This is a genomic window from uncultured Caldilinea sp. (assembly GCF_937128415.1).
Classification (GTDB): domain Bacteria; phylum Chloroflexota; class Anaerolineae; order Caldilineales; family Caldilineaceae; genus Caldilinea.
In genome coordinates this window covers 1-42925 of record NZ_CAKZMJ010000093.1, presented here as the reverse complement: position 1 = coordinate 42925, position 42925 = coordinate 1, and the positions used below count along the sequence as shown (strand labels likewise).

Below are 42925 nucleotides of genomic sequence, written 5' to 3'. Positions count from 1 at the left end.
GTGACGCCAAAGCGCACGGCGATGGCGCCGAGCGTATCGCCTGGGGCCACGGTGTAGGCGCCGTCCTGCTGCGCGCGCAGCGGCTGCGTCCAAAGCAACGCCAGAAGAACGGCGCCTAAAAGCGCGCTGCGAATCGCCGGCTTACTCAGGCGCTCCATAGACGCTTGGCTTCAGCACACCGATGTAGGGCAGGTTGCGATAAATTTCGTTGTAGTCCAGCCCATAGCCGACGACGAACTCGTTGGGAATCGAAAACCCCACCCAATCGACGTGGATATCGACCTCCCGGCGCTCCGGTTTGTCGAGCAACGTCATAATGCGCAAGGAAGCAGGCCGCCGCTCCTGCAAGATGCGCGCCAGGTAGTTCAAGGTGTGGCCGCTGTCGATAATATCTTCCACGATGATGACGTTGCGGCCTTCGATCGAGGTGTTGAGGTCTTTCAGGATGCGCACGACGCCGCTGCTGCTCACGCCCGTGCCATAGCTGCTGGTCGCCATGAAGTCGATCTCGTGAGGAATGGTGATGGCCCGGATCAGGTCCGCCATGAAAATAATGCTGCCTTTGAGCACCGAGACAAGCAACAGATCTTTGTGGGCGTATTCTCGATTGATGATCTCCCCGAGCTCGCGCACGCGTTGACGCAGCGAGACCTCGTCCACCAAGACTTTGGCGATGTCCTGATGAAGGCTGACTTTGTCGAAAATTGGACGATGAAATGAGGCGCTCATATTCGTTCCGGCTCCTGTCCGGCTTGCTCAAAACGTTTATGGGTTCGTCGCCTGCACCTGGCGCAACAGAACCGGCTGACCGTTGACGGTGATGGTGAAGGTGGGCGAGGCGGCGTTTGTGCTTCCGCCTGCGCTGCCCGGCCCGGCGGGCGAAGCAGCAGCGTTGGGGAAGACGGCGATGTCTTCGAGCGGCCCAAGCGCTTCCACCAGTCCGCCGAAGACCCACGCCTCTCCGAAGGATGTCCTGACCCGCCACCAGGTTGCGTCGTCCGAGCGGCCGATGATCGGGAGCCGGGCGCCTTCGACCACGCGACCCAGCAGCGCAAAGGAGACGTCGGGGCCTGCGCGCAGGTTCAGCACAGGGGTCTTGACGACAGCGATCGGCGCAGCAGCGCCTGTGGAAGCCGGCGCCGCCGCGAACGCCCGAGCCTCCGCCGACGGCTGCTGCCCAGGGACGCCGGCCTTAAAGCGGCTGCTCCAGGTCGCCGTCAGCCCCAGAAAAAGGTCGCCGAACCCGGCGCTCGGTTCGATGTAGCTGCCTTCCGGCCACTCGTTGAAGCTGTTGATCACCACCCAGCGCGGGTTGCTGTCGATGGCCGCCTGCCAGGAGCGCTCGTAATAGGCGCCGCCTTCGCGGTCTCTGGCGAAGCCCGACCCCGGCCGAATCTTGAGGTCGTTGTACCCGGGCATGACCGTCGCCACCCAGAAGCGATCTGCGCCGACGCGCGCGCGCATCGCTTCGACGCGGTCGGCGAAGCGGCGATTGGTGGCCGTCAGGTCGGCGGGCGGATTCCATGTGTTGCTGTACAGGTGATGGCCGTCGAAGACGGAGAGATACGAGACGTCCACCCCCTCGCCGACCCAAATGGCGGCGCGGCCCGGATCGACCTGATTGCGAATGGTCGCCCAGGTTTCGACTCCGTACAGGGAAGGGCGCCAGAAGAAGATCACGGGCCGTCCGTCCACGCGCAGATAGGCAGGATGATTGCCGTGCACGTCGAGCAGGTGACGAAGCGCAGCGCTGACGGCGCCAACGCCGCCGAGAAAAGGAGAGTCCGTCTCAAAAAGCACAGCGATCTTGAAGCCACGCGCCGCCGCTTCCTCCAACAGCGCCGCCAGATTAGGTTCGGTCTGATTGCTGGCGCCTGTGGGGCCGTACCAGGCTACGACAAACGCGTCGACGCCGGCGCGTTGCGCCTGTTCGATGTGGCGCCCCATGACGCCGCGATCCCGGCTCACGTAGGGCTCGGCGGGGAGGTCGCTCAGCTTGTCGTAAGTCCAGGTGGATTCATCGAACCAGGTGTAATAGAAGGCCAACACCAGGCGGTCGGCCATGCTTTGCGTGGGAGGGCGCTCGGCGGGCGCTGCGCTCGCCGCTTTGGACGATTGCAGCAGCATACCCAACAGCGCCACGAGCGCCAGAAGAAGCAGGGAAATCAGAATCCTCCATCCCAGGCTTAACGCATAAACTGTTTGTTCGCCTGCAGCCGATGGATTGGCGTCTAAAAGAGTCGGTTCCTCTGTAAATTTCATACTCACGACATTCGATCCTATCACGTGCGTTTTGCTGCGGCAAAACTGAACATTTGTGACTCCGCAGCGTCTTTACGCGTTCGACCGGCCGGGCGCCAGCTTCATGGCGGGCAGCGCCAACAGTTCGCTCAGCATCATTGCGGTTGCGCCCCACACGGCGTGATCCCCCAGCGCAAAATAAGGCACCTCGATCTGACGCCCTCGTAAAATCCAGGGTTCCACGCGTCGCGTCTCCGGCTTCAGCAGGAGAAGGAGCGGCGCCTCGATCAACGCCGCCACCTCATATGGATCGGTGTGGAACGCAGGCCGATAGTCGATCCAGGCGATCGTCGGAAGCACAATAAAGTTGCTGGCGGCGACATAAAGCGGGGTGAGATGGCCGAGCACGGTGTACTGGCTGGGGTGAACGCCGATCTCCTCGTAGGTCTCGCGTTGGGCAGTCGCCGTCAAATCGTCGTCTGAGGGCTCGTAGCCGCCTCCTGGCAGGCTGATCTGGCCGCTGTGCACTCCGGGGTAATTGGGGCGCAGGATCAGCGGCAGAAAAATTTGACCCTCATGCGGATAGAGCAAGAGCAACACGCCGCCCTGGCGCGCGTCCGGCCGCGGCTCGTCGCCCAGTTCGGCGCCGGGGCGAGGACGCGGCGCCATCTGATACTGGGCGGCGCGTCCCGGCAACGGCCCGCAGAGATCTTGGCGCAACTGACGCAGGAAGGGTTCGTAAGTCTCACGCATGGGCCTCTCGCGGCGCACACGCCGCCCGCACAATCAAGCCTTTCAGATATTCCCCCTCCGGGAAGGTGAGGGCCACCGGGTGGTCGGCGCTCTGCCGCAACGTTTCCAGGATCTGCACATCTCGTCCGGCGTCGATCGCTGCGCTGAAGACGACTTTCTGAAAAAGCTCTGCGCTGACCAGCCCGCTGCAACTGAAGGTGGCCAATACGCCGCCGGGCGACAACAGCCCCAGCGCCAGCCGGTTGATCTCTTTGTAGCCGCGCAGCGCGCGCTCCATCGCCGCCTGATTGTGGGCGAACTTCGGCGGGTCCAGAATGACGACGTCGTAGCGGCGCGCCGGGTCGGCCTGCCAGTCGCGCAGCACCTGGAAAACATCGCCCGCAATGTTTTCCGCCTGACGATCGGGGTCGAAGCCGTTGCGACGCAAGTTGGCTTCGGCCAGCTCCAACGCAGGCACGCTGCTGTCGATGTTGACGACGTGCGTTGCACCGCTGCGCAAGGCGTGCAGGCCGAAGGCGCCCGTGTAGCTGAAGGCGTTGAGCACGCGTTTGCCTGCACAGTAGGCGGCGACGCGGCGTCGATTGGCGCGCTGGTCGCTGTAGAAGCCGGTCTTCTGGCCGTGCAGCAAGTTGACGAGAAAGATCAAACCATCCTCGAGGACTTCGATCAGCTCGGGCGGCGGCTCGCCTGCCAGGGGACCGCTGGCCGCAGGCAGCCCTTCCAGGCGACGGGCCGCCATGTCGCTGCGCTCGACGACGCCTCGACAGCCGGTCAACTCGAGCAGCAGCTCCGCCAGCATCTGCTTGCGTTGCTCGACGCCCAGCGTCCCGGCTTGCAAGACAAGAAAATCGTCCAGTCGGTCGACGGTTAAGCCGGGCAGATAGTCGCTCTCCGCGTTGACCAGGCGCAGGGCAGTGCAGCCCTGCACCTCTGGAAGTTCTCTCCGCATGGCGATGGCCGCCTGCAACCGGCGTCGCCAGAAGGCTGCGTCGATCGCCTCCGCAGCGTCCCAGGTGAGGAGACGCACCTGAATCTGACTGCGACGATTGAGGTAGCCGCGCGCCAGAAAGGCGCCCTGCGCGTCACAGAGATCGACGATGGCGCCGTCGGCGGCGTCCTCCGAGATCGAAGCGATGGCGCCGCTGAAGACCCACGGATGGCGCTGGCGCACCGGCTTTTCCCGGCCCGGCTGCAGCGCAACAACCGGATACTTATGCATCGTTGGTCGGCTCATGGCGCATGCGCTCTATTTCCCATCCGTACTCATTGATGCGGATGCGTTCCGCGGGCAGCGTGACAACGCGCGTAGACGCATCATAGGCGAAACGAATTTCAGCGCCCTCCGGCGTCGTGAGCACGCCCTCGGCCACCGGCGGACGCCGCGCCGTGAAGCGCACCTTGTAGCCCTTGTAGATGACCCAATGGGTCAACGGCTTGACGTCGACGCGCATGCGCCTTTTGCGCCTCCATTCTCTTACGCCCTGACCAGATGATGATGCTCTTGCAAGCTGCGCACGCGCAGCTCTTTCTGGCGCAGCGCGCGGATGCCGCTCACCGCCGCCGCCGCCGCCGAGAGCGTGGTGATCAGCGGGATCTCCATGCGCGTGGCGAGTCGGCGGATGCGGGCGCCGTCCTCGCGGGCGTTTGCGCCGAGCGGTGTGTTGATGATCATCTGGATTTTGCCGTCGCGCAGCGCGTCGAGCGTGCTGTAGCCGGGTTGGTCGCTGCTGCCTTTTTGCAAGATCGTCACCGGCAGACCGGCGCGCGCAAAATAGGCTCCGGTGCCGGGCGTGGCGTAAAGCTTGAAGCCCATGCGATGCAGGTCGCGTGCGATCTTCAGGGCGCTGCCTTTGTCGAAATCGTTGACCGTGATTAGCACGCCTCCTTCCAACGGCAGGCCGGCGCCGGCTGCAAGCTGACTCTTGGCGAAGGCATGGCCGAAGCTCGACGCGTGGCCCATCACCTCGCCGGTGGAGCGCATCTCTGGGCCCAGCAGGGCGTCGATGCCGGTGAACTTCTTCCAGGGCAACACCGCCTCTTTGACGAAAAAGCCGTCCAGCTCCGGCTCGCGTAGGAAGCCGATCTCCGCCAGCGATTCGCCCGCCATCACGCGCGCGGCGATCTTGGCGAGCGGAACGCCGGTGGCTTTGCTGACAAAGGGCACGGTGCGGCTGGCGCGCGGATTGACCTCGAGCACGTAGACGACGTCGTCTTTGATGGCGTATTGCACGTTCATCAGCCCACGCACCTGAAGCGCCAGGCCGAGCTTTTCCGTATATTCGCGGATGATGCTCAGGTGATAGTTGCTGATTTTGTACGGCGGCAAGACGCACGCGCTGTCGCCGCTGTGGATGCCGGCCTCTTCGATGTGCTGCATGACGCCGCCGATCACCACGCGCTCGCCGTCGGCGACGGCGTCTACGTCGATCTCGAAGGCGTCCTCCAGGAACTGATCGATCAGCACCGGTTTGCCTTCGACGACGCTCACCGCCTCGGCCATGTAGCGGCGCAGGTCCGCCTCTGAATCGACGATGGCCATGGCGCGTCCACCCAGCACGTAGGAGGGGCGCACCACGACCGGATAGCCGATGCGCGCGGCGACTTCGACCGCCTCCTCAATCGTGCGCGCAGTGCCGTGCTCCGGCGCCGGGATATCCAGCGTTTTCAACAAGGCCGCGAACCGATCGCGGTCCTCCGCCAGATCGATGGCTTCCGGCGAGGTGCCGAGGATGGGGGCGCCGGCCGCCTGCAACGCATTGGCTAGGTTGAGCGGCGTCTGGCCGCCGAATTGAACGATGACCCCGTGCACCAGGTCGGCGGCGTCGCCCCGCGGGCCTCGATTTTCGCGCTCCACGATGTTGAGCACATCTTCCAGCGTCAGCGGCTCGAAGTAGAGCCGATCGCTGGTGTCGTAGTCGGTGCTCACGGTCTCCGGGTTGCAGTTGACCATGACCGTTTCATAGCCCAGGTCGCGCAGCGCAAAGGCGGCGTGGCAGCAACAATAGTCGAACTCAATGCCCTGACCGATGCGGTTCGGGCCGCCGCCCAGGATCACGACCTTGCGGCGTTCGGTCGGCGGCGCTTCGCTTTCGCTTTCATAGCTGCTGTACAGGTAAGGGGTGTAAGCTTCAAACTCCGCCGCGCACGTATCCACCTGATGATAGGTGGGCGTGAGTCCCAGTGCGATGCGCAGCCGGCGAACATCCATCTCCGTGAGCGGCGTGCGCAACGCCTCCCCTTCTCCCGCTCTCCCGCTCTCTTGCTCTCCTGCTCTCCCGCTCTCCTGCTCTCCCGCTCTCCTGCTCTCCCGCTCTCCCGCTCTCCCGCTCTCCCGCTCTCCCTGTTCCCGCTCCATTTTCTGATTGAGGATGCGCGCGATCTGCCGGTCGCTGAAGCCCATGCGTTTGGCTTTGCGCAGCGTGGCGTAGTCGAGCGTCGTCAAGTTGCGCTCGAAGTCGGCGATTTGCGCCATCTGCGCGACGAACCACGGATCGTAGCCGGTGAGCTGCGAAATCATCGCCTGATTCTCGCCGCGCAGCAGCGCCTCGTAGACGGCGAAAAGGCGGTCGCGGTTGGGAATGCGCAGCAGGTCGTGCAGCGTGACGTCCGGATCGTAGCCCTTGTAGCCGCCGGTGAAAGGGTCGCGCTCCAGCGGACCGAGGCCGTCGCGACCGATCTCCAGGCTGCGCGCCGCCTTCTGCAGCGCCTCTTTGAAGGTGCGGCCGATCGCCATCGCCTCGCCCACGGACTTCATCTGCGGCCCCAGCTCGCGGTCGACGCCGGGGAACTTCTCGAACGCCCAGCGCGGCATCTTGACGACAACATAGTCGATGGACGGCTCGAAGGCGGCGACAGTTTTGCGCGTGATGTCGTTCTTCAGCTCGTCGAGCGTGTAGCCGACGGCGACCTTGGCGGCCAGCTTAGCGATGGGGAAGCCGGTCGCCTTCGAGGCCAGCGCCGAGGAGCGCGAGACGCGCGGGTTCATTTCGATCACCACGACGCGGCCGGTCTGCGGATCGACGGCGAACTGCACATTGCTGCCGCCGGTCTCCACGCCGACCGCGCGCATCACGAGCCGCGCCTGGTCGCGCAGGCGTTGATACTCCTTATCGGTGAGGGTCTGCGCCGGCGCCACGGTGATGCTGTCTCCGGTGTGCACGCCCATGGCGTCGAGATTTTCGATGGAGCAGATCACGACGAAATTATCGGCGGCGTCGCGCATCACCTCCAGCTCGTACTCCTTCCAGCCGATGAGCGACTCCTCGATCAGCACGGTGTGGACGGGGCTTTCCTTCAGTCCCCACGCCACTTTTTCATCGAATTCTTGAGGGGTGAAGACTGTGCCGGCGCCGCTGCCTCCCAACGTGAAGCTGGGCCGGATAAAGATCGGATACCGGCCGATCCACTGCGCGATCTGGCGCGCCTCTTCCAGGGAACGCGCCACGCCGCTGCGTGGGGACTCCAGGCCGTAGGCGGTCATCGCCTCTTTGAAGAGCTGGCGGTCTTCCGCCACTTTGATGGCGCGCAGGTTGGCGCCGATCAACTCGACGCCGTAACGGTCGAGAATGCCCTCCTCCGCCAGCGCCACGCCGAGATTAAGGCCGGTTTGCCCGCCCACGGTGGGCAGCAGCGCGTCGGGACGCTCGCGCGCAATGATCTTTTCGAGCACGTCGACGGTCAACGGCTCGATGTAGGTGGCGTCGGCGAACTCGGGGTCGGTCATGATCGTCGCCGGGTTGGAATTGACCAACACCACGCGATACCCCTCCTGACGCAGCGCCTTGCACGCCTGCACGCCGGAATAATCGAATTCACAGGCCTGACCGATGACGATTGGGCCGGAGCCGATGATCAAAATGGAAGAGATGTCGGTTCGTTTGGGCATAGCAGACTTATCCGTCCAGTCAAAACAGGTAATTGATGCGGCCTCTGCGCACGCACATGTTGCACTCCAATCGCATAGCATACCATCATCTTCTGGCGAAGAATGAACGAAACAGGCTGTGAGCGCGCATAATTTGTTTGTCAGACGCCAACTGCGTCGGGGCTTGTTCATCTTTCTTTCAAAGGGGCTGGATGGCAACGACGCCAACGGGAGCGTCAGCGTTGCGCGCTTTGATAAGGCGGAAAAAGCCCTGGCGCTTGAGGCTGCTCTGTCCCCCAGCGCCGTCGATGTTCGTCGCCATCTTCCAGGAAGCTCCAGGCTTCCTGGAAGATGGGCGCTGAACCTGGAGATCGTTGACTTTTTCAGGAGGATGCTTTCTTAACGAAACCCACGGAGCGCAGCAGAATCGATCGCATCAACGGCGCATCAGCGACCGACTACGTAGCGCTCCAACTCGAAGGTCGCGCGGTTGCGGCCGTCGATGTATTTGACCAGAGGATAGGGCGCCTCTTTGGCGATCCACAAACGCGTGGTCGAATCCCCCATGTCGAGCACCACCACCCAGGCGTCGTAGGCGCCCGCCGGCACGCTCAGGCGCTCCTCGCCGACCACGCGCACCGTCACGCGGTCGAGCAAGCCGACGACCGGCAGAAAGGCGTTGAGGCGGGTGGCGTAATTGCGCGCCAGCGGCAGTGCGCGCACGATCATCGGCAAGGTGGCCGACTCGCGCACGTCGCTGGGCACCTCGATGCGCTGCGTCGTCATGACGTTGGCGCGCGTCGTGAGCACCAGGTCGACCGCCGGGCCATTATATTGCGCATCGACCGTCTCGACGCCTGTTGCGTTTGAACGTTCTAAAAAAGAGGACTGCGGACGAAACCCGGCGGCAAGCACCTTGACCGTGACCTCTTCGCGGTCGCCCTGCGCATCGATGATGCGCTCGATCGACCACATAGGCTGCCCTTGATCGTTGACGCCGGCGAGCAGCGTGTAGGTCGCCGTGCCTGCCAGCCTGCCTTGCACATCGGTGATGCGAAAGACATGCTCCTCGCCATCTTGCCAGGGGGCGGCGTTGAAGATCAGAGCGACCGGCGTCGGCTGAGCGCAGGCCGTCAGCAGCGCTGGAATCCACACGGCAAGTGCGATGACAGGCCAGCGCTGCGCCGATGAGAAATTCGATGCAACGCAAAGGCGCCGGAGCGCAAAGGTGCAAAGAAAGACAAGAGAGCGTCGGATGCGCCCGACGACATTTTCATCGTTGGGAAGGCTGTCAAGACAAGACGCGCCTGTTGGGATTTGGGGAAATCTTGTGAATCCTTGCTTCATCATCTCTTTTCCATCCAGCGCAACGCCGTCAGCGCTAACGCTGCAGCGCCGATCGGCAGTGCGTCCTCATCCAGACGAAAATCCGCGCGGTGCACCGGGTAATATTCCCGCCACGCAGGGTTGTGAACGCCTAGCCGCAGAAAGCAGCCGGGGGCCGCCTGCGCCATGTAGCTGAAATCTTCGGCGCCCATGATCAGCTCGCTCTCCGCCACGCGATCCTCGCCGAGCAACTCGCGCATGGCATCCGTCATGTGCGCCGTCGCCGCAGGGTCGTTGACGGTCGGCGGGTAGCCGGGGAAGATGGTCACCTCGGCGCGGCCGCCCAACGACTCGACGACGCCGGCCGCGCGCATCAGTTCGTCTTGCAGAAGCGTGCGCACTTCCGGGGTGAAGGAACGGATCGTGCCGGTCATCGTGACCCTGTCCGGGATCACGTTGTTGGCGGTGCCGCCCTGGATCGTGCCGATCGTGATCACGCCCGGCTGCGTCGGGTCGAGGCGGCGGCTCACGATCTGATGGACGGCGTTGATCACATGGGCTGAAAGCGCGATCGGGTCGATCGTGTTCTGCGGTCGCGCGGCGTGCCCACCCGAGCCGATCACAACGATCTCGAACATGTCGGCGGCCGCCATCATCGGACCGGGGCGTGTGGCGACGTAGCCGACGTCATGGAACGGATCGACGTGCAGGCCAAAGACGGCGTCCACGCCCTGCAAAGCGCCCTCTTCGACCATGCGCATCCCGCCGGACTTCCCCTCTTCGTCCTGCGCCTCCTCGCTGGGCTGGAAGAGCAGCCGCACGACGCCCGGGAGTTTTCCTTCGTCCGCCAGTTGTTTGAGCAGCGTCGCTGCGCCGAGCAGCATCGCAGTGTGCGCGTCGTGGCCGCAGGCGTGCATGATGCCCGGCCGTGTGCTGTCGAACTCAGAGCCGTTGATCTCCTGGATCGGCAGCGCGTCCATGTCGGCGCGCAGGGCAACCGTCGGCCCATCCCCGCCGCGAATGTGCGCGACGACGCCTGTTTTGGCGACTTCGGTCTCCGTCGGCAGGCCGAGGTCGATCAGCACGCTGTTGACCAAAGCGGCGGTGCGCTGCTCGGTGAAGCTCAGCTCTGGATAGCGATGAATCGTCCGCCGCCATGTGCGAATCGAGTCATGAATGGCTTGGGCGCGCTGCAACAGTTCCGTTGCGGACACAGAACCGGAACCAGACATATTTTTACTCCTTTCTGATGCGTTTTGAATCGCCGGAGGCCCTCCTTCCGGCGAGGTTGGCCGGGTGATGTTTCATTGAACCCTTCGCTGCGCTATCCAAACTCAAGCCATTGTACCGCCGCAGCATCCTCATTCTCTGTGGGAACTCTTCCGCCTGAGGCCTCTTTCAATATCCCAGTTGTTTGTCCACCTGATTGGGAATGGGCAGGCCATGGGCGGCGGCTGTGAGCAACTTCGCCAGCTCCTGAAGTCGTCGCTCCTCCGCCTCCTCCAGCCAACCGCCCCGGTGGGGACTCAACACCACATTGTCGAGTTCGTGAAACGGGAAGCGAGAGGGCAGCGTGTGGCTGCGCTCCTCTTCGTTCTGAGGATACACGTACCAAACGTCGATGCCGGCGGCGGCGAGATGCCCGCTGCGCAGCGCGTGGTAGAAGGCCTCTTCGTCGATCACCGGCCCGCGTCCCACGTTGACGACGACGGCGCCCTGCGGCAGCAGCGCCAGCTCGCGAGCGCCGATCAAACCAATCGTCTCCGGCGTCTCCGGCAACACGCAGAAGAGCACGTCGGCCTGCGGCAGCAATTCGTGAAGATGGGCGATCGAGTAGACGGCGACGCCGTTCTCCACCGGCTGCGGCGGTTCGTGGCGTCGCACGCCCGTCACCTGCATTCCCAGCGCCTGACAGACCGGCGCAATGCATCGGCCGATGGCGCCGTAGCCAAGGATCAGCGCTCGCTTGCCCGACAGCAGCAGCGAAGGCGCGCCGCTGTAGCGCTGTCGCCAGTCGCCCTGGCGCAACAGGCGGTCGAGCGGCACGATAAATTTGGCGGCGGCGAAAAGCAGCGCCAACGCAAACTCCGCCGTCGCCACGTCGTTGTAATGCAGGTTGTGCAGCGTGATCTGGGGGTGCTGTTGCAGCAGCTTCTGCATTTCCGGCGAGACGCCGGCGTAAGGAATGATCACGGCGCGCAAGGATGGGCTGGCCTCGAGCCATTCCGGCTTGACCGAGCCGTGGATCAGGATGTGACAGTCGGCCGGCTGCGGATCGGGCGCTGCCGTGATGCGAACGTTGTCCGGTGTAAGCGCGCGCAGCTCCGCCACGCGCCGGGTCAGATCAGAGGGCGGAATGTAGACGTTCAACGGAGCAGGGAGATCGGTTGAAGGATTGGTTTGTGCGTTCATGTTTCCAACGATAAGGCATGGATATTTTTAAGAGGATGACTTCGCCCGAAAATTCACTGCAGAGAGTGCAGAGCTTTGAGACTTTGCTTCTCCGCTCCCTCTGCGTCTCGGCGGTGCAAAATCGTCGAGTCAAGGCCGATCGAACACCAGTGGCTTCAGCTGCGCCTCAATCTCTGCGCGGTGCGGCTCCAGAAAGGGCGGCAACGAGAGTCGCTCGCCGAGATGCGCCAACGGCTCATCGACCGTAAAGCCCGGCCCGTCGGTCGCCAGCTCGAAGAGGACGCCGTTCGGTTCGCGGAAGTAGATGCTGCGGAAATAGTAGCGGTCGATGACGCCGCTGGTCTGGACGCCGAGCCTGCGCAGGTGCACATCCCAGGCGCTGTGCTCGGCTGCAGTCGGCACGCGGAAGGCGACATGATGCACGCCGCCTGCGCCGAGCCGGGCGCGCGGCAGGTCGGGGCGAACGGCGACATGCAGCTCGGCGGCGGGGCCTTCGCCTTCCATTGCGAAGACGTGGACGGTGTGCTGCGGCGCCTCCGGATTCGGATAGACGCGCGCTTCCTCCATTCCCATCGCTTGCGTGAGCAGAGCTGCGGTCGGCGCCAGATGAGCGACGGTCATCGTGATGGGGCCGAGGCCGCGAATTTGATAGTGTGCAGGAACGGGGCTATCGAGCCATGGCGCGCCCTCGCCTAGCCCCCCGTCGTCGACCAGGCTGAGCCGCTGCCCTTCAAAATCTTCAAGGTCCAACACAAGGCGACCGTCGCGCTCCGTCATCTCGCCGTGCTGCACCCCGAACTCGTCAAAACGCTCCGTCCACCAGGCAAGCGCATCGGCGCCGGTGACGCGCAGCCCGGTGCGCGTGATGGATTGCCCCCCGCGGCGCTCCCTCGGCATGGTTGGCCAGTCGAAAAAGGTCAGATCGCTGCCAGGGGTCGCCATGCCATCGCCGTAGAAGAGATGATAGGCGCGCACGTCGTCCTGGTTGACGGTCTTTTTGATCAGCCGCATGCCCAGGGTGCGCGTATAAAAACGGACGTTCTCGCTCGCCTGGGCGGTCACGGCGGTCAGGTGATGGACGCCGGTCAGTTTGAGTTTCATTCAAACGCTCCTTTTGAATGTAGCCGCTTCACTCCTGGCTGCGCCAGGCCTTGCGGATGTTATGCAAGCGCCTCTTCACATCGTCGCCGCGCCTCGCCCAACACAGCGGCGACGGCGGCGGCGGGCGCGCCGCCCCCCTGCGCGTATTCGGGCCGACCGCCGCCGCGGCCGCCAAAGGCCGCCAGCGCCTCGCGCAACACTTCGCCGACGTGCAAAACAACGTCATCGCTGCGACAGAAGACCAGCGTTGCTTTGCCCTCCACAGTCGAGGCGAGCAAACCCACGCACCTGGGCTGTTCGCGCAGCAGCGCCGCCATTTGCTTGAGCGCCTCGACCGACGCATCAGGGGAGAGGTATTCGACGATTGCAACATCGCCCACGCGCGGCGCAGCGGCGACGAGCGCCGCCGTTTCCTGGCTCAGCAGGCGTCTTTGCAACTCCATGTGTTTGTGTTCAAGTTCCCGCATTTGCGCTTGCATTCGTTGCACCATGGCAGGCACGGCGGCGATTTCCGTGCTGAACAAGCCGGCCGTCTCCGTCAGCAGGCGATGTTTTTCGGCGTAGTCGCGACAGGCGCGCAATCCACACAGAAACGTGAGGCGCGTTTGGTGGCGGCGGCGTTCCAAACGCAACAACTTGATCGGTGCAATCTCGGCGGTGGTGCGCACGTGTGTGCCGCCGCACGCCGAGTAATCGTAGCCGTCGATCTCCACGATGCGAATGAGGCCGGAGACGGCGGGAGGGCGTCGCAGCGGCAGGCGTCTCACCTCCTGCTCGTCGACGAAATATGCTCGAATTTCCAGGGCGAGATAGGCCAGCTCGTTGGCCGCCTGTTCGATCTCGCTCAGAAAAGCGGGCGGCGTCTCAGCCGTGTTCAGGTCGAGCGTCGATTCCTCGCGGCCAAAATGCACCGAGACGGTCTCAAAGCCATAGCGCTGATGGATGAGCTGCGAAAGCAAATGTTGGCCGGAATGTTGCTGCATGTGATCGTAGCGGCGCGGCCAGTCGATTGCGCCCAAGACTCGCTCTCCGGCGGCGAAGGAGGGCGAAGCCGCCAGCAGATGCCAGACTTCCCCCGCCTCGGCGACGACGTCGACGACGGGGACGCCGCCCAGGAGGCCGGTGTCGTGCAGTTGCCCGCCGGAGGTGGGATAAAAGCAGGTGCGGTCGAGCAGCACGGCAGGAACGCCCGCGCGATCCTCGATGGCGAGCACCTGTGCGTCGAACTGTTGCCGGTAGGCGTTCAGATAGTCAAGGCGTTCAGTCATAGTCGGCTTGTTCAATGATACAAGGCGCATGGCGCAAGAGCCAATCTGCGTTACAATGGTTCCGATAAAACACAATGCGCAGCCGCAAACAACCAGGCATCGCCTGGTAGGCGTCGCCTAGGCTTTGGAAGGCTTCACTTTCGATCGGGATTGCTTCATGAATCTTTTATTGATTCGTCACGGACAAAGTTACGTCAATCTGCCTGACTGGTCAGGCACGAACTGGGACCAACCGCTGACGGAGTTGGGGCATCGGCAGGCGGCGGCGCTGGCGGCCTGGCTGCCGCAACGGCTGCCGCAGGTCGGCGCCATCTACGCCAGCACCATGCAACGCGCACGGCAGACGGCCGAGCCGCTGGCGGGCGTCTACGGGCAACCGGTCTCCTTCGACGACCGCGTGCGCGAGATCGGCAACAATCGATACGACCATGTCCCCTGGAGCCCAGAGGAGCATCCGGGCGAGTTCGCCGGTTACTGGGCCAGCGAGCGTCCTTTCGCGCCGGTGATGAAGGAGCCGCGCAGTGAAAGCCTGATGCACTTTCGGGCGCGCGTCGGCGTCTTCATCGAAGAGTTGGTTGAAAAGCATCGCGGGCAGTATGTGCTGGTCATCTGCCATGGCGGCGTGATCGAGTTCGCCTTTGATCATATCTTCAACATTGGCCCCTGGCGCCGCTGCGAGGTGTGGACCCACAACACCGGCGTCACGCACTTCGAGTACGTCGAGCACCCGGGCCGCGAGGTCTGGCGCCTGCACAGCCACGACCGCATCGACCACCTGACGCCAGAGCTGTTGTCGTGATGCGTGTTGCGTGATGCGTGTTGCGTGATGCGTGTTGCGTGATGCGTGTTGCGTATCTAGCCACGAAACACGCAACACGCACTACTCGACGCGCATTACGCACCATGCCCCCTCTACAACCGTTCGGCGCCGGCGCCGTCGGCGGCTTGGGTGGTGTAGACTTCGGGCCAGATGCCGGTCGCCTTGGGATAGTGGGCGAAGATAGCGTCGGCCACGGTCTGTTCGCAGCCTGCCCGAACCAGGGCAACCGCGCAGCCGCCGAAGCCGGCGCCGGTCAACCGTGCGCCGTAGCATCCCTCGGCGCTGCGCATGGCCTCGACCATGGCGTCGAGCGCAGGGCTGCTCACCTCGTAGTCGCTGCGCAGGCTCTCGTGGCTGGCGTTCATCAGCCTGCCTGCTTCAGGTGGATCGCCGCGCTGCAAGGCCGCAACGCACTGCAGCACGCGTTCATTTTCTGAAACGACGTGGCGACAGCGGCGATAGACCGTCTCCGGCAGCAAGGTGCGATGCGCTTCCAGCTGTTCGCCGGAGACGTCGCGCAGGGCGCGAATGTCGGGCAAGACCTGGCGCAGCAGCCGCACGCCTTCCTCGCATTGGGCGCGGCGCTCGTTGTAGGCGCTGGAGGCCAGCGAACGGCTGGCGCGCGTGTTGCCGATGACCAGGGAGACCGCTTCGGGCATCGGCACCAGTTGATAGTCGAGCGAGCGGCAGTCAATGAGCAGAGCGTGGTGGGCGCGGCCCAGCTCGCTGATGAACTGGTCCATGATGCCGCAGTTGACGCCGACGAACTGGTTCTCGGCGCGCTGCGCGAGCTGGGCGATGCGCGGCCCGCTGAGCGCGCCGGTCTGGCCCGAGGCGATCAAAAAGGCGTGCGCTGCGGCGATCTCCAGCGCCGCCGAGCTGCTCAGGCCGCTGCCGCGCGGCACATTGCCGCTCACCACGGCGTCGACGCCGACCAGCCGCACGCCTTCCTCCTCCAGGCTCCACGCCATGCCCTGGATGTAGTTGAGCCAGAGCCGGTTCGGGTCGAAGCGCATCCCGTCCAGGTCAAAGCTTCCTTCTTCGCCAAACTCCACCGAATAGACCCGCACCTGGCGATCGTTGCGAGGGCGCAACACAAAGCGCACGTCGCGCTTGAGCGCCACGGGCAGCACGAAGCCGTCGTTGTAGTCGGTGTGCTCGCCGATCAGGTTGACTCGGCCCGGCCCGCGGCTGACGTATTGCGGATCGGCGCCGAAGCGGCTGCGGAATTCGTCGATCAAGGTCTGGGTGCGCTCATCGTGCAAGGTGGACATGAATTGACATCCTTCGAGTTGGAGTAGGCAATCCTGCTTTTTGGAAATCTTGCTTTTGGGAAGAAGTATACCAGATCGAGGGTGGAACGGTTTCATGTTTTACGAATCGTTGGTCGGGTTCCAGCCCAACGAGGCGCAACATTCCGGTGTTCTTCATGCGGTTGAGACAGACATTGTCAGCGTTCACCCGCAACACCGTCAAGCGGGTGTCCTCCTGGTCGCCCATCGCCTCTACGTTTGCCTAGACGCGCAGGTGCATGACGAGACCATTGCGGCGTTGACCGCGGACGCCGACAACCTCTTCATCTGCCTGGACGCTGCGCTCTCGGACGAGGCCAAGGTGCGGCTGGAGGATGGGCGAAGGGTGAAGGTGATCTGAGATGATGAGGTCGTCGCCAACCTGCCGCCCTACCAGGAGCTGGCCGACTCGTGGCTGCTCGACAACCTCACGGCCGTCCAAAAAGACAACGGCTTACCCCTCAGCACGCGGCTGGAGCGCGACACCGGGCCGGGCCTCCCCAAGGTGGAGGACCGCGACTTCAGCGTCCCCCACTTCACCGTGGAGATGGAGACCGGCACGGGCAAGACCTACGTCTACCTGCGCATGATCTACGAGCTGCGCCAGCGCTACGGCTGGAGCAAGTTCGTGCTTGTCACATCCAACTAATCCCTCATGGACAAACGCGGCGCATTGAACGGCGCTGCAATGGACGCCCCTCCGTCTCTTTCCTCTCAAAATAGTTGACGTAATCGCCCTGTTTTGGGACGCATCCTCTGACAATGTTACAATCCATTGCGATGCGCGTCCTGGCGGTCAGTGACAAAGTCGAGCCAATTTTATACAGCGCCGGCATCAATCGCCGCGTCGGGCCGATCGATCTCGTGATCAGCTGCGGCGATCTGCCCCATTACTACATCGAATACATTATGACCATGACCGGCCGCCCGACCTATTATGTGCACGGCAACCACGCGCGCGAGGTGGAGTATCACAGTCGCGGGGGCGACGCCTGGCGCGCCGTGAGCGAACCGTTGGGCGCCGTCAACCTGCACATGCGCACCGTGCGCGAAGATTCCTTGCTGTTGGCCGGGTTGGAAGGATCGATCCGCTACAACAACGCGCCGCGCTTTCAATACACCGACCTGGAAATGATGTTCAACATCTTGCGCCTGGCGCCGAAACTGATCGCCAATCGCGCGCGCTACGGGCGTTTTCTGGATGTGCTGGTCGCCCATTCGCCCCCCTGGGGCATTCACGATCAGCCCGACCGTCCGCATCAAGGCTTCAAAAGTTTTCTGACCTTCATGCGTTGGTTTCGTCCTCGCTATCTTTTGCATGGCCATATTCACCTCTACCGACGCGACGTGACGACGGTGACGCGCTATCTGGACACCGAAGTGATCAACGTCTATCCGTATCGAATCCTGGAGCTGGAGCCGAAAGAATGATAGAGAAGGAAGCCGTCTGGCGCGAACGATGCAGGACGCTGGCGCACGAACGCGCCGAGAAGGAAGTGCGCGCTGCGCTCCACTTACAACCAGAAGAGCCGATCCCGTTCAACTATCGCTGGGAGCATGTGCAGCGCGTGGTGCAGGTTGCGCTCTGGCTTGCCGAGCGCACCGGCGCCGACCGCGAGATCGTCGAAGCCGCCGCCTGGCTGCATGATATTCGCAAGGGCGAGCCGAATCACGATAAAATAGGCGCTGTGGAAGCGGGGGCGCTCTTGCAGGAGACCGACTTTCCACCGGAAAAGATCGCTGGGGTCGTGGACGCCATCGACCGACACGCCGGCCTGACGCGCGCGCCGGGCGCTCCGCCGTTGGAGCCGCTGGAGACCGCCGTCCTGTGGGACGCCGATAAGCTGACCAAGCTGGGCGTGAGCATGATCGCCTACCAGCTCAGCACGCGTGAATTCGACGGCGCGTCGTTGGCGGAGCGCCGCCAGGAGATGCAAAAATTCCTGCGCACGGTTCTGTCGAAGACGGTGGAAAGCATGAACACGGCGCCCGCCCGCCACCTGGCGCAGGTGCGCTATCGGGCCATGGCTTCGTTTTTGGATGAGTGGGAAAGTGAAGACAAGCTGTGAAGTATCATCTGGTTACTCTGGGATGTCCAAAAAATAAGGTGGACAGCGACGGCATCGAGATGCTGCTGCGCGGCGCGCAGTATCGCCCCACCGAGCGTCCTCAGGACGCCGATGTTTTGATTGTGAACACCTGCGGTTTTCTGGAGGCCGCCAAAGAGGAGTCGATCGGCGTCTTGCAGGAGTTGAGTCGACGCAAGCGCAAGCATCAAATTTTGGTGGCGGCCGGCTGTCTTGTGCAGCGCAACGGCGCTGAAGTGGTCGAACGCGTGCCCAAGGTGGACGGCTTGCTCGGCACGCGGCGCTGGATGGAGGTGCTGGAGCTGATCGCCCAAATCCGCAACGGCAAAGAGCGGCGCCGGCTTGAACGCTACGCCTTGCTCGGCGAATCCGAAACGGCGAGGGTGGAGCATCTCGGGGAGCGCCTCGTTCCGGCGCTTTTGGGCGACCCGACCCTCGATTTCGTTGCAGCGACGCCGCGGCCGCCCGTCGTCGCCGGCAGCGCCTACCTCAAGATCTCGGACGGCTGCAACGCGCCCTGCGCCTTCTGCACGATCCCTTCCTTCAAAGGCAAGCTGCGCAGCCGACCGCTGGAGGCGATCGTGGATGAAGCGGTCGCCCTGGTGCAGGCGGGCGCCCGCGAGCTGGTCATCGTCGCACAGGACACCACCGACTACGGCCGCGATCGGGGAGAGCCGAACAGCCTGCCCCGTCTGCTTTCCGCCATCTGCCATCGCACAGATGACCGCCTGCGTTGGGTGCGGCTGATGTACGCCTATCCCGGCCACGTGAGCGACGAGCTGATCGAAGTGATGGCCAGCCAGCCGAAGATCGTCCCCTATCTCGACATGCCGCTGCAGCACGGCGACCCGCGCACGTTGCGCCGCATGCGCCGCCCGAGCCGGTTGGAGACGGTCTACGAGCATATCGAGAAACTGCGCGCCGCCATGCCGGACATCGCCCTGCGCACCACCTTCATCGTGGGGTACCCTGGCGAGACCGAAGAGGAATTCGCCGGGCTGCTGGACTTCGTGCGCGCCATCGAGTTCGACAAAGTGGGCGCTTTCACCTTCAGCCCGGAGCCGGGAACGCCGGCGGCGGAGCTGCCCGATCAGGTGGACGACGAGGTCAAACAGGAGCGCTACGCGCGGCTGATGGAAGTGCAGCAGCCGATCAGCCTGCGCAAGAACCAGGCGCAGGTCGGCAAGTGGCTCGACGTGCTGGTGGAGGGCGAAGGTCGGGTCGAGGGCAGCGGCGAACCCCTGCTGTTGGCGCGCTCCTATCGCGATGCGCCGGAGATCGACGGGCTGGTGCTCATTCCGGGCGTGCGCGGCGCAGCGCCGGGAGAGATGATGCAGGTGCTCATCAACGGCGCTATGGAGTACGACCTGGTCGGGGAGCCGTTGGTGAGCGAGACGTTTTCCAGCAGGCGCTCGGCGCCGATTGCGTTCAGCGCAGCGGGAAACAACGAGCCGGTCGCCCATGCACGCTGAAGCCTGGCGCGCTCACCACCAGCCGCGTTTCTTTTGCTGGTTCTGCCGTTGAAGCTGAATGAGCTGGGCGATCTGCTGCTGCTGCGCGGCGACGGTGTTCTCCAGCGCGCGCAGGCGACTTTCCAGCCGCTCTTTGCGCGTCTCCTCGCGACGCTGGTACTCGGCCAGCGCGCGCTCCAGCTCCAGCATCCGCTCGCGCAGTTTGCGGTTTTCTTCCTTGAGATTAAAATTGTCCTGCACGACGACGCCGATCATTTCGCGCACGGTCGACTGACTGTTGAGCACCGTCTGCTGGCTGTTGGCGATGGCGCTGAGGATGTCGCCCAACGCCTGAGGAAGCAAGGCGGCCTTCCCTTCGACCAGCTGTCGCGCCTGGTCGGTGCTCAAAGCAACCGCCGCAGATTCATCGGAAACGATGCGTTTGGGCGTCAATTGTGCGTTGATCTGGTCGTCCTGCAATCCCTGTTCCAGCAGCTTCTGCACCGTGATCAGAGCGGCGACGTCGGCGCTGGTGAAACGGGGCGGCTCCGCTCTGGCGGCAGGGCTGAGCAGCTGTGCAAAGCGGCGAATCCAACTGCGCAGCACCTCAGGCGTCACCTGAAAATGGTAGGCGACCTCTGTGAACGTATAGGATGCTTCCTGCGCATTGGTGCGATCGTTGTTCATTCGCGCTGTGGCGAGCCTGCAGGCCGGCGACTGTCGTGATCTGCCATGGATGAATGACTGACAGGTCTGGCTACTCGATGATGCGCCAGGTGGTGTCGATGACTGTTTCGTCTCCCTCCTGCGCCGACGTTTCTCGCTCCTGACGTTGCTGGCGTTCGAGCGCTTCCGAGGCCAATTTGACGAACAGCATCAGAGCGCCGATCAGGATCGCCACGTCGTCAAACGGCAGGCCGGGCATCAGGTCGATGGGCCAAAACCAATAGAGCGCCGCCGCCACCGGCAACATCAGTTTCAACGAAGTCGGCACGCGAGGATCAAAGAGCAACTGAATGGCGCGCCCCATCTGCTGCAGAAAGCCGACGCTGTTGGCGCCCGAGGAGCGATTTGCGTATTGCGACATTTTCATTCCCTCCTGAATATGCTACGCTATGCAGTATACCGGATTTGCCTGGAATTGTGAATTGTTGTTCATATACGGCGTATGGACGCTTTCCAACCAAAATTTGAGCTGAGCTTGAATTTCGTGCAAGACGCATTCTGACGCCTCCATGCCTACGACCGCCCAGATGTTGGCCGAATATCCGGACATTCTGTTGCACGCGCTGGCGGAGATGCGCGGGGCGCTCATCGAGAGCGCCGAGACGCGTGAACAGGCCATCGACCTGCTCGCCGCCCAGTTGACCGATCCCACCTCGGTGCAGATGGCCTATCAGGAGATGGTGGACTATGCGCCGCAGGTGAAGGACGCCATCCAGATGTTGCTGCGCGCGCACGGAGAAGTCGTCGAGGCGCAGTTCAGCCGGGAGTTTGGCGCCATCCGCCAAATGGGGCCGGCCAGGCTGGAGCGGGAGACGCCCTGGCTGTATCCGGAGAGCGTCGCCGAACTGTTGTACTACAACGGCTTGATCGGTCGCGCCTTCAAGGGCGCCGGTCAACATGCGCATACGATCATCTACATTCCCAGCGACGCAGCGCCCTGGCTTCCTCATCCTCAGAGCGACCTGACGACCGGGCTGCCGCTCAAGTCGTCGCCGCCGCCCTCTCCCTCTCGCACCCTGCTCGCCGACGACGCCTTCTTGCAGGACGCCGGCACGTTGCTCGGCTTTCTGTACAACGAACGGCTGCGCCTCACCTCCGCCGGCCCTCATCCCGAAGACGTCGATCGCCTGGTGCAACGCCTGCAAATTCCGTTCAACAACGGCGACGCCGACCTCAACGTGCGCCTTGCGCTGCTGCTTCACGTCGCCAACCGCCTTGGCTGGCTGCGCCGCGAGGGCGAGCTGATCCAGTTGACGCAAAATCCGGTGGCCGCCTTTTTGGAAAAGACGCGCGCTGAACAGCGTCGGATGCTTTTCGATGCATGGCGCAACTCGCCGGACTGGAATGATCTTTGCCGCACGCCGGAGCTGGAGTGTGTGGAAGCCGGCCTGTGGCAAAACGACCCTCTGCAAACGCGCAGCGCAATTCTTCGACTTTTCGGCTGCCTGCAGCCAGGCGCATGGTATCTCCAATCCAATCTCCTGGAGGCGATTCGAGCCGCCGAGCCTGACTTTCAGCGCCCAACCGGCGACTACGAGACCTGGTACATCCGTAAGAGCAGTACGCAGGAGTTTCTCAAAGGTTTCGAGCGCTGGGATGAGGTCGAAGGCGCGCTGCTGCGTTTTTTGATCCGTGGGCCGCTGCACTGGCTGGCGGCGCTCGATCTCGCCGAGCCGGGCGCCGGGCGGGACCTGTTGTTGTCGCTGAGCGCCTGGGGAGCGCAGTGGCTAGGCCACGATTCCCCCGCCCCCGTTGAACAAGTGCATAATCAAGTCATCCTCAAGGAAGATTTCACCGTGACGCTGGAGAGCGGCGTCTCGCTGGCCGACCGTTTCCGCGTCGAACGCTTTGCGCAATGGCGACAGAGCTATCCACTCTTTGTGTATCAGATCACACAGCGCAGCCTGAAGCGGGCGGCGGAGCGCGGCATCACCGGCGCGCGCATTGCGCGCTTTTTGCGCGAACGCTGTCGAAATGCGCCTCCTCGCGTGATCGCCGCCATCGAACGCTTCGATCTTTCGGAAAAAGTGCAGGCGTCGTGAACGCCTCTTGGATCAAGCGCTTTGAACCAAACAGCCATCTTTCGGCGCCGACAAATCTGTGAATTTTCAGATTTTTTGAACATTGACAATCATTGCAAAAGCGGATACGATTACCTGCGCTCGCCCATAGTACAAAATCTTCCATTTCGGTCAAGTCAATAGCAGCCAGCGACGGCGTGACATTCTATGCATTTTTGGCGGCGCGTCTTTTTCACCTCTCTGGAGAGTGGATTCTCTTTAGAGGGTGAATTGACAGATTGTTTGTATTGCATTCCCTTTGTTCATGCAATCACAAGGAGAGAGTATGAAACACCCACGATTATGGCGAATGAATCATCTGTTCTTTCTTCTTGCGCTGCTGGCAATCATTTTTGCCGCCTGCGCTCCCCCTGCTGCAGCGCCTACGGCCGGAGAACAGCCAGCCGCTCCGGCTGCAGCAGGTTTGCCCCCAGAGCCGGGCAGAGGCACCGACGGCGAGTTGGTGCTGGTGTACTGGCAGGAGGTCTCGATTCTCAATCCCTATCTGGCCTCTGGCACCAAAGACTTCCACGGCGCATCGTTGATTCTAGATCCGTTGCTTGAGTTTAATGAGAACGTAGAGCTGGTGCCGGTGCTCGCCGAAGAGGTGCCCACGCTGGAAAACGGGGGCGTCTCTGAAGATCTGATGAGCATCACCTACAAGCTGCGACCGGGCATCCTTTGGTCTGACGGCACGCCTTTGACTGCTGAGGACGTCGTTTTCACCTGGGAGTATTGCGCCGATCCGGCCACAGGGTGCACTGTGCAGAACTTCGTCGGCGTCGCCAGCGTCGAGGCGCTTGATGAACTGACCGTCCGCGTCAATTTCACCGATCCCACGCCCTATCCGTATACGGCCTTCGTCGGCTATCTCTCGCCGATCATCCAAAAAGCGCAATTCCAGAACTGCAAGGGCGAGGCGGCGCAGGCCTGCTCGGAGCAGAACACCAATCCGATCGGCACAGGCCCGTACAAGGTGGCGGAGTTCCGCGCCAATGACACCGTCGTCTATGCGGTCAACGAAAACTATCGGAACCCCAACCAGCCGCATTTTGCCCGCGTGATCATCAAGGGCGCTGAGGATGCCTCGGCGTCGGCGCGAGCTGTTTTGGAAACGGGCGAGGCGGACTATGGATGGAACCTGCAGGTGGAGCCGGCGGTGCTGCTTGATATGGAGGCCAAGGGCAAAGGCACAATTATGTCCGCCTTCGGCGCAAATGTCGAGCGCATCCTCATCAACTTCACCAATCCTGACCCGAATTTGGGGGAGAAGCGCTCCCTGTGGACGCCGGAAGATCCCAATCCGCATCCCTTCCTCACCGACATCAACGTGCGCAAGGCGCTGTCGATGGCCATTGACCGGAACATCATCGCCGAGCAGCTATATGGCCCCGGCGGCAAGCCGACTTGCAATCTGCTGGCCGGTCCGCCCGCCGTCGCCTCAACCAATAACGACGCTTGCTTGCAGCAAGACATCGAAGGCGCCAATAAGCTGTTGGACGAAGCCGGCTATCTGGACTCGAACGGCGACGGCATCCGTGAAACGCCCGACGGCGTTCCGCTCAGGATTCTCTATCAGACTTCAACCAATGCCGTGCGCCAGAAGACGCAGGCGCTCATCCAGCAATGGTGGAAGCAGATCGGCGTTGAAACGGAGCTGAAGAACGTCGAGGCGGCGGTCTTCTTCGGCGGCGATCCGGCCAGCCCTGACACGTACAACAAGTTTTATGCCGATGTCGAAATGTTCACCAACGGCCCTGACAACCCTGATCCGCAGCAATATCTGGCGAACTGGTTGTGCGACGGCGGCGCCAACATCCCCAGCCCTGCCAACAACTGGGGCGGCAGCAATGTCGAGCGCTGGTGCAGCGAAGAATACGACGCACTCTTCGCCCAGCTGCGCACCGCAACGGGCGAGGAGCGCAACCGGCTGGCGATTGCGCTGAACGACATGCTGGTGCAAAACTACGTGGCGATTCCGCTCGTCTTCCGCGCCTCCGTCTCTGCGTATTCCAACACGCTGAGCGGGCCGAACATCAGCGGCTTCGAGACAGAGGAGTGGAACATCGAGACCTGGCATCGGGTGCGCTAATTCCCCCTGTGAGAGGACTGAGAGGGCAGGTCAGAAAGCTGGCCTGCCCAGCCTTTGGCTTCGTTTTCGTTGGCTTGAAACATCTCTTGGAGAGGATGCGAGGATCTCGTGGGTCAGTATATCTTGCGCCGAGTGCTCACAGCGATTCCCACGCTATTCTTCATCAGCTTTGTCATCTTTGCGCTGCTGGCGCTTTCGCCCGGCGACCCAACCGCCAATCTGCCGCCCAGTCTGCCGATGGAGATCAAATTGCGCGTGCGCGAAGCATTGGGGATGAACCAACCCATGCCGGTGCGCTACGTGCGCTGGCTGCAGCAATTTATGGTGAATGAGCCTCTGAACGCGCTTGAAAAGGCGACGGGCATCCGGATCGGGGACTCGGAAAATCGGCTGCGCATTACTTCCTGGACTGCGCGCGGCAAACCCGTGATCGATCTTATCATCGAGCGGCTGCCCCAGACGCTGTGGGTGGTGGGACTGGCGTATGTCATTGCCGTGCTGATTGCCGTGCCTTTGGGCGTGTTCTCTGCTTATAAGCAAAACTCTCTATTCGACCAGATTGCCAGCGTCATTGCCGTGATCGGCTTTTCGTTGCCCACGTTTTTCACCGGCGTGCTGGTGATTCAGTTCTTTGCGGTGCGCCTTGGGTGGTTCCCGACGCTGTACAATACGACGTTGCGCGTCACAGATTGGGGAACGTTCATAGAGCAATTGCGCCAGATGGCGATGCCGGTCTTTGTACTCGCCTTCTTCCAAATCGCAACGATCAGCCGCTTTGCCCGCTCCTCGGTCATTGAAAATTTAAGAATGGACTATGTGCGAACGGCGAGGGCCAAAGGGCTGACGGAGAAAGCCGTGGTCACGCGCCATGTGGTTCGCAACAGCCTGATTCCTGTGGTGACGCTGGTGGCATTGGGCATCCCCGGCATCTTCGGCGGCGCCATCGTCACCGAGCAGATTTTTGCGGTCAACGGCATCGGACAACTGTTGATCCTCTCCATTCAGAGCAATGATCTGCCGGTTGTGCAGACTGTGTTGGTGATCTTTTCCGTATTGGTGATTGTGTTCAATCTGATTGCAGACATCCTGTATGGGATTCTCGATCCGCGCATTCGCTACAGTTAAACAGGTGCAACTGAATCCATGAGCATTACCGCCGATAGCGCTTCAACCAGCATCAGACTGGCTTTGGCAGATAAACGCAAACATCGAACCTTATGGGGCGATGCATGGGTGCAGTTTCGTCGCAATCGCGTCGCCGTTTACGGGCTGCTCCTTTTGTTGCTGATCATCCTTGCCATCTTGTTGGGCCCGTATATCTATCGAGTCGATCCCCGAGCAATCAATATTCTGGAATCAAGCGCGCCGCCTTCTGCGTCTCATCCCTTTGGAACCGATGATCTTGGCCGCGATATTTTAGCGCGCTGTCTGTACGGCGGGCGCATTTCTCTGGCTGTAGGGCTGGTTTCGATGGCGATCGCCATGACCTTCGGCGCCGTCATCGGTCTGCTGGCAGGGTACGTTGCTCGACTGGACAATCCGTTAATGCGCTTCACCGATATGATGCTTACGCTGCCGCAAATCCCATTGTTGTTGGTGGCGATGTCTCTGTTCCGAGACCCGATGCGAATGCGCTTTGGTCTGGAGATGGGTGCATTTATTATGGTGGTCAGCGTGATCGGCCTGTTCGGTTGGATGCCTACGGCGCGTATGGTGCGCGGCCTGGTGCTTTCCCTGAAGCAAAAAGAGTTTATCGAGGCGGCCACCAACATCGGCGTGCGCAGCGGGGGCATTATGGTGCGCCACATTTTGCCGAATACGTTCGGCATCATTATCGTCGCCTCTACGCTTTCGGTGGCCAGCGGTATTTTGACGGAGTCAACGCTCTCTTTCCTCGGCCTGGGGTTTCCGCCTGATGTGCCGACATGGGGCAGCCTTCTGTACGAAAATCGCAACTACATGATCAAAGCGCCTTGGATGGTGCTTTTCCCAGGCCTGTTGATTTCGTTGACGATTCTCTCGATCAACATCATCGGCGACGGCCTGCGCGACGCGCTCGACCCGCGCCAGCGCCAGTGACATGGTTTTCCTGCACGTAAAGATTCACTGCGCTGAAGGATTCGCCGCCGACGCCGCGTACTCCTGCGCAACTTTCACGTAGCCGGGCGGCGGCGTCAACACAGGCGGCGCGCCCGCCTCTGGCCCACCCTGGCTGCGCTGGAACTCGAAGAACTCCCACACGATGCGGCTGAGATCGGCCACCGACTGGTTGGCCACCTCCCAGCCGACGAGGCCTGGATTGAAGACAAAGACGCTGATCACATAGGGACCCGTCGGCCCCCACACCAGGGCGACGTCCCCCTGTTGCGCCGGCGACATGCCGTGGCGATGGACGATCCAGCGTTCGTCCCATTGCGGCAAGCCGCGCCAGATGGGAGAGCGTAGCTCGTTGTGCGTCATATAGAACAGAATCGTGGCGCATTCCTCCGGCGTGAGCGTCTCCGGATAGCGTTGACGCAGCGGGCCGGCGTCCTGCGTGCATGCGTAGATGGCGGCCAGCAGCGTCGCCATGTCATCGGGTGTGGTCTGCATGTTGGCGTCGGGCCGCGTATTCGGACGCTCGCGCTGGTTGGAAGGCGTCCGGATCGGCGCTTGGGCGACGCCGCCAAACTCACCTTGGATGAAGGTGTTCTCCAGCCCCAGGCTGCGCACGAAGGCGGTCAGTCGCTGCGCGCCGAGCGCAATGCTGCCGTCGCCCAGCCAGCTTAGCGCCTGGTTGGCCGCCTCGTTGGGGTCTTTGCCCAGCGCCAGGTCGAGCCACTGACCGACCTGTTGAGCTTCGGGATCTTCTGCGGCCACGCCGTTCGGAGCTTTTCCATCACTGCGGCGGCCAGCGCCACGCGCAACACCGCCATCGCCGAGAAAGCGGCGTCGCCGTCCACATGAGCGCTCTCTCCGTGCGGAAGGTCGATGATGCTCACAGCCGTGAAGGCGGGATAGTCGTCGAGCAGCCGCGTCAGCTGTGGCTCCAGATCGCGCATCGTCGGCATCGGCGGCGGAATCTCGCGCGCCGCCAGCTCGACTTCGCGCGCGCTGTGGCTGGTCAGCCCTGCAAGGATGCGTGCGACGCTGGCGTCGACGTCGATCTCATAGCCAGGCGCGCCGGGCGTCCACTGCAGCCCACGGCGCGGCTGCGGCACGGTGGCGGGATAGACCGGCGTAGGCGTGGCCGGCGCATCGGCGTTCGCCTCAGCGTCAACGACGCGCGCGGCGATGGGCGCGGTGTTGAGCTGCAGAGCAAGCTCCTCCACCCAGGCGCGCAGCCTGGCTTCGTCGATCGTGTAGCGCACCGGCACGTTGCGCACCTGTTGCGGCAGTCCTATCGCCTCGCGCACGGCGATGTCCACGAATTCCCAGCCGGCAAGATAGCGTTCGGCGTCGGCCACCATCTGGTCGAAATCGACCTGAAAGCCGAAGTCGTCGGGGTCGAGCATGAAGAGCCGATTCTGAAAACGCACGCCGATCAGATCGTGATAGATCGGATCGAGATGGGCGCGGATCTCTTCGACCGTCTTCAGTCCGGTGACGTCGACGCCGCCCAGTCGCACGCCCGGCGGCACCGGCGCCGCCGCCTGTTTATAGTGGCTGTACAGGGGAAAGAGCGCAAGAACGCCGACCAGGAACAGTGTAAAATAGATGAAACGTGTGGAAGGAAGACGACGGCGCATGACCAACGTTCAACATCGGGTGGGAGATGCTTCATACAAAACCTTGCTTTTTTCAAGCACTTCTTTGCGGAAGAACAAGCGCGTCTGCATTTCTTGCCAGAAATTTTATCATGCTGATGAAACGAATCGAATTCGGCGGCTTCCATCACGATCGGCTTATCAAGCCAATGCACCCTCATCAAGCCTTTCATCGGGTCCGATCGTTGCGTTGTTCAGAACTATATGCCGGGACGACATCTGTCACCGCCTCCGGCGGCAGATGGCTGATGTCGTTGATGGACTCCGCGCGCCAGCGCTCCCCATCCCACACCAGCTCGGAGACCGCGCAGTTGTGAGGGTCCCAGCGGATCCAGTCGCCGCTGCGATCGCCGACCCAGGCGTCGAGCACGCAGCTGATGATGCCGCCGTGGGTGACCAACACGATGCGTTGGCCGGGGTGGCGTTCGGCGAGGCTTTGCACGGTTTCGATGGCGCGTTTGCCGAAACTGGCGGGCGACTCTCCATTGGGGGGAGCAAAGGTCGGGTCCTGCGCCCAGCGCTGCCAGAGCTGTTCGTTCTCCATGAGGTCGCGAAACGTGCGCCCTTCCCAGTCGCCGATGCTGAACTCGCGCAGCCCCTCCTCGACGATCGGCTCCATGCCCAGCGCCTCGGCGATGGCGGCGGCGGTGCTGCGCGCCCGCGGCAGCGGCGAGACGTAGAGGGCGTCCACCGGCTCCTGCTCGCGACGGCGACGGAAGCGCTCGCCGGTCGCCTGCACCTGGAGGCGTCCGCGTTCGGTGAGCGGCGCATCGAGCGCGCCGTACCAGCGTTGCTCATGATTGGCGGTCGTTTCGCCGTGTCGCACCAAAATCACGCGCGTTTCTTTCGTCATGCTTCCCCTTTTCTTTTTGTCCCAAATCTCTATGTTCTCTACACCCTCTATCGTTGCCATTCCATCACTTTGGATGGGGTCTTGCTGTAAAAAACTTCACAACGGATTGACACCGCTTGGTGTGCATGTTACACTGTGCGCATGATGTCGCCAAAGCGTCTGATCAACTTTTCACCATGCGCCAGGTTGTGCAGGAAGGCCTCCGGATGAGAGCCATCTGGGACTTTATGCGCGGCGCGAGCTAACAGGACGCTCGGACTTGCCAGATAAAGCTCTCCAGATGGGGAGCTTTTTTGTTTGCCCAAAAAATTTGCATCGGCTCAAAGTTGCAATGTTCCTACGAGAGGCGAGGAGATGATCAAAGCGGGCGTCGCCGGCGCCACCGGCTATACGGGCATTGAACTGGTGCAGTTGTTGCATCGTCATCCGCATGTTGAAATTGGCTGGATCACCAGCGCCAGCAGCGCAGGCAAACGCTTGTGCGACGTGCATGCAGTCCCCTGGGAGTATCCGCTGATTGCGCTAGAGGAGGCGTACGCGCGCGCGGGCGAAGTCGACGTTGTTTTTCTCTGTCTGCCGCATGGTCAGTCGATCGAACCGGCGCGTCGTTTCGCCGCAAGTGGCCTTTGCGTCATCGACCTCAGCGCCGACTTTCGTCTCGGCCATCCCGAAGCGTATCGCCGCTGGTACGGCATGGAGCACCCGGCGCCGGAGCTGCTGCCCCAGTTCGTTTACGGTTTGTGCGAGGTGAATCGGGCGCAATTGCGCAAGGCGCGCCTGATCGCCGTGCCGGGATGTTATCCCACCACGGTCAACCTGGGGCTGTATCCGCTGGCGAAGGCCGGCTGGCTGGAAGAACGCGTGATCGTCGACAGCAAGAGCGGGGTGAGCGGCGCCGGACGCACCCTCAAGACGCCCTATCTGTTCGTTGAAGCCAATGAGAACATGACGCCCTACAACATCGGCTATCGTCATCGCCACATCGCCGAGATGGAGATGGTGCTCAACGCGGCTTCGCCCAACGGCGGCTATCGCTTCACCTTTTCGCCGCATCTTCTGCCGGTGAATCGCGGCATTCTCAGCACGATGTACGTGCGTGTGCCGAGCGGCGTCACCGAGGCGCAGGTGCGCGACCTCTATGAGGAAACCTACGCCGGCGAGCCGTTCATTCATCTGCTGCCCGCCGGCCAGCAGGCTTCGCTGCGCCACACGGTGCACACCAACCGCTGCGCCATCAGCATCACGCCGGAGCTGCCCGACGATCCGACCTGTCGCGACCTGATCATCGTCGCCACCGAAGACAATCTGATCAAAGGCGCCAGCGGACAGGCGGTTCAATGCATGAACCTGGCGTTGGGATTCCCAGAGACGGCCGGGCTGTTGTGAGTGGCATTTTTTGTGAATTCAAACAGGGTGAATGCGAGAAGAGATGAACCACGAGGAGCGCTACATCGTCGTCCTGAAAGTGGGCGGCAACGAGCTGGACGATCCGGATTTTCTGTTTGGGCTGGTCAACGCAGTGAAGGCCGTTATGGCGGAGGGGCATCACCCGGTGATTGTGCATGGCGGCGGCAAGGCGGTGACCGATCTTCAGGCGAAGTTGGGGCTGAAGGAGCAGCGCATCGAGGGGCTGCGCGTCACCAGCGACGCCGACATGGATGTGGTGGAAATGGTGTTGAGCGGGCTGATGAACAAGCGCATCGTGCGCGCGCTGGTCAACGCGCACATCCGCGCGGCGGGCTTCAGCGGCGTCGACGACGGCACGCTCTACGTCGAAAAAATGTGGCACCCCTTCGGCGACCTGGGGCGCGTCGGCGAGGTGCAGGACGTCGACGATCATCTATTGCGCACGCTGATCGCAGCGGGCATTGTGCCTGTGATCAGCCCGGTGAGTTTTGGCGCGCTCGACGCGCTCAGCTATAACGTCAACGCCGATCACGCCGCCACCGCCATCGCCGCCAAGCTCGGCGCCATCAAGCTCGTCTTCATCAGCAACGTGCCGGGCATCTTGGTCGCCGGTCGCGTCGTGCGCGCCGTGACGGCGGAGCAGGCGGAGGAATGGATCGAGGAGGGCATCATTTTCGGCGGGATGATTCCCAAGGTGCGCAGCGCCATCGAGGCGGTGCGCAACGGCGTGGCGCAGGCGGTCATCACCAACCTCGCCGGCGTGCAAGACGGCACGGGCACCGGCGTGATCGGCAGTCGATAGAGTGCTCACCGCCGAAGTGTAGAGCTTTGAAGCATGGCGGCTCTGCGTTTCTTTGCGTGAAGTTTTCTCACCAAAGTCCAAGGAGGAGGCATGAACGCGCAGGAGGTCATTCAACTGGAGCAACAGCACGTGCTCGGCGTCTATGCGCGGGCGCCTTTTGTGCTGGAGCGAGGCGAGGGCAGCACGCTCTACGACACAGAAGGCCGCGCTTATCTGGACTGTGTGGCCGGCATCGCCGTCAACGCGCTCGGCTACAACGATCCGGGCGTCATGCAGGCGATGCAGGAGGCGATGGCGACAGGGCTGTTGCACGTGAGCAACCTGTATCACACTGCGCCGCACGCGCGGCTGGCCGCGCTGCTGTGCGAAACGAGCTTTGCGGACAAAGTGCATTTCTGCAACAGCGGCGCCGAGGCCAACGAAGGCGCGTTCAAATTTGCGCGTCGATACGGACGCGCGCACGGCGGCGAGGAGAAAGTCGAAATCCTGGCGTTCACCAATGCCTTTCACGGGCGCACGATGGGCGCGTTGGCCGCCACCCCGCGGCCCAAGTATCAAGACCCCTTCAAGCCGCTGATGCCCGGCGTGCGCTTCGCCGAATTCAACGACCTCGAGAGCGCTCGCCGACAGATGGACGAACGGGTCTGCGCCATCATCGTCGAGCCGGTGCAGGGCGAAGGCGGCGTCCATCCGGCGACGCCTGAATTTCTGGCCGGACTGCGAGCGCTGGCCGATGCGTACGATGCGCTCTTGATTTACGACGAAGTGCAGTGCGGCGTCGGTCGCACCGGCAGCCTGTGGGCGTATCAGGGCTACTGCAAGCAGGGGAACGGTGCAATCGACGAAAAAGGCTGCGCGTTTGAGCCGGACATCCTGACCGCGGCCAAGCCGCTGGCCGGCGGCCTGCCGATCGGCGCCATTCTGATGCGCCAGCGCGTGGCCGAGGTGATGCAAAAGGGCGATCACGGCAGCACCTTCGCCGGCGGCCCGTTGGTGACGCACGTTGCGCACCACGTGGTGAGCCGCATCTCGCAGCCCGACTTCCTGGCCGCCGTCGAGGCTAAGGGCAAGTTGCTGCGCGACCTGATCGAGGAGATCAACAGCCCGCACATCCGAGAAGTTCGCGGCAAAGGGTTGATGATCGGCGTCGAACTCGATATAGAAGCGGCGGAGGTGATCCAGCGAGGGTACAAAGAAGGATTGATCCTGGTCAATGCAGGGACGAACGTGCTGCGTCTGGTGCCGCCGCTCGTGATCACCGAAGCGGAAATTCACGAGGTGGTTGAACGTCTGACGCGCGCCTTGCAGCCCGCGTGACGCCTCAGCGTGGGGTGCGAATGGATGAGAGGATTTGTCGTCGTTGAGGAACGTCGTTGTTGGGGAATGTGTAGAGGAACAGGGAATGCCCATCATCATTCAACCGGCTGAAGAGTCGCATGTGCTCCCCATCACCGAGCTGGTGAATCTGTTTGCGGCGGAGAACTTAATGCTGCCGCGCACCGAAGAAAGCGTGCGTCAGACGCTGGCGGACTGGCTCGTGGCCGTCGATCCGGACGCCGGCCCGAACGATCCGCCGATTTTGGCGTGCGGCGCGCTGGTGCCTTTGACCGAGACGCTGGTCGAGCTGCGTTCGCTGGCGGTGCATCCCAGCCAGCAGGGCAAGGGACTGGGCGGCCACATGGTGAACCATCTCGTGCAGATGGCGCGCGAGCGCGGCTATCATCAGATCTGTGCGCTGACGCTGCGCGAACAGTTCTTTGTGCGGCTCGGCTTCGAGCCGGTCGATCGCTGGAGCATCAGCCCCAAGGTGTGGCAGGCGTGCATCTATTGCCCCAAATTCCATCGCTGCGACGAGGTGGCGGTGATCATGAACCTGGTCGAAAACCCGCAGACGGCGGCGCATCCTCTGGCGAGACCGGCGGGTTGGAATACGCTGCTCAGATGGAGCGAGTGGCAGCCGCTCAAGCTGGCTTACAGGCAAAAGCAAGCAGAGATTTAATAGGGCGGGCGGGCCGGCCCGTTGTACTTGCAGCGTCCGGTGCGCGGGGAGTTGTAGCGCAGGCGAGGGCCGCCGTAAAGCGTGCAGCCGTGCGTCTTAGCGTGGGCCGCGCACAGGTAGCAGGCCGGCTCCCCGCGTTCGTAGTAACATTGCATGCAGATGTGCGTCGCCGGCTCCCCGCATTCGACGCACGCAAAAGCGGGCAATTGGTTGCGCGCCATCAACGTCACCGGTTTGGCGGAAAGCGGCTTGCCCGTGCGCTCGGCGACGACTTCGATTTTTAGTTCGGTGGGGGAGCCGAAATCGTATTCATATTTGCCCTTCAGGCCGGGGCGCAAGACGTCGCCGAGCCGGGTCGTCAGGCTCTTCTGATCACCGATGGCGAAGAAGCCGTCGATGAGCTCCTGATAGCGGGTGCTGCCGAAGACGAAGTGGCTTATGTGGCCGCAACAATCGACCCAAATGGCGCGCAGATAGGCGTCCAGGTCTTGCAATGTGGCGCTTGCGGGCGTCTCCAGGTGAAGCCAATAGCGCCCATCGACGGCGTCGCGCACGACGATGTGATAGAGCGGCTGTGTCTTGCGTTTGCTGGCCTCCGCCTTTTCGATGGCGGCCTGGCGCGCGGCGCAGCTCGTCAGGTGTTTGAGCATGGCGGAGGCTGCTACTTCCTGCTCGCAGAAGGCGCAGACGCCCTTGGAGCCACTTTTTGAAGCATGTGCGCGCGCCATCAATGATCCTCCGCCGCCAGAGGCGCAACGGTGAATTCTTCAAAGACGGCGTCAAAACCGCCGCCGTCAGGCGCTGCGCACATCACGCCGACCATCGCCTCGTCGCCGGGGAGCAGGTAGGCGATGCGTAGAAGCGTATAGTCGGCGCCGTCCAACGAGTAGAAAATTTCCACGGCCTCCGCCTTGCGGATCAGCCGCAGCCAGATCGACGGCGGGTTTTGCGGCAACGGCGCCACCGACCAGTCGGAGAAATCGTTGGTGACGACGGCGCTCACAAATTGCTGCCCGTGTACATATTCGATCCCTGTTTTCAGCCAGTGTTCCGCATCGAGGCGCACCATCAGGCCGGCCTGGTCGTACAAATCTCGATACGCGCCGGTCACCTTGACGGACGCGGTGAAGTCGCCCTGCACCCTCTCGTAGTAGACATGGCCGTTGTCGCGGATGAAGCCGTAATGGGTCTTGCGCCAGAAGTCGGTGCCGGGGTCGGCATGGACGTGAATGGCGCCCGCTTCCACCTGCCAGCGTTTGGGTTCATTCAACCACTGCATTCAGCACGGAGTCCTTTCTTATTTGATTGTGATCAAAATGAACGTACAGCTAGGCAGCCAGCTCCCGTTCGGAGACGACGATGCCATCGCCGTCTGCATACAGCATATGACCGGGCTTGAAGGTCACGCCGGCGAAGGTGACATCGACGTTGACGGCGCCGGCGCTGCGTTTTTCACTGCGTCGTGGATGGGCGGCCAGCGCTTTGACGCCGAGCGGGAGCGTCGCCAGTGTCTGCGCGTCGCGCACGCAGCCGTTGACGACCACGCCCGCCCAGCCGTTCTGCACCGCCAGCCGCGCCAGCTGGTCGCCGAGTAGGGCGCAGCGCAGCGAGCCTCGGCCATCGATGACCAGCACACGGCCCAACCCCGGCTGCGAGAGCTGGTCGCGCACGGCGCTGTTGTCTTCGTTGGCGTCGACGGTGACGATCGGGCCGTGAAATGCAATCACGCCGCCGAAGTCGCGAAAGATCGGCTCGACCACCTGCACCTGATCGGCGTACTGGTCGCAAAGATCGGCGGTTGCGTAGCTCATGTGGAGCGTCCTTTCTTGCTGTTGTTGATATGGCATCTTATCATTGCTCATACGCGTTTGACCATTTTTCACGCCGGTTTCTTTTCGCATCGGTTTTCATCTTTTTACACAAAGCGCAGAGAGGGAGATGGCTAAATTCTACAACGCGCTCACGCCGGAGCTGCGTTCGTTCATCGAGGCGCAGCATGTTTTCTTCGTCGCCACCGTTGCGGAGAACAGCCGCATCAATTTGTCGCCGAAGGGAATGGACTCCCTGCGCGTGCTGGATGAGCGCACGGTGGCCTACCTGGATCTCACCGGCAGCGGCAATGAAACCGCAGCGCATCTCAAGGCCGACGGCCGCATCACACTGATGTTCTGCAGTTTCGACGCCGCCCCGCGCATCTTACGATTATATGGGCGTGGGCGCTTAATTCTGAAGAACGACCCGACCTGGTCGGAAATGATCGCTCGTTTTCCTGCGTTGCCGGGCGCGCGTCAGATCGTAGTGATGGACGTGCACTCGGCGCAGACCTCCTGTGGGTTCGGCGTGCCTTTTTATGAATTCAAGGGGGAGCGACCTGCCTTGATCGACTGGGCGCTGAAAAAAGGCGAAGCCGGGCTGGAAGAATATCGGCGAAAGCACAATCGTCTCAGCATCGACGGCTTGCCCAGCGATACAGTGGACGAATAGTCAGAGGCAAGGGAGCCGCCGTAAAAATAACAGGTCAGGGCGCCGGCGCCCTGACCTGTTAAGCAGAGAAGATTGGCTACGATTATTTGACCTGCACTTTGATCTGTTTGGGCTTGACGGCCTCGGCCTTGGGCACGCGCAGCGTCAGCACGCCCTGGCTATAGGTCGCCTCGATCTTTTCGGCGTTCACCGGCACGTTGAAGGTGATGCGTCGCTCGAAGCCGCCGTGGTAGAGCTCACGCTTGATGTAATCGACGCCCTCCAGCAGCGGCTGGAACTTGCCGCGGATCGTCAGGTCGTTGTCCGCCAGGACGATCTCGACGTCCTCGGGGTTGACGCCCGGCACATACGCCTGCACCACGAACGCATCCTGGGTGCTGTAGGCGTCGATCGGCAACCGCAGCATGCGCGTGGATTCAACCGCCTCTCCGGTCTCCTGCTCCAGCTCGCTCAGGCGGCGGCTCATGGCGTCGGCCATCTCGACAAAGTCGCGAATCATCTGGTTGTAGTTGTTGAAGCGCATCGTTCTCAACTCCTTTCTGTCTGTTGAGCAGACCCCCAATTGTTCCAACTCGGCCTGAATTGTTCGAATTTGGCGATGGCTGCTGTGCTCTGAATCGTGTGTTTTCTGAATCGTTGCCTCCACTATAGCGGTTTTATGTTAGAAGCGCGCGTGTGCTTTGTTATCAACAGATTTGTAGATTGTCAGCAAAGCGTTTGCGCGCCTCTACGGGTTGCAAAGTACGGAGACTTGGAGGCTTGAGCGGCTTGGGTTCGTCGCAGGAATCGTCTATACTGCTCGCTTGAATGGGGATTGCTCGCTTGAAAGGGGCGAGCGACAGACAAGCAGGAACGGATGAAATTGTGCGCGTTCTCTTGACAGGCATCGCCGGCTTCGCCGGCAGTTTTTTAGCCGAGCTGCTGGTGCGCGAGCCAGAGGTGGAGCTGCACGGTGTGGTGCATCGCCACGATCGGCGCATCGCGCACCTTGCCAACCGCATTCACCTTCATCGCGGCGACCTGCGCAACGCCGTATGGGTTGGCGAACTGATCGAACAGGTGCGGCCCGAGTACGCGCTGCACCTGGCGGCCTGGAGCGACGTAGGCGGAAGCTGGCATCATCCCTGGACCACCTATGAGCTCAACATTCAATGCCAACTGAACTTGCTGGAGGCGCTGCGGCGCTGGCAGCCGACCTGTCGCACGCTGGTGGTTTCCTCAAACGAGGTCTACGGCCTTGTGCAGCCAGAAGATTTGCCGATCGACGAGGAGACGCCTTTTCGCCCCAATTCCCCTTATGGCGTCAGCAAGATCGCGCAGGACATGATGGGGCTGCAATATTTCCACAGCCATCGCATGCCCATCATCCGGGCGCGCAGCTTCAACCATCTGGGGCCGGGGCAGGCCGACGACTTCGCCGCCAGCGCGTTCGCCCGCCAGATCGCCGAGATCGAGCTCGGGCTGCGCGAGCCGGTGGTGCGCGTCGGCAATCTCAACGCCGAGCGCGACTTCACCGACGTACGCGACGTCGTGCGCGCCTACTGGCTGCTGGTGCGACAGGGAGAAGCCGGCCTCTGCTATAACGTTGGCTCGGGGAAACCCTATTCAATTCGCTGGTTGCTGGAGACGCTGCTCGAACTTTCCTCCGCCCAGATCCGCGTCGAAGTTGATCCGGCTCGTTTACGCCCCAGCGACGTCCCCTGTTCTTACTGCGACAATCGTCGCCTCGTGCAGGCCACCGGTTGGCGCCCGGAGATCGACCTGCGCACTGCGCTGCGCGATCTGCTCGACAGCTGGCGCGCCCAACTGCGCAAAGCATAAAAGGCCCCCCAAAGACGCCAAAGTGGATAAAGCAACGATAGAAAGACCTGATACAGGAGAGATTTTGCGTGAGCGCTCAAAATGCCATCCCATTGCAGGGAACCAGACAGAACAGAGAGGGAGCCTCTGCGCCGCTCACCCTGGCGCTGACCCGCTCCGCCGTGGTGGTGATCGCCGTCTACATCGGCGCACAGATGTTGTCCGATTTCACCAGCCTCAAGATCGGCGTCGTCGCCGGCCTGGCGGTGGACATGGGCACGTTTATCTATCCCATCACCTTCACCCTGCGCGACGTGGCGCACAAGACGATCGGCAAACGCAACACCCAGACGCTGATCTGGATGGCGGCGATCATCAATCTGTTCGCTGCACTTTACATCTGGTGGGTGAGCAGCGTGCCCGGCGACCCGGCCTGGGGATTGGCCGCCGAATGGAGCGCAGTCTTCAATCCGGCGCTGTTGGGGCGGATTGTCCTTGCTTCCATCGTGGCCGAGGTGGTGAGCGAGTTGGTGGACACGGAGATCTATCACTGGTTTGTGACGCGCATCACGCGGCGCTATCAGTGGGCGCGCGTGCTCGTGAGCAACAGCGTCAGCGTGCCGATCGACAACTTGATTTTCGCCGTCGGCGCATTCGGCGGCGTCCTGCCCTGGAGCGTCGTCGGTGAAATTTTCCTCTTCAATCTCTTGTTGAAATATGCAGTGACGCTGGTCAGCATGCCGCTGATTTATGTGACGCGCGACCGGGATTGGAGCGAGGCCGAGTAGACACGCCGATCGCGCATTCTTTGTGAACGGCGCAAAATGGCATAGAATTTGCGGCTATGATTGTGGAACGACCGAAAGCCGCATCGCCGGTCGAAACGCCTTCGCCGGCGCGTGCATCTGAACGCCGCGTGCGTCTGATGCGTTGGGGCTTGACCCTGGTAGTGGTCGCTGCAGCCTTTGCGGCCATCTTTTCCGATGCGTTGCGCGGCGGGGGCGCAGTCTATCTCTATCAGCGCGTTCAGACCTTCGTCACGATTTTTCTGGGCATTTTCATCGAGGCGGTTCCCTTCCTGATCGCCGGCTCGATTGTCTCCGGCCTGATCGCCGTCTTCGTCGATCAGGCGGCCATCGACCGCTATCTTCCCAAAGCGGCGTTGCCGGCCGCTCTGGTCGGCGGCGGCATGGGCATGGTCTTTCCGGTCTGTGAATGCGGCGTGGTGCCCGTGGTGCGGCGTCTCTACGAGAAAGGCCTGCCGCTTTCGATCGGCGTCGCTTTTTTGCTGGCGGCGCCCGTGGTCAACCCGATCGTGATCCTGAGCACCTACAGCGCCTTCGGCTGGGGGCCTGTCTTTGTTGGGCGCATCGTTTTCAGCTTCCTGATCGCCGCCGTCGTGGGTTTTCTCTTCGGTCGCGCGCAGCCGGAAGAAGTGTTGCGGCCGGCTGTGTGCCAGTTGCATCACGATGCGTCCCATCCCGTCCACAGCCACGAGCACGATCACAGCCACTATCTCCCCAACGCTCCGTTGGGACTGCGCTTTCGACAGGCGTTCAACCTGGCCGGCGACGATTTCTTCGACATGGCCCGCTATCTCATCCTCGGCTCCATGCTCGCCGCCGGCATGCAGACGCTTGTGCCTCAGAGCACGCTGCTGGCGATTGGGCAGGGGCCGGTGATCTCGGTGCTGGCGATGCAGGCGCTGGCCTTTGTGCTTTCGGTCTGTTCAACGGTGGATGCGTTCCTGGCGCTGGCCTTTGCAGGCACCTTTACGACCGGTTCGGTGCTCGCCTTCCTGGTCTTTGGCCCGATGGTCGACATTAAAAGCTCGTTGATGTTCCTGGGCGTCTTCCGGCGCCGCATCGTGGTCTACCTGATCGCGCTGCCGATGTTGTTGTCGCTGCTGATGGGCGTCTGGTGGAACCTGAACGTGCGTTGGTAGGGTGACCGCGCTTGCAACTTGAGAAGGGTGCAGGCGCGTTGGAGGATTTGTGCAATGGATGTGTTGAATCGTCCAAGATTTCAAAATGCGCTCAAAGCGCTGGCGCTGTTGGCCATGGCCGTCTTTCTCTACACGCGCCTCGCCAGCGGCGTGCTGTTCTTCTACATCAATCAGCGCTTCATGGCTTATACGATCTTCGCCATCGTCGGGCTGGTGGTGGTGGCCCTCAGCTATCGCCCGATGGCGCGTCGAGACGAAGCCGACGGCGCTCTTCACAGCCATCATCGGCTGGGTTGGGCGGGGTTGGCGATCGTGATGGCGCCGGTTGCGCTCGGGCTGTTGGTGCCCCCTCAACCTCTGGGCGCGGCGGCGATGCAAAATCGGGAAATTAACGTTGCGTCGCAGGCGCGCTCCGCCCTGCCGGCGGCCGTGCGCGCCGCTGCGCAGAAAGACGCCGCCGATCGCAACCTGCTGGACTGGCTGCACGCCTTCTCCGCCTCGCCGAATCCGGCTCAAGAGTTCGCAGGCCAGCCGGTCGACGTGATCGGCTTCATTTATCACGACGAGCGCCTGGGCGAAAACGAAGTGCTGGTTAACCGCTTCGTCGTCAGCTGCTGCGTGGCCGACGCCAGCGTGGTCTCGATGGTCGTGCGTTGGCCCGACGCCGCCTCACTGCCCGACGATGCGTGGGTGCAGGTGAAGGGGGTCCTGCAGCCCGGCGAGTTTAACGGAAGGGCGCTGCCGATCGTGGTCGCGCAAGAAGTGATCCCCACCGCGCTGCCCAATCAGCCGTATCTCTACCGGTGAGATATTTTGGCCGTTTGAAAATCGCTCGATGGACTCTCGACAGAACGCAACCGGGCGTTGCGTGCAATTTTTACGGTGAATGCTCAATCTCGCATCAGTGCATTTGACCTGACGGTGTTCGGCGTCGTGAGCGCCATCCTTGTGACGCTCGGCGTGGTCATCTGGCGCGGGGATCAGATCGGCCTCCAGGTGGTGGCGGTCGCGCCCGCCGACGACAGCGCTGGCGTTTCCACGCGCAGCCAGATCCGCATCGCCTTCGATCAGCCTCTGGCCCAGGACGCTGCGTCGGCGCAGCTGGCGCTCGATCCTCCTGTCGAAACGGAGGTGCGCGTCGACGGCAGTCAACTGATCTTCACGCCGAAAGCGCTCCAACCGGATACGCTGTACACAGCTCGACTGGAGGCCGGCGTGCGCAGCGCAACCGGGCATGCGCTGCACACGCCCTATGTCTGGCGCTTCACGACCGGGCGACTTCAGGCGCTTTTCACCCGCTCCGTCGATGGTAGAGAGCAGCTCTTTGTCGCTCCGGTTCCCGTTGAGGCGAAGGACGCCGATGCGCAGCCCAGGCAGCTCACCTCCAGCGAAGGCGGCGTCTGGGATTTCGCCGTCTCCCCTGTAGATGCGCGCATCGCCTTTTCAGCGCTGACGGAGACAGGGGGAAGCCATCTTTGGCTCATGGCGCCCGGCGGCCAGCCGACGCTGTTGCTTGACTGCGGCGACGACTTCTGCAGCAGCCCTTCCTGGTCAAACGACGGCGAGCTGCTGCTCTTTGCTCGCCGCAGCGCCAGCGATTACGCCGCCGCCGCCGTGAGTCCGCCCAGGCTCTCCATCATGCATGTGGCCAGCGGCGAGCGGGCGCCGGTCTTTCGCGACAGCCAGAAGCTCGGCTTTGAAGCGCGCTGGTCCTCCGACAATCGCTGGATCACCTATCTTTCGCCGGATTTCATCGGCATTGGCGTCTATAATCTCGAGAGCGGGGAAGAGCGCTTCTATCCGACGCAGGCGGGCGAGGCGGCACCCTGGCAGCCAGGGCGAATGCGTTTCGCCATGAATCAGGAGCGCATGCTCGGCGACCGCAGCGCCATTCATCTCTTTCTAGTCGATCCAATCGCCGACGAGCGTATCAACCTGAGCGGCGAGGACGCCAGGGTCGAAGACGGCGCGCCGGCGTGGTCGCCCGACGGGGAGTGGCTGGCCTTTCGACGCAACATCACCGAAGGCCCCAATGCCACGCTCACCAAGCAGCTTTGGCTCATGCGCAGCGACGGAAGCGAGGCTCGCCCGCTAACGATGGACCCTGACATCGATCACGGCCCGCCGACATGGTCGCCGGATGGGCGATATTTGCTCTTTCACAAGTTTCCGATCAAAGGGCCGGACATTGTGATTTCGGTGTGGGTGATGGAAGTCGCCAGCGGGAAGCAATGGCAGGTCGTCTCCCCAGGACAATTCCCGCTTTGGCTCCCTTGACGAGGAGCTTCTCGATAAAAACGCACTGGCGAGATGCAGAGAGCGCAATGAGCGCAATGCGCAGGGGCCCTGGACGCGCTGCGTCTCACCGATGGAACACCCTTCAGGAGGGCAAACTCGTTATGGCGTAGGGAACGCGTTGTATTCGGTGTGGTTTTCGTCTTCTGATATAATGAGAGTTCCGGGCGACCGCCCATGCGATGAGCCGCTTCGCATGGGCGGTATTCTTGGCGGAGGGAATCGGCGGGCAAGGCGACAGAGCCGATTCATAGGTGCAAAGGCAATGAATCCACCACAACTCAGCGCTCCAGGGACAGAGCCGCCGACATCGTATCCAACGCAACGCGTCGCTCCAGGCCAGCCTCTTTGGAGACGGTTGCTGGCAAGCTGGCGAACGGCGCAGTTGCCCGCCGCCCAGGTGATGACTTCGGGCTTGCTGAATGCGCAGTTCTGGTCGGAAAACTCCTTCTGGAGACCGGCGGCGTTTTGGGCGGGCGTCGCCGGCGCGCTTTCGGCGGGTGCAACGCAAAACACGATCGACTGGCGAGCGCTGGCATTGGCGCTCTTGCTGGTCGATGTGCTTTGGGGAAGCGTCTGGCGTCTGGCTGGTGGACGGCGCCAACTGTTGCCGTTGCATCCCGGCGTTTTGCCGCGCGCCCCAATATGGCTGCCTTATCTGCAGCCGGGTTCGCCGGCCGCGCGCATTTTTTCCGGCGATCACAGCGATGTGTGGTCGCTCGCTTTTCATGTTGCGCTCCCGACGGTGCTGCTGGCCGCACTGGCGGCGGCGGTGCTCGGCATTGAGGCGCTTCTGTTGACCGCAACAGTGGCGCTTCTAGCCATCCTGGGATGGATCGCCCGCCACGCGCTGGAGGGGATTCCGCTGCTTCTGACCGCGCTGATCGCCATCGGGCTGCCCTGGGTGCTGGTGTTGCAGCAGATGACGCCGCAGGAGTTCGGAAGCAACTGGTCGCCGTTGGTCCTGGCGGCGTGTTGGGTCGTGCACTACTGGGGCGAAATGCGCATGCTGGCAAACAGCCGGGATGTCCTTGCCATAGTGTTGTTGGCGACGGCGGAGATCGGCGTCTGCGCTTTGTTAATTCTGATGCAGGCGCCGCT

Annotated in this window: 43 protein-coding genes; 21 read left to right on the top strand and 22 right to left on the bottom strand. The window is 62.3% G+C overall.

Annotated elements, in window-relative coordinates:
* The 12 genes from Q0367_RS21145 to Q0367_RS17525 form a co-directional block, all read right to left on the bottom strand.
* On the bottom strand, positions 1–158 hold a 158-nt coding region (locus tag Q0367_RS21145), incomplete at its 3' end, for a LysM domain-containing protein (protein WP_363325886.1).
* Positions 142–729: a hypoxanthine phosphoribosyltransferase gene (gene hpt / locus Q0367_RS17575; RefSeq protein ID WP_297638106.1), complete on the bottom strand. Its 588-nt coding sequence runs from the start codon at positions 727–729 to the stop codon at positions 142–144. The genes hpt and Q0367_RS21145, both read right to left, overlap by 17 nt.
* 36 nt (positions 730–765) lie before the next feature.
* Positions 766–2262 carry an endo-1,3-alpha-glucanase family glycosylhydrolase gene (locus tag Q0367_RS17570; protein WP_297638109.1) on the bottom strand — a complete coding sequence of 499 codons (1497 nt, stop codon included), beginning with the start codon at positions 2260–2262 and terminating at the stop codon, positions 766–768.
* 72 nt (positions 2263–2334) lie between these two features.
* A complete protein-coding gene (locus Q0367_RS17565) occupies positions 2335–2994 on the bottom strand; it encodes a CoA pyrophosphatase (protein WP_298983829.1) in 660 nt (219 codons plus the stop codon).
* Positions 2987–4228 (bottom strand): class I SAM-dependent rRNA methyltransferase, encoded by a 1242-nt coding sequence (locus Q0367_RS17560; protein ID WP_298983828.1) that lies wholly within the window; start codon positions 4226–4228, stop codon positions 2987–2989. The genes Q0367_RS17565 and Q0367_RS17560 overlap by 8 nt, the downstream gene beginning before the upstream one ends.
* The gene (locus tag Q0367_RS17555; protein ID WP_297638118.1) at positions 4206–4445 is read right to left on the bottom strand and encodes a hypothetical protein; all 240 of its coding nucleotides are present in this window, start codon (positions 4443–4445) and stop codon (positions 4206–4208) included. The genes Q0367_RS17560 and Q0367_RS17555 overlap by 23 nt, the downstream gene beginning before the upstream one ends.
* Before the next feature lie 23 nt (positions 4446–4468).
* A complete protein-coding gene (gene carB, locus Q0367_RS17550) occupies positions 4469–7879 on the bottom strand; it encodes a carbamoyl-phosphate synthase large subunit (RefSeq protein ID WP_298983827.1) in 3411 nt (1136 codons plus the stop codon).
* Positions 7880–8305: 426 nt separating this feature from the next.
* Complete coding sequence (locus Q0367_RS17545; protein ID WP_298983826.1) at positions 8306–9208, bottom strand: DUF3108 domain-containing protein; 903 nt, start codon at positions 9206–9208, stop codon at positions 8306–8308.
* The gene (locus tag Q0367_RS17540; RefSeq protein WP_298983825.1) at positions 9205–10416 is read right to left on the bottom strand and encodes a M20 family metallopeptidase; all 1212 of its coding nucleotides are present in this window, start codon (positions 10414–10416) and stop codon (positions 9205–9207) included. Before Q0367_RS17540 ends, Q0367_RS17545 begins: the two co-directional genes overlap by 4 nt.
* Positions 10417–10582: 166 nt before the next feature.
* Complete coding sequence (locus Q0367_RS17535) at positions 10583–11596, bottom strand: NAD(P)-dependent oxidoreductase (RefSeq protein WP_298983824.1); 1014 nt, start codon at positions 11594–11596, stop codon at positions 10583–10585.
* Positions 11597–11725: 129 nt separating this feature from the next.
* Positions 11726–12697: a ring-cleaving dioxygenase gene (locus Q0367_RS17530; protein WP_298983823.1), complete on the bottom strand. Its 972-nt coding sequence runs from the start codon at positions 12695–12697 to the stop codon at positions 11726–11728.
* Between the two features lie 59 nt (positions 12698–12756).
* Complete coding sequence (locus Q0367_RS17525) at positions 12757–13965, bottom strand: DHHA1 domain-containing protein (protein WP_298983822.1); 1209 nt, start codon at positions 13963–13965, stop codon at positions 12757–12759.
* A gap of 157 nt (positions 13966–14122) precedes the next feature.
* Here Q0367_RS17525 and Q0367_RS17520 point away from each other — a divergent pair, with 157 nt between their 5' ends.
* The gene (locus Q0367_RS17520; protein ID WP_297638139.1) at positions 14123–14764 is read left to right on the top strand and encodes a histidine phosphatase family protein; all 642 of its coding nucleotides are present in this window, start codon (positions 14123–14125) and stop codon (positions 14762–14764) included.
* 113 nt (positions 14765–14877) lie between these two features.
* Here Q0367_RS17520 and galK read toward each other — a convergent pair whose 3' ends face one another.
* A complete protein-coding gene (gene galK, locus Q0367_RS17515; RefSeq protein ID WP_298983821.1) occupies positions 14878–16059 on the bottom strand; it encodes a galactokinase in 1182 nt (393 codons plus the stop codon).
* 94 nt (positions 16060–16153) lie between these two features.
* On the opposite strand from galK, the gene Q0367_RS17510 reads away from it, so the two are divergent.
* The 5 genes from Q0367_RS17510 to rimO all read left to right on the top strand — a co-directional run bounded on the left by Q0367_RS17510 (position 16154) and on the right by rimO (position 19636).
* Complete coding sequence (locus Q0367_RS17510; protein WP_298983820.1) at positions 16154–16438, top strand: hypothetical protein; 285 nt, start codon at positions 16154–16156, stop codon at positions 16436–16438.
* Between the two features lie 144 nt (positions 16439–16582).
* Positions 16583–16726, top strand: a complete 144-nt coding sequence (locus Q0367_RS21140; RefSeq protein WP_333889606.1) for a DEAD/DEAH box helicase family protein — start codon at positions 16583–16585, stop codon at positions 16724–16726.
* Between the two features lie 113 nt (positions 16727–16839).
* A complete protein-coding gene (locus Q0367_RS17500) occupies positions 16840–17508 on the top strand; it encodes a metallophosphoesterase (RefSeq protein ID WP_297638161.1) in 669 nt (222 codons plus the stop codon).
* The gene (locus tag Q0367_RS17495) at positions 17505–18146 is read left to right on the top strand and encodes an HD domain-containing protein (protein ID WP_298983819.1); all 642 of its coding nucleotides are present in this window, start codon (positions 17505–17507) and stop codon (positions 18144–18146) included. The genes Q0367_RS17500 and Q0367_RS17495 overlap by 4 nt, the downstream gene beginning before the upstream one ends.
* Positions 18143–19636 carry a 30S ribosomal protein S12 methylthiotransferase RimO gene (gene rimO / locus Q0367_RS17490; RefSeq protein WP_298983818.1) on the top strand — a complete coding sequence of 498 codons (1494 nt, stop codon included), beginning with the start codon at positions 18143–18145 and terminating at the stop codon, positions 19634–19636. Before Q0367_RS17495 ends, rimO begins: the two co-directional genes overlap by 4 nt.
* Before the next feature lie 12 nt (positions 19637–19648).
* On the opposite strand, the gene Q0367_RS17485 is transcribed toward rimO, so the two are convergent.
* The gene (locus Q0367_RS17485; protein WP_297638170.1) at positions 19649–20302 is read right to left on the bottom strand and encodes a MerR family transcriptional regulator; all 654 of its coding nucleotides are present in this window, start codon (positions 20300–20302) and stop codon (positions 19649–19651) included.
* 70 nt (positions 20303–20372) lie between these two features.
* Positions 20373–20702 carry a hypothetical protein gene (locus Q0367_RS17480; RefSeq protein ID WP_297638173.1) on the bottom strand — a complete coding sequence of 110 codons (330 nt, stop codon included), beginning with the start codon at positions 20700–20702 and terminating at the stop codon, positions 20373–20375.
* A 148-nt stretch (positions 20703–20850) separates the two neighbouring features.
* Here Q0367_RS17480 and Q0367_RS17475 point away from each other — a divergent pair, with 148 nt between their 5' ends.
* The 4 genes from Q0367_RS17475 (at position 20851) to Q0367_RS17460 (ending at position 26572) form a co-directional block, all read left to right on the top strand.
* On the top strand, positions 20851–22383 hold the full coding sequence (locus Q0367_RS17475) for a hypothetical protein (RefSeq protein ID WP_298983817.1): 1533 nt from the start codon (positions 20851–20853) through the stop codon (positions 22381–22383).
* Between the two features lie 304 nt (positions 22384–22687).
* Positions 22688–24493 (top strand): peptide ABC transporter substrate-binding protein, encoded by a 1806-nt coding sequence (locus tag Q0367_RS17470; protein WP_297638179.1) that lies wholly within the window; start codon positions 22688–22690, stop codon positions 24491–24493.
* A 108-nt stretch (positions 24494–24601) separates the two neighbouring features.
* Positions 24602–25618, top strand: coding sequence for an ABC transporter permease (locus Q0367_RS17465; RefSeq protein WP_297638182.1), 1017 nt, complete (start codon positions 24602–24604; stop codon positions 25616–25618).
* 63 nt (positions 25619–25681) lie between these two features.
* Positions 25682–26572 carry an ABC transporter permease gene (locus Q0367_RS17460; RefSeq protein ID WP_297638185.1) on the top strand — a complete coding sequence of 297 codons (891 nt, stop codon included), beginning with the start codon at positions 25682–25684 and terminating at the stop codon, positions 26570–26572.
* Between the two features lie 24 nt (positions 26573–26596).
* Here the strand turns inward: Q0367_RS17460 and Q0367_RS17455 are convergent, their stop codons facing one another.
* From Q0367_RS17455 to Q0367_RS17445, 3 genes are all read right to left on the bottom strand, one after another.
* Entirely contained in the window at positions 26597–27352 is a 756-nt protein-coding gene (locus Q0367_RS17455) for a serine hydrolase (protein ID WP_298983816.1), read from the bottom strand.
* On the bottom strand, positions 27259–28221 hold the full coding sequence (locus Q0367_RS17450) for a hypothetical protein (protein WP_298983814.1): 963 nt from the start codon (positions 28219–28221) through the stop codon (positions 27259–27261). Before Q0367_RS17450 ends, Q0367_RS17455 begins: the two co-directional genes overlap by 94 nt.
* A 187-nt stretch (positions 28222–28408) precedes the next feature.
* Positions 28409–29092, bottom strand: coding sequence for a histidine phosphatase family protein (locus Q0367_RS17445; protein ID WP_297638191.1), 684 nt, complete (start codon positions 29090–29092; stop codon positions 28409–28411).
* Between the two features lie 354 nt (positions 29093–29446).
* Between Q0367_RS17445 and argC the strand changes: the two genes are divergently transcribed.
* The 4 genes from argC (at position 29447) to Q0367_RS17425 (ending at position 33300) form a co-directional block, all read left to right on the top strand.
* Entirely contained in the window at positions 29447–30478 is a 1032-nt protein-coding gene (gene argC, locus Q0367_RS17440) for an N-acetyl-gamma-glutamyl-phosphate reductase (protein ID WP_298983811.1), read from the top strand.
* Positions 30479–30509: 31 nt separating this feature from the next.
* Positions 30510–31301, top strand: a complete 792-nt coding sequence (gene argB, locus Q0367_RS17435; protein WP_297638197.1) for an acetylglutamate kinase — start codon at positions 30510–30512, stop codon at positions 31299–31301.
* A 90-nt stretch (positions 31302–31391) separates the two neighbouring features.
* Positions 31392–32618, top strand: coding sequence for an aspartate aminotransferase family protein (locus Q0367_RS17430; RefSeq protein ID WP_298983809.1), 1227 nt, complete (start codon positions 31392–31394; stop codon positions 32616–32618).
* 85 nt (positions 32619–32703) lie between these two features.
* Positions 32704–33300, top strand: coding sequence for a GNAT family N-acetyltransferase (locus tag Q0367_RS17425; RefSeq protein ID WP_297638203.1), 597 nt, complete (start codon positions 32704–32706; stop codon positions 33298–33300).
* Here Q0367_RS17425 and Q0367_RS17420 read toward each other — a convergent pair.
* The 3 genes from Q0367_RS17420 to rraA are packed head-to-tail and all read right to left on the bottom strand — an operon-like array spanning position 33297 to position 35111.
* Positions 33297–34028, bottom strand: a complete 732-nt coding sequence (locus Q0367_RS17420; protein WP_298983807.1) for an IS1096 element passenger TnpR family protein — start codon at positions 34026–34028, stop codon at positions 33297–33299. The two genes, Q0367_RS17425 and Q0367_RS17420, sit on opposite strands and share 4 nt — an antisense overlap.
* Entirely contained in the window at positions 34028–34579 is a 552-nt protein-coding gene (locus tag Q0367_RS17415; RefSeq protein WP_298983805.1) for a DUF1349 domain-containing protein, read from the bottom strand. Before Q0367_RS17415 ends, Q0367_RS17420 begins: the two co-directional genes overlap by 1 nt.
* Before the next feature lie 49 nt (positions 34580–34628).
* Positions 34629–35111: a ribonuclease E activity regulator RraA gene (gene rraA, locus Q0367_RS17410; protein WP_297638212.1), complete on the bottom strand. Its 483-nt coding sequence runs from the start codon at positions 35109–35111 to the stop codon at positions 34629–34631.
* 127 nt (positions 35112–35238) lie between these two features.
* On the opposite strand from rraA, the gene Q0367_RS17405 reads away from it, so the two are divergent.
* Positions 35239–35784, top strand: coding sequence for a pyridoxamine 5'-phosphate oxidase family protein (locus Q0367_RS17405; protein ID WP_298983803.1), 546 nt, complete (start codon positions 35239–35241; stop codon positions 35782–35784).
* Between the two features lie 82 nt (positions 35785–35866).
* Here Q0367_RS17405 and Q0367_RS17400 read toward each other — a convergent pair whose 3' ends face one another.
* Positions 35867–36307: an Hsp20/alpha crystallin family protein gene (locus tag Q0367_RS17400; protein ID WP_297638218.1), complete on the bottom strand. Its 441-nt coding sequence runs from the start codon at positions 36305–36307 to the stop codon at positions 35867–35869.
* 341 nt (positions 36308–36648) lie between these two features.
* Here Q0367_RS17400 and Q0367_RS17395 point away from each other — a divergent pair, with 341 nt between their 5' ends.
* The 6 genes from Q0367_RS17395 to Q0367_RS17370 form a co-directional block, all read left to right on the top strand.
* Complete coding sequence (locus Q0367_RS17395; protein ID WP_298983801.1) at positions 36649–37605, top strand: GDP-mannose 4,6-dehydratase; 957 nt, start codon at positions 36649–36651, stop codon at positions 37603–37605.
* A 68-nt stretch (positions 37606–37673) separates the two neighbouring features.
* Positions 37674–38372 (top strand): queuosine precursor transporter, encoded by a 699-nt coding sequence (locus tag Q0367_RS17390; protein ID WP_297638224.1) that lies wholly within the window; start codon positions 37674–37676, stop codon positions 38370–38372.
* 56 nt (positions 38373–38428) lie between these two features.
* The gene (locus tag Q0367_RS17385; protein ID WP_298983799.1) at positions 38429–39529 is read left to right on the top strand and encodes a permease; all 1101 of its coding nucleotides are present in this window, start codon (positions 38429–38431) and stop codon (positions 39527–39529) included.
* A gap of 54 nt (positions 39530–39583) precedes the next feature.
* A complete protein-coding gene (locus tag Q0367_RS17380) occupies positions 39584–40336 on the top strand; it encodes a TIGR03943 family putative permease subunit (protein ID WP_298983797.1) in 753 nt (250 codons plus the stop codon).
* A gap of 75 nt (positions 40337–40411) precedes the next feature.
* Positions 40412–41806 (top strand): Ig-like domain-containing protein, encoded by a 1395-nt coding sequence (locus Q0367_RS17375; RefSeq protein WP_298983795.1) that lies wholly within the window; start codon positions 40412–40414, stop codon positions 41804–41806.
* A 283-nt stretch (positions 41807–42089) separates the two neighbouring features.
* A partial coding sequence (locus tag Q0367_RS17370; RefSeq protein WP_298983793.1) for a hypothetical protein occupies positions 42090–42925 on the top strand: 836 nt, incomplete at its 3' end.

Bases quoted from the DNA above. Each gene is read 5' to 3' on its own strand.
- hpt (WP_297638106.1), bottom strand. From the start codon at position 729: ATGAGCGCCTCATTTCATCGTCCAATTTTCGACAAAGTCAGCCTTCAT.
- Q0367_RS17570 (WP_297638109.1), bottom strand. From the start codon at position 2,262: ATGAAATTTACAGAGGAACCGACTCTTTTAGACGCCAATCCATCGGCT.
- Q0367_RS17565 (WP_298983829.1), bottom strand. From the start codon at position 2,994: ATGCGTGAGACTTACGAACCCTTCCTGCGTCAGTTGCGCCAAGATCTC.
- Q0367_RS17560 (WP_298983828.1), bottom strand. From the start codon at position 4,228: ATGAGCCGACCAACGATGCATAAGTATCCGGTTGTTGCGCTGCAGCCG.
- Q0367_RS17555 (WP_297638118.1), bottom strand. From the start codon at position 4,445: ATGCGCGTCGACGTCAAGCCGTTGACCCATTGGGTCATCTACAAGGGC.
- carB (WP_298983827.1), bottom strand. From the start codon at position 7,879: ATGCCCAAACGAACCGACATCTCTTCCATTTTGATCATCGGCTCCGGC.
- Q0367_RS17545 (WP_298983826.1), bottom strand. From the start codon at position 9,208: ATGATGAAGCAAGGATTCACAAGATTTCCCCAAATCCCAACAGGCGCG.
- Q0367_RS17540 (WP_298983825.1), bottom strand. From the start codon at position 10,416: ATGTCTGGTTCCGGTTCTGTGTCCGCAACGGAACTGTTGCAGCGCGCC.
- Q0367_RS17535 (WP_298983824.1), bottom strand. From the start codon at position 11,596: ATGAACGCACAAACCAATCCTTCAACCGATCTCCCTGCTCCGTTGAAC.
- Q0367_RS17530 (WP_298983823.1), bottom strand. From the start codon at position 12,697: ATGAAACTCAAACTGACCGGCGTCCATCACCTGACCGCCGTGACCGCC.
- Q0367_RS17525 (WP_298983822.1), bottom strand. From the start codon at position 13,965: ATGACTGAACGCCTTGACTATCTGAACGCCTACCGGCAACAGTTCGAC.
- Q0367_RS17520 (WP_297638139.1), top strand. From the start codon at position 14,123: ATGAATCTTTTATTGATTCGTCACGGACAAAGTTACGTCAATCTGCCT.
- galK (WP_298983821.1), bottom strand. From the start codon at position 16,059: ATGTCCACCTTGCACGATGAGCGCACCCAGACCTTGATCGACGAATTC.
- Q0367_RS17510 (WP_298983820.1), top strand. From the start codon at position 16,154: ATGTTTTACGAATCGTTGGTCGGGTTCCAGCCCAACGAGGCGCAACAT.
- Q0367_RS17500 (WP_297638161.1), top strand. From the start codon at position 16,840: ATGTTACAATCCATTGCGATGCGCGTCCTGGCGGTCAGTGACAAAGTC.
- Q0367_RS17495 (WP_298983819.1), top strand. From the start codon at position 17,505: ATGATAGAGAAGGAAGCCGTCTGGCGCGAACGATGCAGGACGCTGGCG.
- Q0367_RS17485 (WP_297638170.1), bottom strand. From the start codon at position 20,302: ATGAACAACGATCGCACCAATGCGCAGGAAGCATCCTATACGTTCACA.
- Q0367_RS17480 (WP_297638173.1), bottom strand. From the start codon at position 20,702: ATGTCGCAATACGCAAATCGCTCCTCGGGCGCCAACAGCGTCGGCTTT.
- Q0367_RS17475 (WP_298983817.1), top strand. From the start codon at position 20,851: ATGCCTACGACCGCCCAGATGTTGGCCGAATATCCGGACATTCTGTTG.
- Q0367_RS17470 (WP_297638179.1), top strand. From the start codon at position 22,688: ATGAAACACCCACGATTATGGCGAATGAATCATCTGTTCTTTCTTCTT.
- Q0367_RS17450 (WP_298983814.1), bottom strand. From the start codon at position 28,221: ATGCGCCGTCGTCTTCCTTCCACACGTTTCATCTATTTTACACTGTTC.
- Q0367_RS17445 (WP_297638191.1), bottom strand. From the start codon at position 29,092: ATGACGAAAGAAACGCGCGTGATTTTGGTGCGACACGGCGAAACGACC.
- argC (WP_298983811.1), top strand. From the start codon at position 29,447: ATGATCAAAGCGGGCGTCGCCGGCGCCACCGGCTATACGGGCATTGAA.
- argB (WP_297638197.1), top strand. From the start codon at position 30,510: ATGCGAGAAGAGATGAACCACGAGGAGCGCTACATCGTCGTCCTGAAA.
- Q0367_RS17430 (WP_298983809.1), top strand. From the start codon at position 31,392: ATGAACGCGCAGGAGGTCATTCAACTGGAGCAACAGCACGTGCTCGGC.
- Q0367_RS17425 (WP_297638203.1), top strand. From the start codon at position 32,704: ATGCCCATCATCATTCAACCGGCTGAAGAGTCGCATGTGCTCCCCATC.
- Q0367_RS17420 (WP_298983807.1), bottom strand. From the start codon at position 34,028: ATGGCGCGCGCACATGCTTCAAAAAGTGGCTCCAAGGGCGTCTGCGCC.
- Q0367_RS17415 (WP_298983805.1), bottom strand. From the start codon at position 34,579: ATGCAGTGGTTGAATGAACCCAAACGCTGGCAGGTGGAAGCGGGCGCC.
- rraA (WP_297638212.1), bottom strand. From the start codon at position 35,111: ATGAGCTACGCAACCGCCGATCTTTGCGACCAGTACGCCGATCAGGTG.
- Q0367_RS17405 (WP_298983803.1), top strand. From the start codon at position 35,239: ATGGCTAAATTCTACAACGCGCTCACGCCGGAGCTGCGTTCGTTCATC.
- Q0367_RS17400 (WP_297638218.1), bottom strand. From the start codon at position 36,307: ATGCGCTTCAACAACTACAACCAGATGATTCGCGACTTTGTCGAGATG.
- Q0367_RS17385 (WP_298983799.1), top strand. From the start codon at position 38,429: ATGATTGTGGAACGACCGAAAGCCGCATCGCCGGTCGAAACGCCTTCG.
- Q0367_RS17380 (WP_298983797.1), top strand. From the start codon at position 39,584: ATGGATGTGTTGAATCGTCCAAGATTTCAAAATGCGCTCAAAGCGCTG.